The following is a 57,671-nucleotide window of genomic DNA, read 5'->3' as shown; positions in this document are numbered from 1 at the left end:
CTGTATTTTTAACGGGAAAATGTGGGGCAGTAGATGAAAAGACAGCGGTTTATGTGGAGCATTTGAATCAAATGCGTCTTGAAGTTAAGGATGGGCTACATACCGAAGAAAAGTGGTTTATGGCGTATGCTAAGCTTCAAAAAGCCCTAAAGACCATTCCCGCCTCTCTGATTCCCGATTATTTAAAAACCATGCGTGGCTACCATGACCTCACGCGTCCTTTATTTGGTTCTTACCGAATGTTGCGCAAAAGTGGGGCGCAATGTCATCTTGAAAAAGATTTAGCAGCGGGATTTTATCCTAAATACGGATTTGGATATGGACGTTCACAAGCTTTTCGGCAGGCTGCTACTCAAGGATCTATTTTTAAACTGATTACAGGCTATGAGGCGCTCAGGCAGCGTTATATGCTTCTCGATGGGCAAGCTTATACTTACCAAGATTTGAATCCTTTAACATTAGATGATCGTGTTTTTCGAAAAGGTAAGGAATTATTTGTCGGGTTTACAGAAGAAGGAAAGGCTCTTCCACAGCACTACAAAGGGGGAAGATTGCCAAAGAGTCTTTCCTCTCAAATTGGAAAAATTGATATCAAAAGAGCGATAGAAACGTCGAGTAATCCCTACTTTTGCTTGCTTGCGGGAGATATTTTTCAAGATCCGAATGATTTGGCGCGTGCAGCCCAAGATTTCTCATATGGCTGTGCAACAGGAATTGATTTACCGGGTGAAATTTCAGGAAATGTCCCTAAAGATCTAGCTAGCAATCGCACAGGCTTGTATGCGACCGCGATTGGGCAACATACATTGATTGTCACGCCATTGCAGACAGCTGTCATGCTATCTTCTCTAGCGAATGGAGGGAAAATTTTGAAACCCAAGATTGTCCGCATGGCAGCAGGGAAAAAGCTAGAAGTTGGAGGGATACTAAAACCTTGCGAAGAAAATGCGAAAAGTCATGTGGAATGGCTGCCGACGATTGTCAAAAAAGAAGTTTTCATGCCGACGGCCATTCGAAAGATTCTTTTGGAGGGATTACAGCAGGTCAATGCACATCTCTATAAAAATAGTATGCCAGCGCTGTCTAAACTGTATCAAGGGCATCCTGAAGTTATTCAGAGCTTCCTAGAGCTGAAAGAACAAATGATTGGAAAATCGAGTACAGCTGAATCGGTAGAAAACCTGGATCTTGACTTTCGATTTGGAACCAATATTTATAATCATGTATGGTTTGGAAGTATTTCTTTTGACCCGAAACATGCAAACGGTTATGAATCAAATCGGTTTGTTTATCGAGATCCCTTTGGAAATCCAGAGCTCGTTGTCGTTGTCTATTTGCGCTATGGGGCTTTAGGAAAAGAGGCGGCACCACTTGGTGCACAAATGGTTAAAAAATGGCGCGAGATAAAAAATCGTCACAGTGGTGAGTTTTTGTTAAACTCTCCATTAACTGTAAAAAATCCTAACAAGGAAAGCATATGAAAAAAATAGGCTTACTGGTTTTCGTTTTTTATGTGAATTTTTTGATAGCAGCAACACCCATCACACACACATATTTAGCCTATCAATTTTTGGAGAGATACCCATTTGAAGAGGAACTGGATAAAAAAAGCTTTCTTCTGGGAAATCTTTTTCCCGATATCCGCTACTTGGGTGGCATTAAGAGAGATCAAACCCATTTTACAGGAATGACATTAGTCAACGTTTTGGAGGAACCCTCTCCATTCGTGGCTGGGATGAAGTTTCATTCATTTGTTGATGCGGAACGCAACCGCTTCATACAGGAAGAGGGAATTTATACCCGATTAATAGAGCTCAATGCGCCAAAAGATCCTTCTTTTTTAAAATTCGTTGAAGATGAGCTTGTTTTCCCTTTGTGGAACTGGGAAGAATGCCTATTGTGCTTACAAGAGACTGTAAAAGATGAAGAAAAATGGGGTGTCAGTCAAGAATCCGTTTTAAGATGGCATCAAATTTTACAAACTTTTTTTTCTTTGCCACCTAGTTTTTTCTTAGAAAACCATCATGCAAATGATAATTTTGGCATACCGTTAACACATGCCAAAGCGTGGAGTTCTTTGATTAAACCAACTTCTGAGGATGTTGTCATTCAAGAATATGTGTGCAAAATGTTAAAATATTTTGGGAATGCCATTCAAAATTCGACACTGTAAACTCTTTAAACCCACTTTTGAACAATAGGGAATTTTCTTCCAATTGTGAAGGCTTTTTCTGTCACTCTTAAGCCGGGAGGACTTTGTCTGCGCTTGTATTCATTTTGATGAATTTTACGAATTATGCTTTGTACTAGCTCTACAGGAAAGTGATGTTTTTCGGCAATCCATTGAGGTGTTTGATGTTCTTCCACGTAGTCTTTTAAAATAGCATCGAGAATTTCATAACTGGGTAGGGTGTCAGAATCTTTTTGATTAGGACGTAACTCGGCAGAAGGGGGCTTATGAATGGTGTTCCATGGAATAATTTCTCTATGTCGATTAATCCATTTGGAAAGGGCGTAAACCTCTTGTTTGGAAACATCGTTAATGACGCCTAATCCACCACACATATCTCCATATAATGTAGAATATCCCACTGCCAGTTCACTTTTATTTCCTGTACTTAGCACAATATATCCATGTTTATTCGAAAGGCTCATCAAAATCATGCCTCGAATGCGTGCTTGGAGGTTCTCTTCTGTAGCATCTGCGGGTTTATTTTCAAAAAAGGGATTCAAAAGGTGGAGGTAGCTCTGAAAGGGGCCTTCAATGGGAATGTTCAATAATTCTATCTGTAAATTTTTGGCGAGTTTTTTCGCATCCTCTAGACTACCAGTTGATGAATAACGGGATGGCATGGCAACACCGAGTACATTTTGATGCCCTAATGCTTCCACGGCGATGCAAGCAACCAGGGCTGAATCAATTCCTCCTGATAGACCTAAACATGCGTGCTTAAAGCCCGACTTGTGAAAATAATCGCGAACTCCAAGGACAAGGGCGGAATAAAGCATTTCAACTGGAGATTCTATCCACTCAAATGGAGGCAAGGGTTCTGATAGATCAACAATATGCAAATCTTCCTGAAATCCTTTGGCAACACTGCATAGACGTCCCATGTTGTCTACAAAACAACTATGTCCGTCAAAAATTAAGCTATCATTACCGCCCACTTGATTGCACAATACAGCAGGGCATTGAAGCGTCATAGCGGCTTTACAAATGGTGGTGAAGCGATGTCTGAGTTGTCCAATGCAAAAAGGGGAGGCAGAGAGGTTGATCAATAAATCGGGGGATAAAGGAAGTAGATTTTGAATAGGGTCTTGCCGATAGTTGGTAAATTTTAGCAAATTGCTATGTTGCCACATGTCTTCACAAATGGTTATCGCAATATTTTTTCCGCATAAGGACCACAAACGTGTATGGTTGCCAGGTTCAAAGTAACGTCGTTCATCAAACACGTCGTAAGTGGGGAGGAGCTGCTTATCTTGGTATCCCAAAATTTTCTGATCTTGAATGATAGCAGCGCTGTTATAGAGTTTTTTTTCTAAAACGTCGGGATTAGAGCGTGGGAGACCTAAAAGTACGGCGATTCCTTGCGTTTGGGAGACAATGGTTTTTAAATGACATTCGACTTCTTCCATAAAATTGGGGAGAAGCAGAATATCTTCGGGCGGATATCCACACAAGGCTAATTCAGGAAAGACCATTAGATCGATCCGATTTTGCTTTCCTTTTTCGATAGCGGCCAAAATTTGTTGAGTATTTCCTTTTAAATCGCCAATGATCGGATTAATTTGGGCAAGGAGTACGCGCATAATAGGTTAATATATCCACTTTGTGTGTAAATGAGGAGAGAGCACACAGAAAAACTTTCTGATGTGCTCTCTTAAATATCCAAGATCAAAAATGCTTTAACTTCCAAAATCATCCAAAATAATACTTTTGCGAGGAACCCCATAATCATCTAGCAATTTCAGAACGCTGATGTTGTGCATAGGTGGTCCACAGACATAAAATAAACATTCTTCAGGACTTTCCATCTTACTCAGTTGCCCAAGTTCAAAAGCTTTGAAAAGGTAGTTTGTCTTAATGGGGTCGTCCTTAGGCCATCCAGCAGAAAGGTCTTCAGGAAGAGGCTCTGATAAGACAAGATTATAAGTAAAGTTAGGGTATTTTTGGGAAAGTTCTTCATATTCTTTTTGATAAATATTTTCTTTAATCGAGCGTGCTCCATACCACATGGACACTTGTCGTTGTGTGTGTTCGGTGTTAAACAGATGGAGAATGTGGCTGCGCCCAAATGATGATCCAGCACCCCCGATTAAGAAAATAAGCTCTCGATTGTCGTTGATCATAAAAGATTCCCCGTAAGGGCCTGATAAACGAACGTTATCTCCAGGTTTTAAACTAAAAGTATACGCGGAACAAATTCCCCAGGGAATTGAATCCGAAATTTTTCCCCCCACAAAAGGAGGAGTGGCGATTCGAATGTTAAACATCAGCTTTCGGCCTTCCGCTGGGTAGGAGGCCATGGAATATGCGCGGATAATTTCATTCGAGCCTGTTGGTAGATGACTAAAATCAATCGTTTTGTCAAATAATCCAAATTTTTCCCAATCCGCATAGAACATGGGATCCATAGTGCTTTTCCAATCCGCTGTATTTGTTTTAAAAGGCGGAACGTGGAATTGCAAATACCCTCCCGATTGATAAGGGACTTCTTCCCCTTCCGGAATTTCAACAATTAATTCCTTAATAAAAGTGGCCACATTTTTGTTGCTCACGACGGTTGCTTTCCACTCTTTGACGGCCAAAGAATGCTCGTCAACGAGAATATGAAGATCATGCTTAACCTTCGCTTGGCAGGAAAGTCTCCACCCTTCTTTTAACTCTTTTTTATTGAAAGTTCCTCGATCTGTTTCCAAAGGCTCATCTGCCCCTTCGACAATACGTACACGGCACTGCTTGCAAGTAGCTTTTCCTCCACAAGGAGAAGGGACGGGGATTCCATTAGAAGAGAGGGCTTGTAATAAAGTCGATCCACCTAGCACTTGTTTTGTCAATTTCGGATCGCTATTGACCTTGATCTCACATTCTTCGCTATTCACAAATTTTGCTTTTGTAAAAAGGATGAGGGAAGTTAAACCCACACCGATTAAAACAAAAGCGGCAATGGCATAAAGCGACAAAATGGGATCAATGCCAAAAAAATTGGCTAGTAAGGTTAAGGATAAATGACTCAAGTTAAACATAGCTCCATAAGAAGGTTAGGTCATTTTTATTTGCTTGCAATTTGAACCATAACGCGCAGTCTTTTTTCCCTCAAGAAAATAACTCAACTCTTAGCCGTATATAATCGCAGGGTGAATCACTGCAGCTGCAACTTCTCTCACAATTAACAAGGTTCGAAATGCAGGAAAAGTGACAAAAGCTAAAAAATCGTCAAATAAAGGTTGCGCATGTCTAAAAATGTTATTGCAATACCGATCGAAAGGGCCTGAAAGCGGTTCATTGTTTTTTATGCCTGGATCGCTGTAAACATTTTCCATAAGATTAAAAAAGTTTTTAGCGAAATGGCTTACGATAAAGGCTGAGGAAAAAGGGGCTCCCGCAGCGTGGACGATGGCCATTTTTAAAGCCTCTACCCTCAAGTAGATATTACTAAATGTGACGCGTTGACCCGTGCTTTTACGGCACGTTGATTTAATGTACTCATTTTGAAAGGTTGAAGTGGAATTGTAGATGCCTACAGCCATAAAAATCTCCGGTAGTGAAAATTAAATGTACTTAACTCCTCGATATCCAGTATCATAGATCACAAATTGTTTTTTAAAAAACAATTTCTATGCATAATATTAAAGACATTAATAGTCAAATACTAAGAGGCGATAAAGTGAATTTACTCCCGAAAGGCACTGGAAATTGTCCCTACCTTTTATTAGCGCCTATGGAAGGATTAGGTGACCGCCCTTTTCGCAAAGCGATGGCAAAAATGGGGGGATTCAATGAGGCCTGCACAGAATTTTTGCGTGTCCCATCGAATGCCCATGTGGCTAGTTTAGCCAAACAATATCAAAAGGATGACACCTTTCCCATTCCGCAAGCTGTCCAAATTATGGGATCCAACCCTGAGCTTATGGCAGCGATGGCGCAAGAACTGGCTCAACGAGGCGCGCATCGGATCGATTTAAATTGTGGATGTCCATCCAATACGGTGACGGGTCGAGGGGCTGGATCGAGCTTATTAAAAGATCCCTCACAACTTTATCAGATTGCGAAGGCCATGGTAGAGGCTGTCTCTGTTCCTGTTACAGCTAAACTCCGTTCAGGATATGAAGATATTTCCTTATTCAAAGAAAACCTTTTAGCAGCCCAAGAGAGTGGGATTAAGTTTATGACATTGCATCCACGCACAAAAGTGGATGGTTACACACCACCAGCGAGATGGGATTTAATTGCCGAAGCGAAAGCGTTACTTAAAATTCCTGTTGTGGGAAATGGCGATATCTTAAATGTGGATGATGCTGTGAGAATGCTTAAAGAAACGGGGTGCGATGCACTCATGATTGGACGAGGAAGTGTGATTAACCCATTGATTTTTCATCAAATTCGCGCTTTTTTTGCGGGACAACAGTATGTTCCAGAGAAAAATGCTCTTCAAAATTTTGTTCAAAATTTTTTATGCGCCATGGCAGAAGGGACTCCCATTTCAACGCAGCTCAATAAACTCAAACAGTTGATGAGCTTTCTTTTTAAAGGAAATGCACGACTCTTAGAGAGGCGAGGTGAGATGTTGTCAAAAAGATGTGCAAATCCAGCTGAATTCCTTGCATTTGTTTTTCCTATGTTGCTAGAAGGATAGAAAATAGCGAAGGGAGAAAATGATGGAAGATTGGGAAAAGGCTTATCAAGCGCTTCCTGGAGAACCTTACTTACAGGTCCTGGAAAAAATTCACGCCGCTTTAAAACCGAAGACATATCTAGAAATCGGTGTTCAATATGGTTTTAGCTTTTGTTTAGCGGGTCCACAAACCTTTGCTGTTGGTGTGGATCCCAATCCATGCATTCAAACCGATCTTCACGCTTGGTCGCGCATCTATCGTCAGACCAGTGAAGCTTTTTTTATTTCTTACCCTGGGGATCCTTTTGATTTGATCTTTATTGATGGGCTGCATCAATACGAAGCCATTGTGGATGACTTTTGCAATGCAGAGCAATACTGTACACCTCAGTCGATCATTTTGATTCACGATACCATTCCTTTAAGTGCAGAATCCTCTAAAAAAGATTTCGATCCCGGCTTTTGGACGGGGGATGTTTGGAAAATTGTGCCCACCTTACTTCAAGCCCGCCCTGATTTAACTATTTTTACAATCGCCTGCCCGCCAAGTGGACTCACTGTAATCAAAGGTTTTGGAAAAAGTGAAGGGATCTCATCTGAGGTCGTTGATCAGTTTCGAGAAAAGGAATATGCGTGGATAGAATCCCAGAAGAAAACCGCACTGGGTGTCGTAGAAAATCGAGAAGACATTTGGATGCCTCTTTTGCTCAACAAAAAATCTTGAAAGAAGATTAAAGAAGCTTCCTTCGATTTGGAAATAAATCTAATTTTAAGTTAGCATCTTGTCTTAACGCAATCTGGTTAGGAAAAGATATGAACATCGTGATCGTGGGGGCTGGGGATATGGGACGCCATATTGCAGCCATGCTTTCTAAAGAACAGCATAATGTTGTGCTCATCGATAATGATCCTAAAAAAATCGAGAAAGTTTCTTCCACATTGGATATTGCTGTGCGCGTGGGATCGGGAAGCGATTGGGTTCTTTTAGAAGATCTTTTAGAGTTATCTCCACACGTTTTATTAGCTCTGACAGGTGATGATGAAACAAATTTAGTGTCTTGTTCTATCGCCCGGCATCTTGGGTATCCCAGAACTGTAGCTCGTGTTGGGGATAGCCGGTTTTTAAATAATACCCGCTTAGATTATTCCCACATTTTTTCTGTCGATTACTTCATTGCTCCCGAACTCCTTGTTGCAAACGATATTGTAAAATACATGGTCAGCCCAGGATCTCGGGCGGTTGAACATTTTGCGCATGGTGCTGTGCAGTTAAGAACGCTTGTGATTCCGTCAAAATGGAAGAAAGGAGATCGGTCTTTAAAAGATTTGGGATTGCCTTCTGATGTTATGGTAGGGCTTATTCGTCGGCCAGATAAACAAGGGTTTCGGGTGATTTTTCCGCATGGAAAAGATCGTTTACTTCCTGGGGACGAGGTCACGTTTATTGGAGATGCTGAAACTGTATCAAACCTCCACCACTATTTTGGGGGGATTGATCGCGCTTTTAAATCCGCCACGATTATTGGGGGATCCTTAACGGCCATTAATTTGGCTAAACTTTTAATTCAAAAAGAAGTAGCGGTAAAAATTATCGATAAGAGCTATGACAAATGTGCGCAGTTGTCTGAAAAATTGCCGCAATGCACGATTGTTCATCATGATGCCACCGATCTAGAATTTTTACATGCTGAAAAAATTAAAAACGCAGATATTTTAATTGCTTGTACGCGAGATGATGAAACTAACTTAGTGACGGCTTGTCTTGCTAAAGAAGCGGGTTGTGAAGATGTTGTCGCCATTTTAACGAATTTAAGTTACCTCTCTTTAGTCGAGCGCTTGGGCGTTCATTATGCTGTTTCTCCTCGGATTAGCGCGGCCAATCACATTCTTTCGCAAATCTTTTCTGGGACAGTGACTTCACTTATCTCCCTCTATGAAAATCAAGCGGAAATTATGGAAATCAATGTATCCATGGATTCAAAAATTGTGGGGATTCCTTTGGCAGAGCTTGGTCCTTTTTTTCCAGAAGATTTTCTGATTGCTGTTATTCAAAATCGAGGAAGGGTGATGATTGCAAATGGAGGGCGTATTATTTCTCCTGGAGATACTGTGATTGTCATTACATCCCCTCAACACGTGGCTGAAATCCAAAAAATGTTTTAGTTATGCAATTTAAAGATTTATGCAAAATTCTCTCCATCTTTGTTTTTGGAATTGCTGGAACTTTACTCATTCCTCTCTGCGTCGCTTGTTACTATAAATTTTTTTTGGATCCAGCTTTACATCCTCAACCCTATGCCATCGATGCTTTTTTAGAATCTGTTGCGATTTGTTTAGTTCTCGGGATGTGGCTGAGGTATTGTGGAAGACGTTCTAATCGTAAAATGTACTTAAAAGAGGGGATCGCGGCGGTTGTATTTTTGTGGGTGCTTGCGCCCGCATTAGCCGCTCTCCCTTTCGTTTTAAGCGGGACCCTGACGAATCCTTTACAAGCTTATTTTGAAATGGCATCTGGTTTAACCACCACGGGTGCAACCGTTATGCAAGCAAAGTCTTATGATTTAAAAACAGGTGAAGAAATCCCTATTACACGCACATTTTGTGGAAGTCCAGATGTGGAGTATACTTTTCATGGAACGATAGAACCAATTAGAGATCCACACACACATGAAATTGTTTTGTCAGGGATTGAAGCGGTAGGTAAAGGACTTTTATTTTGGCGGAGCTTGACCCAGTGGATGGGAGGTGTGGGCATTGTCGTGTTATTTGTTGCCATTTTACCTGCTTTAGGAGCAGGAGGGCGAATTCTATTTCAAGCTGAAGTTCCAGGTCCTATGAAAGATTCCATTACTCCACGTATCAAAGACGCGGCTATCGTGCTTTGGAAAATTTATTGCTTCCTCACGCTTGTGCAAATTGGGCTGCTGATGTTCACTAACGCTCAGATGTCTTTGTTTGATGCGATTACAATTAGCTTTTCAACTCTTTCAACAGGGGGATTTAGCGTTCATTCGACCAGTATTGGATTTTATCACGACAGCTGGACCGAATGGATTGTCTTGCTATTCATGATTTTGGGCGGAGTCAACTTTACTTTGTATTTTTACATGTTTAAAGGGAAATTTTATCGGATTTATGAGCCCGAATTTTTATGCTATCTGGCCATTATTTTGAGTAGTACTTTGATTGCTATTTGGAAGCTTGTGGGAACTCCAAAAGTGCTTATTGGAGGAATTCCCGATGGCCTTTTTTCTTGGCAAGAGGCTGCTCGTTATGGGATGTTCCAGGTCGTTTCTGCACAGACATCAACGGGGTTTGCAACGGCCAATTATGATACTTGGCCCTATGCGATGCAAACACTTATGCTTATCCTCATGTTTGTAGGGGGAATGTCTGGATCCACGGCAGGGGGAATCAAAATTATGCGCCATTACATGCTTTTTCGGATTGCGCAATTCAAAGTCGAATCTTTGTTTAGCCCTGAGAGAGTGCGGACATTCCGGGTGGCCGATAAAGAGGTAGACGCTAGCTCGGCTATTATGGTACTCTGTTTCTTTTTAATTATCATAACACTATCTGTTCTTGGCACATACATCTATATTTTGGATGGAATCGATCCCCAAACATCTCTAGGAATTGTTGGATGTATGGTGAATAATGTTGGACTAGGTTTTCGCATGGCTGGACCTGTGGAAAGCTTTGCATTTCTATCCAATTTTGGGTTGATGTGGTCTTCGATTTTAATGATTGCTGGACGTTTAGAATTTTTTGCTGTGCTTGCCGTATTAACCCCGCATTTTTGGGAAGACCATTAAATGATCACCTATCGTTTTTTTATTAGACCCCAATTCTCGTCTGAACAGGCATGGAAAGAACTCGAAAATTTTGGGGCTCAGCCTCTTTACAGCGAAGAAACAGAAGGAAGCAAAGAGGTTGTAGCTAGTTTGGGGGACATCCCATTTTCTGATTTCCCTTTTACTTCTTTGCAAACTATTGGAGCTTTTGCGCCGATTCATTTTAGTCCGATAGATTGGGAGTCTCAATGGTCCGCACACGGTCTTGATTATCGAGATGGGTGCGTGCACTTAGACCTAAATCAATTGATCGATGCACAAAACTTACCCGTCATCAAACTTAAGCCCGGGCCTGGTTTTGGCGATCTATCCCATGCCTCGACACGTATTGTTCTCCGTCTCATGAAAGATCGGGTTCACGGACAAGCTATTTTAGACGTAGGATCGGGTAGCGGGGTGTTATCTTTAGCTGCTGCGATTATGGGAGCTAAGATTGTGTGGGGAATCGATATCGATCCAGAAGCAGTTGAGCATGCTAAAGAGAACCTATTGCTCAATGAGCTGGAAGGTGACATTACTTTTTCCATTGAACCTCCCACCCATGTCCTTCAACAACAGCAGAATATTCTTGTCTTAATGAATATGATCGCTTCCGAACAAGCTGTTGCTTGGAAAAGTCTTAAATCTGTCCATCATTTGCCAGGGGAGGCTCTTATTTCCGGCATTCTTCAAGAAGAACGCGAACTCTATCTCCAGCAGGCTCTAAGATGGGGATGGACGTTATTAGACGAAATTGAGGAAGAAGGTTGGCTTGGTCTACACTTTCTTCGGAAATAGTGTGAGTCTCTTTTTGATCATTTGGATTTTTTATTTAAATAAATGAAAAAGCCTTTTATCTTGGAAAATTCTTTTAATAAGATGCTAGGGTAAATGACAATGAAAAAATTTTTAAGATGTTTGTTTTTGTTTTGTCTGATTTTTAATCAGTTACAGTCAAGTTTAAGCGATTGCAGCCGCTCCAGAGGACACACGCAAAATGATTTGATTCCCAATTTTACATTAGGCGTGATTCCCCGTTCTATTACGGATGAGGCCGCTGTTTCCTTTTTTGGGGAAGTTGGACGACGTAATTATCGCGCGAATGGAACTTTTGGGGTGTTATGGGGAGAAGATGATCGCGTAAAGCTTTCAGGTGAATTTTTAACTCAAAAACTCGGTTATCGTTTTTCTACTGGTCGAGAAGAGCGTTGGATGCACCAGTATGCTGTGGGTGTTGAATACCAGCATGATTTTTGTAATGCATTTCTTCCCAGTGCAGACGTGGGATTTTATTGTTCATATGCTCCAGCTCGTAAATTGGGACACAAGGAATGTAGGGATTTTCTTTATTCGAGACGCATCGCAGGATCTAATAGCTATGGGGGGTCATTAGGGACAACACTCATTCCTTGGTGTTCAGGATATTTTCATCTCGATGCAGACTACGATTTTGTTAAATATAATCGAAAATATAAATCAAGAAAGGTTGTCTCAGGTTTCGGCGGTAGTTTTACTTATCACCAAGACTTAAAATACAACCTTTTCTTTGATCTATTGGGGGAATTTAAACGTCCCTATAATTATGGAAGAGTACGCCTCGGCTGGCATCATCCTGATTGGTCCGGATTAGTCGTAGGCTTATTTGGAGCGCATACAAGAGGTAAATCGCATCTCCCTAGCAATACAACAGCTGGTCTTGAATTAACATATGTCTTTGGTGATCGAGCAGATAGTCGCAATGAATGTACTCCCTGTTATTGTGAACCCATTTTAGCTGCTTGGGTAAGCTCTCCTGCCGTGTATATGCCTCAAGTTTTGGCTGTGGCAGAAGAAAAAAAAAGACGGTTAGGGCCTTGCCAAATTTTAGTGAGTAATCCAATTCCTAACGCGAACTTTACAGGGACAGAGCTTTATACGCTAAATATCAGCCCCTATTTTAGCGATCCAAGTGGAGCGGCTTTGGTGTTCAGTGCAGAAGGATTGCCTCCAGAAGCTACTTTCGATCCAACGACGGGAGTTATTTTTGGGGTTGGACTCAATGACAATAATTCTTACACGGTGACAATTCGAGCAACGGCTGCGGATGCATGCTCGGTTGCTATTCAGTCCTTTACGATTAGCTTTCCATGTACAACATTAGTCAGTACAACGATTCCTCCTGCCTCATTCACAGGAATTGGGAACTACTCTTTGGATGTTAGCTCCCATTTCACGAATCCAAGTGGATTGCCTTTAGTTTATAGTGCCGTTGGGTTACCTGCAGGTTCAACGATTGATGCCTCGACGGGTGTGATATCAGGTTCTATCTTGTCGGATACGCTCACTTATAACGTGGTCGTGACCGCGACATCAGCGGATGCATGTGCAAGTGTCAGTGAGCCTTTCACAATTACTTTTCCGTGCATTCCTCCATCAGTGCTTCCGATTCCGCCTATAAATATTGGGGCGCTTTCTGGAACACCGTACACATTGGATATGTCAGTCTATTTTGTCAGCCCAGGTGGCCAGCCATTCACTTATAGTGCAACAGGTTTACCGCCAGGATCAACAATCGATCCAACAACTGGGGTAATATCCGGGGGGTCAGTTGGTTCAGGACCCGTATTTATCATTTCCATTTCAGGTACGACAGTTTGTGGAACAGTCACAACAAATTTCCAACTAACCTTTAACTCGGCTTAGGGGATATTTTGAGCATACCAAAAGCTCATGATGAGCCTTTGGTAAAAAAATAAAACCCAAATGTGATTAAAACATTTGGGTTTTTTATTGAATGCGTGAAGTTTTTAAGAAAGAGAAGCTGGCTTAAGTTCGGGATGTGTTAAACGCTCCTTTGAAAAATCGATGGCTTCTTTTTGGGTTCCTTCACGTTTGTGTAAAGAAGAATCCGGATTTAAACGGGCTTCGTAGCTCATCAATTCGCTTAGAGGGGATGCTTTACGTGTATCCAATGCGATGCTTCGATTTAAACGCATACTAGATCCCCAACTCGCATCTTTGTTAAGCTCTACAGCGGATATTTTTGTTTCAATTTCTTGGATCAAAATAAATTGAAAAAGATCATCATCCTCTTTTTGAATAGCGGCTTTAAAATGTTCGCGGAGATCAAGGCTTTCTCCTCGAATAGCATCGGTACAAACTGGTGTGCAACTTCCTCCTGTTAAGACATAATCGATTTTTATAGGACCACTGCCCAAATTTTTAAAATACCTTTTAATTTCTTGAAACATCTGACCATAGGTTGCTCCTAAATCGATATGTGCTAATATTCCGATTCGATAAGCTTCATTAAAAGCAACAAATCCGATACAGGTTGCAAAATGCCAAGAGGCTAAAATCGGTTTGGGATCCATTGCACTAACGATGGCATATTCTCCTTGTTTGATTTCTTGAATCAGCTCAAATGCATCGAGAATAGGTGCAAGATAAGTTTGCGGTTGTTGAGTTATGAGATCCGAGGATTCTCTAAATAAAAAATTCCTTTTGCCATCTTTGGAGGGGACTATGACAAGATCATAAAAAAGATTTTTGATGCGCAGGATGGTATTGATTTTGATTTCTAAGTAGCTAGTTCCATGTCCTTTACCCATCTGAGACCAAATTTTTGTTATCAAATCGTCAAAATTTTCAGGAAGTGGAGATATTTGAGCTAATTCTCTAAATCTATCCAATGAAAGAAGAAAACAAATATCTTTGACTTCGAATGGTTTCTTCATGCCCGAGGAATCGGTTATGTCTATCGTTATCTCTTGAGATTCTCGAGGTCTTTCTTCGAATTTTGTTGCAAAAGATTGGCTGACGGAGTCTAAAAAAACGTGATAATCCATATATCCTCAAACTTATAATGCAAGCTGGTAATTTAGGCGAGATAGCTCGTAGAAATACTGCGCAGGAAGTTCTTCCATCGAGTCTGCATAAGTTTTTTGATATGTGCTCCAGCTTTTAAGGCTTGCCTGTGGATCAATTTTCTGTTGAGGATGTTTTCTTAGCTGAACGTCGGCCAGGTATAAGTTTGTCAGAGACCAAAAAGCTTGATGGATCTTTTTTTGCAGGGTAAAACGACTCGTTTCCTCGACCGTGGGTTGTCGTTGCAAATAGGTCTTTAACAGGAGTGCTTCTTGTACTTCATCGTAATCATGTTTTAAGGCGAAATAGGTCAAGTCGTAAAAAGGGTCTTCCAAGCTTGATTCAGCCCAATCGATCAATAGCACACCATTATCATCTGTCAAAAAGATGTTTCTTGGATTTAAATCACCATGGACATTCACCTGTGGGCATGCATAGGCTGACAATTGTTCTCGATATCTCTTGATTAGCTCAAGTGCACCGTTTATGTTTTCCTCTGTTCCCAATCCGTCTTTTAGGACTTTTTCATGGCAACGGTGAGCATTGGATAAAAGACTTTCACCCACATGAAGATGGCCAACAATTTCATGGGCCTTGCGAATTGCGCAAGCTATTTTTACAATGTTTTCAGGTAATTTAGCTTTTTCAAGTGTCAGTGTTTTGTGATTAACGAATTCCATTAGGATGGCTCTATTATCTGATGATACATACGCGACATGAGGAGCAATGCCTAATTTAGCCGCTTCAATGAGTGCAAAATGTTCTCTTTCATCTTGAGAACTTAGCTGTGTCGATTGGTGTAGGCGTAAAACGTATTGTTGCGTTGGGGTCTCTATCTTATACAATGCAGTTCCCGAAAGTCCGCCCTTTAATACCTGAATCATCCACTGTTCTTTAGGGATTGAGGGGAAACTTTGTTCGAGAATTGTATAAACATCAGGATCAATAATAGAGGCCGAAATAAGGGTGTCTACCGAAAATAAAAGGGACAAAAGTGCGATTAAAGTCTTTTTCATTAAAAGGATTCCTTGCAAAAAGTAAGCTTCCATTATACTCGTACTTCTAGAAATTAAAAATAGAAATGTGCGCTTTCAAATTTAAGTTTACTGCGCTTGTCGCAAATTTTGATAATGCTCGAAAGTTGAGGGAAACAGAATGCCATTTAACATAAGTGGAGAATGGGTGCCAAATCCAACAAAACCAAGCAATGTTTCGACGAAGGTTGTCAAAGTACGACTAATTAAACGGGGAAAAAGTATTTTGACCGTGATATTTAATTTAAATCTCTCTGTAAAAGAGAGGTCAGAATTGGCCTCAGACATCAAAAAAAAATTGGGATGTGGCGGAGCCGTTAAGGAAAATGATATTGAAATTCAAGGGGAAAAAGTTGAGCAGGTCAAAAAAATGCTGATGGAGAAGGGCATTAAATCAGCTTAATATCAGCAAGCAACACGCTGAATGTCAGCATGACTTTGCTCTCTCTTTCTTCTGTTTTTTTGTAGAAAACAAAAAAGAGTTTATGTCTTCCGCAATTTAGTAGCGTGAACTATTTAGGTATTGCTTGTATGTGGATTTTGAGATGCCATTCTTCAAAATGGGATATTGCTTTGATTGGCTGGAGAGATAAAACTAGATTCCACCGCAGCCGTTGCCCCGGCTTTATCGGAATGGATGGACGGTAGAGCTGATAAGTGTCATACCAAGGCTTCAAATCATTTATTCAGTAAGTAGTGGTAGACCTAACATTCGTATCGCCAGTCGTATCCACCAGCCCCCACTTGGACCAATGAAGAGTTCTAGCTTATTTATTTTCACTAGAACGTTTACAATTAACGTGTCCGCCATGACCACCATTTCCTCCGTTGCCACCACTTAACCAACCATTTCCACCCTTTCCCCCATGTCCACCATGCTGACCAGGTTTTCCATTTTGGCCATTACTACCGTTTTCTCCATCTTTTCCATTCTCTCCATCTTTTGCACGAGAAGAACCAGTTGTTTCATCTGAACTAGATGCACAAACAAATCCAAATTGTAAAAGAGTAAGCCCTAGTATTGTTATAATAAGTTTTTTCACTTTTAATCCTTAACGTTATTTTTTGTTCCCATCTTGTCTGTCACATCCATTTCCTGCATGGCCAGAGCCACCAAATTCGTTACCTTCGTTATTAGCTAATATGGTGTCTCATCAAAACAAATGAAAGGCTCGTCGTTGTTTTCCAATTGGTTTTTTATTACATAGAATACTGGATGATTATACACAGTGGTTTATGTGGTTTCCCCTTGAAAAAATATCAATTTTTTGCTAATCTTTTTCTTAAACCTCTAAGAAGGGAATTATAACAAAGGATTAAAAATGAACTCCTATTCTAAATTTTTGTGTCCGCAATTCTGCCATAACCAATCATCTGTTTCTCTCTTCATTTCTCCTTCTATTATTATTTCCATTATTATTTAAGTCTTGTTTTTATCGCTGCTCCTAATAGAAAAGCGATTGTCGAATTTTCGTATTCAATATCCGTTTCTTTAGAAGAAAAATGACATCTCTTTTATGCAGATACTGCGAAGAGAAATCCGTTCGCTTGAGTGCAATTAGATACAGATTATTTAAAAATAGGTTGTAAAATGAAAAATAAATCTCTCGTCGTCAGCACTGGCTTAGCTATGTTTTCGATGTTTTTTGGATCAGGAAATCTTGTATTTCCTCTTACTGTCGGGCGTGATGCTGGAGGGCAATTTGCCCTGGCTTCAATTGGATTTTTGCTGACCGGAGTGATTGTTCCCTTTTTAGGCGTTTTGGCGATGTTTCTTTATCGAGGTGAAGCGCGTTCTTTTTTCTCTTCTTTAGGAAAAGGCGCCGCGTTTTGGTTTCCCTTGTGTGCACTTTCTCTTATGGGTCCTTTTGGTGTATTGGCTCGTTGTATTACAGTCGCTCATGGTATTTTTTGCCTAGTTGTACCTGGTGTTTCGCTTCCTCTATTTAGTATCATATCTTGTGCTGTTATCTTTTTGCTTACTATGAATAAGGGAAGAATTGTGTCTTTGCTAGGTAGTTATCTGACTCCTGTTTTGCTTCTCTCTTTGGGTGCGATTGTTGCTCTTGGACTATGGCATGGAAATTTCCCTTCGGTTTATACGGTGACAGATTGGGGCGCTTTTAAACTGGGATTTTTAAAGGGCTATCAAACCATGGATTTGTTAGCGGCGTTCTTTTTTTCCACATTTATTATTGAACATTTACAAAAAAATTCTGCTCAAGAGCTTAGCCAATCTTCATTGATCAAGATCTTCTTTAAAGCTTCTGTGATTGGAGCAAGTTTATTGTCTGTTATTTATGTGGCTTTGGTTACTTTAGGAACGGTTTATGGAAGTTCTTTTGGACATGTTCCTCAAGAACAAATGTTGGGAATGATCGCAGAGCATGCTTTAGGACCTTATGCGTCTATCGTCTTATGTATGGCTGTTATCCTAGCTTGCTTGACAACGGCGATAGTCTTGGCTTCTCTTTTTGCAGACTTTTTGCGTGTAGAAGTTTCAAAAGAAAAAATCTCTGAGCCTGTTTCCTTGCTCGTGACGCTTGGCATTTCTTTCACGGTTTCAACGTTCGAATTTGCGGGCATCGCTGGATTTTTAGGGCCTTTACTCGAAGCGATTTATCCTGCTTTAATTACGCTGACTATTTTAAGTATTGTGCATAAATTATGGGGATATCAACTTCATCGTTGGCCGATTGCTGCTACACTTGCAACCAAAGTTCTTTGGTTCTAAATCTCTCTCTAAAGGGGAAGTCCTTTATGGTTTTTCCCTTTGTCATTTCAATCTATGCACACTTGTTTTGGTTTTTTTATTTAAAAATGGTAGTGTGTGTCTGTTTTCGAAGAATAATATGATTTATCGCCAGGGAAGGAGCTGCTAACGTATGATTTTAGTGACGGGGGGTGCCGGTTTTATTGGATCAAATTTCATTAAAAATTGGCTTCACTATGAAAAAGATCCTATTATCAATCTGGATAAATTAACATACGCCGGGAATCTTCATAATCTCTCTGGAATTTGTGAAAATCCTCTTTACCATTTTGTGCAAGGCGACATTCAAGATCGAGCACTTGTGCGAGAGATTTTGCATAAATACCATCCACATTCGATTATTCACTTTGCAGCTGAATCGCATGTTGACCGTTCTATTCACGCCCCAGAAGCTTTTATTCAAACAAATATTCTTGGCACTTATTGTTTACTCGAAGAAGCTTTAGCCTATTGGAATGAGCTTTCAGACGAGCGGAAAAAACATTTTCGCTTTCTGCAAATTTCAACAGATGAGGTATTTGGTTCATTAACGCCCTTTGCTCCTGCCTCTACAGAAGTGAGTCCTTATCGCCCTAATAACCCGTATTCAGCTTCAAAGGCTTCTGCTGATCACTTGGTCGAGGCTTTTGGGCATACTTACCATCTGCCTATCTTAATCACGCGCAGTGCGAATAATTTTGGCCCTTTTCAATTTCCTGAAAAATTCATTCCACATCTTATTCTTCAAGCGATACAGGGTAACACCATCCCGATTTATGGCGATGGTTTACAGGTGCGTAATTGGATTTATGTGCACGACCATTGTAACGCGATTCGACAAGTTTTGGAGAAGGGAACCGTGGGGGAGTCCTACAATATCGCCGGAATAAAAGAGACCACTAATCTCGAATTAGCGGAAATGATTTGTGGAATCTTAGACGAATTGAAGCCTGATTCTCCTGTTCTGCCGCATTCCTCTTTAATTGTGCATGTGAAAGATCGTCCGGGTCATGATCGCCGCTATTCGTTAAATGGCACAAAAATATGGAAAGAATTAGGTTGGATGCCAGAGGCTAGTTTTGAACAGCAATTGCGTGAAACTGTTCAGTGGTATTTGAGCCATTCTCATTGGGTGGAAAATATTTTATCTGGAGAATATCAAAACTGGATTAAACAGCATTATCAGGGGTGAGCATGAGAAAGGGGATTATATTAGCAGGAGGCAGTGGAACTAGGCTATATCCATTGACTGCCGCACTGTCTAAGCAATTGCTACCAGTTTACGATAAGCCAATGATTTATTATCCCATTTCTACTTTAATGTTAGCGGGGATTCGGGAAATCCTCATTATTTCAACACCTGAGGATACACCACGCTTTCAACAATTGCTGGGAGATGGTTCTCAATGGGGATTGGATTTTCATTATGCGGTGCAACCTCATCCAGGGGGATTAGCGCAAGCCTTCATTATTGGAAAATCCTTTCTTCAAAACCAACCTTGTGTACTCATTTTAGGGGATAATCTCTTCTTTGGAAACGAACTATCACAACTATTAAAAGTTGCTGAAGAGGAAAAAGATGGTGCAACGATCTTTGCCTATAAGGTGCATAATCCACAAAGATATGGTGTGGTTGAGTTTGATAAAGATAAGCGACCTAAGGGCATTGTAGAAAAGCCCATAGTTCCTAAATCTCGTTATGCTGTCACCGGTTTATATTTTTATGATCATCAGGTGTGTGATATTGCTGCAGATCTGAAGCCCTCTGCAAGAGGAGAGTTGGAGATTACAGATGTGAACAATTACTATCTGAAACAAGGAACTCTGCACTTAGAAATTTTTGGGCGGGGGATTGCCTGGCTTGATACAGGTACCTTTGAGTCCTTGCTTGAGGCTTCGGTTTTTATCCAGACAATTCAGCACAGACAAGGTGTCAAAATTGGTTGCTTGGAAGAAATTGCTTATCGGATGGGTTATATTCCCAGCATTCAATTGGAAAAAATCGCGCATGCCATGCGTGATAGTGAGTATGCCTCTTATTTACTTGAACTTTTGGATGATTAAATTCAATGCATGCCATTAAAACTGAGATTCCCGATGTGATACTGTTCGAGCACAGTGTGTTTCGTGATGCACGAGGCTTTTTTTTAGAAAGTTATCGTGCAAGTGATTTTGCGCAAGAAATAGGTGCGCATAAAGCATTTGTTCAAGACAACCATTCGCATTCTCTTCAAGGAGTGCTGCGAGGATTGCATTATCAATATAAAAAGCCTCAAGGAAAACTTGTCAGAGTCGTTACGGGTGAAATTTTTGATGTGGCGGTGGATTTGCGTCAATCTTCCCCAACCTATGGTAAATGGGTTGGCAGGCATCTTTCAGCTGAAAGGCCTTGTTCAATGTGGATTCCTCCGGAATTCGCGCATGGGTTTCTAGTGTTGTCCAGCCATGCCGATGTTCTGTATAAAACGACGGATTATTATGACCCCTCTTCGGAGTTCTGTTTGCGATGGAATGATCCACAATTGGCAATTAACTGGCCCCTTCAACAGCCGCCCATGTTGTCAAAAAAAGACACAGACGGAAAGTTATTTAAGGAGCTGCCGCATTTTCTCTAGTTATTCACTACCCAAAGATCGAATGCAGATAAAATGGCAATTGCAAAGACCGCTCGAACAAGTATTTTTAAAAGATGTTTTATGTCGATTCCAGAAGGTTTTCCTTGTCGATGGCAAGAGATAACGCTGAATTGTCAAGGTTGCCAATTCGACAAATAATACCAGGGTGGCTCTTCGGAGTAAAACCGATGGCATAAATATTCCTAAAATTTAACTTTTTAGCAATCTTTTTATGTTAGCAAAGCTCCCGGCAAATGAAGGGCATTTAAATTAAAGAAAAGCAATGAGAATTGTCAAGAGAAACCGATAAAAAATCAATGAAAAGGATGTAAGATAAATTTTAATGCGCGAGTTTTGAATATTTTCTTCTTCTACCTTGAGCTTAAACGCCATCCATGATAAGGTGCGTTTTTCGTCAAATACAATGATCCCATGATGTACATGAAGCGTCCGATTGCAATTTTAATCTCTTTAGCTCTGTTAATCCTTAGTTATCCCCTACAGGCAAACTCACTACCCAAGCAATTCCTCGATAAGATGGCAGAACTGAAGCAGCCATTAACGCGTCATGTCATTGTCGTAGACGTTACTTCGCAAAAATTATTTTTATACAACGACCATAAAATAGTAACAAGCTATCCCATTTCCACCTCAAGTAAAGGAACCGGACAAGAATCCAATAGCTATAAAACTCCTTTAGGTGCTCACCGAATCGCTGAAAAAATTGGACAGAACGCTCCTATTAATGCGATTTTTGTGGAAAGAAAGAATACTGGTAAAATTTGGTCCCCTCTTCCTAAAGGAAAACGAGAAAAAGTTGATCTAGTCCTAACGCGCATCTTATGGTTAGAAGGATTAGAAAAAGGCTTCAATCAAGGCATTGGAAAAGGTGGGAAAAGTGTGGACAGCTTTCAAAGGTATATTTACATCCATGGCACTAACGCTGAAGATTTAATCGGAACCCCAGCCTCAAAAGGATGTATTCGCATGAAAAATGAAGATCTTATCTCTTTGTTTGCGTTTGTTGATTCTGGATCTCTCGTGTATATTTCGTATTTTTAAAAGACTAAAGAAAAAAATCGTTCTATCCACTATACTAGTTACTGTTTATATTTTAATGGTTGTATGAAAGCATTGGATTTGTTAGCTCAAAATATTTCAAATATTGAATTAAGGTTAGGTTATAAATTTCAAGATCGAGACTTGCTGGCACTTGCCTTTGTCCACCGGTCTTTTATCAATGAAAATCGGGAAATTCACGAACATAATGAACGCTTAGAATTTTTGGGCGATTCTGTTTTAGGATTATTGATTGCGGATTACCTTTACCGTTATCTTCCCTCAACGCCTGAAGGAGAACTCTCCTATCTGAAATCCAGGCTAGTGGAGGCTAGTTCATGCGTGACATACATTCATAAGCTGGATCTTGAACAGTTTTTGTTGCTGGGTCGTGGCGAGCGTATGAATGACGGTAGAGGAAGAGAATCGATCCTAGCCGATCTATTAGAAGCTATTATTGGAGCCGTTTATCTCGATGGCGGATTAGAAAGCGCTAAAGCTTTTCTTTTCAAAAACTTTTCGACAGAAATCGAAGCCATATTAAAAACTCCCGTGCGCAATTGGAAAGCCCTACTGCAAGATTATTGCCAGAAAAAATATCAAACAACACCTTCTTATCATGTTATCGATGAAAAAGGACCTGATCATAGTAAAACATTTAAAATTTCCGTGTTTTTAAATGATGAGGAAGTTGGCAAAGGAGAAGGGGGATCTAAAAAAGAGGCCCAGCAGAAAGCTGCCGAAGATGCACTTTCTAAAATGGATATTCATGAATAGTGAGGCAAAATTGTGGCGATTAAGCAAAAAAATGTGTGGTATTGTAGTGAATGTGGACATAAACAGACAAAATGGTTAGGTCAATGTCCTCAATGTTCTCGCTGGAATACTTTTCATGAAGAAGTTGAGTTTTTAGGAAACGTTCGCTTCGAATCCGCTCCCTCTATCTCTGCAAACAAGCCGATGCGTATTAAAGATGTTTCTTCAGTAGAAACTCCTCGTATTTCCACCCATATCCAAGAATGCGATCGCTTAATTGGCGGAGGGATTGTTCCGGGTTCTCTGACGCTTGTCGGAGGGGATCCAGGTATTGGCAAGTCCACCTTGTTACTCCAGCTTTCGAATGCTTTAGCTATGCAAGGGCTTATTATCCTGTATGTGTGCGGAGAAGAGTCCGTCGAGCAAACATCGATGCGTGCAAAGCGCTTAGGCATTGAATCTGATAACCTCTATCTCTTGAACGAAACCAATTTCTCGGCCATTAAAGTCCAAATCGACAACATCAAACCCGACGTTCTCATTGTCGACTCGATTCAAATTGTTTACAAAAGTGAGATCAGCTCGGCTCCTGGTTCCGTTTCGCAAGTGCGAGAAACCACGACAGAATTTATGCACCTAGCAAAAGGGCGAAGAATTGCCACTTTCTTGATTGGTCACGTGACAAAGTCTGGAGAGATCGCAGGTCCACGTGTGCTTGAGCACTTAGTGGATACAGTGCTCTATTTCGAAGGGGACAAGCAGCAGAACTACCGCATGATTCGGGTTGTGAAAAACCGTTTTGGTCCAACGGATGAGATCGCGGTATTTCAAATGAATTCAAGTGGTTTAACGCAAGTCCCAAATCCTTCACATATATTCCTCGAGGAAAGAACCAAAAATAGAGTGGGTTCTGTGGTTATTCCTACCATTGAGGGGACTCGTCCCATTTTAATTGAAGCCCAGGCTCTTGTCACAGAAACGGTTTTTAGTACCCCTTCCCGTCGTTGCACAGGCTTGGACCAAAATCGTTTGGCTCTTTTGTTGGCTGTTTTAGAGAAAAGAATGCGCTATCAATTATATAAGTGTGACGTCTTTGTTTCGATCGCCGGAGGCATTCGTGTGACAGAACCTGGCTTAGATCTCGGTGTTTTGCTAGCGGTTGCATCATCCATGCGCAACCGAGTCATCGATCCAGAAACAGTTGTGGTTGGAGAAGTGGGCCTTGGAGGTGAAATTCGAAGCGTTCCCCGCGTCGATAGCCGCATTAAAGAGGCTTTGCATATGGGTTTCACACGGTGTGTCATTCCTAAACGCAATTTAAAAGGTGTTTCAGAAGAAATTCGCCAAAAAGTTTCTTTAATTGGTGTTGAATTTGTTGAGGAGGCCGTAGATGCCCTTATCTCCTAAATGTCTTCGAGTGGCAGCACGAGAATCTCCATTATCAAAAGCTCAGGTCTTAGAAGTCCAACAGGCTTTGCATCCTCATCATCCTATGATTGAGCTGATTCCTGTTTGGATAGCCACGACAGGGGATAAACAGCAAGAGATCTCCCTGCGAAATATGGAAAAAACAGATTTCTTCACCAAGGAATTGGATGCGTTATTGCTCTCGGGACAATGTGATGTGGCTGTGCATTCTGCCAAAGATTTGCCCGACCCATTGCCTCAGGGCTTATCTTTAATTGCTTTAACAGAGGGCGTCGATAATCGAGATGTGCTAGTGATTCGAGAAGGACTTAGTCTTGCGGCACTCCCTCAAGCAGCCATGATCGCCACTTCTTCCGAGCGTCGCGAGCAGCAAGCTCGCATGCTGCGCACAGATTTTCGTTTTATGGATTTACGCGGAACCATTGGTCAACGATTAAGTCTTTTAGAGGCTGGTGTGGCGGATGGTATCATCGTGGCAGAAGCAGCCTTGATTCGCTTAGGACTTTGCCATTTAAATCGCGTTTATTTGCCGGGAGAGACCGCGCCTATGCAAGGACGACTCGCTATTTTGGCTAAGACAGAGCATGTCGAGATGCGTGAAATTTTTGCTTGCCTTGATGCTGAGAGTGGATTATGTCTCGCATCCTCTATCTAGGATTAAAAATCCCCAAAGCTTTATATCGGCAAGCGATCCATTGTCCCATCATTAAAATCGCTCCTCGAGCATTTTTTGAGCCTGATATTATACAGGCTTTTTCTCGTTTTTCGGATTATACCCATCTTATTTTAACCAGCCAAACAGCCGTTCAGCTATTCTTAGAAGCAGCTATCTTCTTTCAGATAAATGCAGATGTCATCAATACTAAAAAGATCGTGGCTGTAGGGAAGAAAACAGCTGCCGAGCTGGCTAAGCACCGGTTTTCTGCCGATTTTGTTCCACTGGAAGAAACTGCGGAAGGGATTAGAGACTTATTTGCAAATTGGGACCGAACTTCCTTGTATGTGTTTTGGCCACATTCAGCACTTTCTAGACCCTTATTGACCGATTATTGGAAACAAAATGGAATTAAGCATACTGATTGTGTCCTCTACGATACCTTCACAAACCATGAAGTTACATTACCCGATCTTTCAACAATCGATGAAATTGTCTTTACAAGCCCTTCTACAGTAGATGCCTTTTTAGAAAGGTATTACCATATTCCTAGAGACAAAAAATTGACATCCATTGGACCTGTAACAGCTGCCAGACTGGTAAAAAGCTTGTGAGAAGATACGGCTTTATGCGAAATAAATGGGTCCTGAGCATGTGGTTTGCTCTGCCTTTAGTTTGTTCTCTTTTAAGTTTTGTTAAGAAAAGATTCCTGAACCTCGCTCTAAATATGGTCAATTTGGATACCATGGGCAAGATGGCGGTCATGGCGAGTGTTCTTAGCAATGGTGAAGATGGTGGGAATGGTGGAGATGCTGTGTGAGCGATCAATGCGAAATTTTAAATAAATTTATGTCTTTGTTTTTTTTTGTTGATTTAAATTTTTGATTGCTTTTTTCTTGTCGCGTGAATCTTAAACTTGCTAGGAGGTAAAATGAAGAAGAATATATATGTTTATTTTTTTATGATTTTGGTCTTTTGCTATGCAGTTAATTCATTTGCGGAAGATAAAATTTATGTTGAGCCAAACAGGATTATTGTTCTCAATTCCGGAATATTTGTTGAATATAACGATGTAACTGTTCAGGTGGACAGCATTCATTGCGATGATCAAGGAATCTTTCTAATCAATTCAGCAATTCAATCGCCCCAAGAATGGGTCTGTGGTAGATGTTACAGCCATAATTGGCCATGGGAAGACACATGCTATTATTGCAGAAAAAATCGTTTTGAAAACTAAATGGTAATCATGAAATTTGCTATTTTATTTATTTTTTGCAGTCAATTGAGCTTTCTTAGTGCTGTCAGTCTTAACGAGAAAATAGTGACAATTCCTCTGGAAGATCGCAAGGCTCTGGAGGAATTGTTTCGCGATGTCGTTAACAATGATCACTTTGGATATACCTTATATGGGGACAAGCCTGTTTCAATCGCAGCTCATTTTCGAGTTACTCCTTGGGAAAATACCTTAGAGCTTGGTCAGTGTGATGGCCTTTTTTGGAAAAGATGGGAAGTTTGGGAAAAATACAAAGACAAATTTCCTAGTTCGAACTACCTTCTTTTGCGTGAAACAAATTCCGCTTCCCCACTTTTTTTTAGCGACATGGTTGTATTGATAAATAAAGGCGCATTTTTACAAACAATAAAACGTTACTTGCTCATTTTTGAAAGTATTTTGAAGCAAAAAGTTATTCCAGAACAATTTTTAGCACAAATTGAAGAAGGTAAAAAAACTTTTCTTGACAGTATTTTGGATCACGATTTATTGCTAGGAATCCTTTTAGGATATGGACAACATAATGCGACGTTATTTTGTCACAAAGATAAAATTTTTAAACAAACATGCTTGGGACTATATGCGCGTAGTAAGCGTTTTCCTCTAATAATACAAGATCTATCTTTTGCAGCTGATCTTAAGCATCCTGAAACAAAATATTTGAAGAAAAAATATGATCATCTGAGAGGTGTGATCTCGGCAATATATGCTAAAGAAGGGTTCTTAGTAGGTTCATTATCCCGTTTTACTGAATAAGGAATTGTAAAAACTTTTAAAAAGTGAGCAAGCATTGGTTGATAAGTATCGTAAATTTGCTGTTCTTTGATCGTTGAGATGTTTACTTCGATACTATATTTACAAGATAGATTCGATAAATAAAGCATTGTAAAAGTCATCTCAAATCGCTATTCTGCCGTCCAATAATACAAATACTTGTGATTAGGAGAATAACGTGAATCTTTTTCATTCTATGGTTGATAAGTTACCTGGATCATCTTACATCAAAGTCTGTTTATCTTCTTCTTGCAAGTCAGCAACAAGATGGGGGCATCGAATTGTTTCGACTTTCGAACATATGCCTTTATTCGGGAAGTTTGCCCTGCAGGTGAAATTGATTGCGATTTTGGCATTAAGAAAATTGTTTCTGCCTAGGGATGTTTCCTGGAAACCAAGACGATTGCCGGTTGAGCATGCGTTTGAAAAAATGCGTCGCAATGCTTACAAAGCTGTTCAAGAGCATTACAATAAAGCATCTTGTGAAAGCTACATCTCTCCCTGTGAAATGCAATTATTGGCAGCGCCTGGCAAATCTTCACTCCACTTTTTCCCAGCAGTATGCAGTAGCAAAGGGAATAGACCGACTATGGAGGATACCCAGTTTTATTTGGAATTCCCAAAGGGAATTCTTTTAGCCGTCTTTGATGGACATCGTGGACGGGGTGTGGCGGATTTTGCACGAGATGAATTTCAGAAAAGATTTCCGATTGCATTAGCTGATGCCGAAGGGAATGTGCATGAAGCCTTTGAACAATTATTTTATGCGATTCATTCTGACATCGTAAAAGCACATGATATCAATTTAATCTGCAAGGGAAGCGCGGCTGTTGTGTGTTACATAGATAAAATGACACAAAAAATTTACGCAGCGACTCTAGGTGATAGTGAGGCTAATATTTATAGAAAAATTGATGGAGAGCTGAAATCCATTCCTCTTTCATGTGTTAGGGATTGGAGCCATGAAAAAGAAGCTTTGCGGGCTGCAATAGCCCAAAAAGACCTCTCAATTGTGTATAAATGGACGCATACGGATGAGCCGAAGAGTTTACGTTATTACAAAAGAACTTTTTCTGGCAAGTATGGGCTTAATTTAAGCCGATCGCTTGGAGATGCAGATTTTGCAGGGACCCCCGCGGAACCGATCATGATTGCAAAGCCAAAGATTACAGTTTGGGAGCTTATGCAGGACGATATCCTTGTACTAGCTAGCGATGGATTAAAGGATTATGTTTCAGAAGAACGGATTGTGGATGTTCTTCAAGAAGAATGCGATAACATTGCGGAATGTCTCATTAACGAAGCCATAAAAGAGAAAAGTGAAAATGTAACGGTGATAGCGGTTAAGGTGTGTGGTATAGGCATTGGATCGCAATAGGGCTGGAGCATGCAATGAATGCCAAATCTCAAGTTCATTAAATAAAACATCATCAGTACGCATGTGGGCGTTTTTTTTCTGATGCTTTCTTAATTTGTTGATTTTAGAAAAAATCATCGATGAAAGCGGCGGGTATTTCTATGGATAAGTATAGAATTTCTTTCATCTGCTTGCGAAAATACTCTTAATCGGTCAGAATACCAGAAGATTCTGTTTAACCATCAACTTTAAAGGAGTCTAATATGACGCTGCAATACAAATTGCCCGATTTGCCGTATGACCTTGGCGATCTAGAACCTGTGATTTCTAAAGAGATCATGTCTTTGCACTATAACAAGCATCATGCGACTTATGTGGCGAATTTGAATAAAGCCCTTGAGCAATACGCTGAGGCTGAAGCTAAAAATGATCTTCCTGCATTAATTACCTTGCAATCCGCAATTAATTTCAATGGTGGTGGACATATCAACCATTCGATTTTCTGGACAAATTTAGCCCCTCAAAAAAGTGGTGGCGGAGCTCCTCCGGAAGGTGCTATCGCGGAAGCTATCCAAAAACAGTTTGGTTCCCTCGAGAAGTTTATCGAAACAATGAACACCAAAACAGCCGCAATTCAAGGCTCTGGTTGGGGTTGGCTCGGTTATTGCAAGAACAAAAAACAATTAGAAATTGTGACTTGTTCAAACCAAGATCCTTTAGCTGCAAAAGGTTTAGTACCTTTATTAGGGATTGACGTTTGGGAGCATGCTTATTATCTTCAGTATAAAAATGTACGTGCAGATTATCTGAAGGCTATTTGGAATATTGTGAATTGGAAGAACGTAGAAGAGCGTTTTACAAAGGCTAAAGCTGAGTAAGCTTTTGATTCTCAACATGATTAATTTTTTAAATTTCATGTTGAGAATTTTAAAAAATTTGGAAAACATCTTGAGTTAATCCCGAGTGTCTCGTAAACTTACAACTGTCATCAATCATAAAAACGTAACTTACTGGAGCTCTTAATCTAACGATGTAAACTGGAGCGCTTGAGTTTCTAGTTAAAGTGCGACTGAGAGTTAAAATATGGGTTTGTTTTCCCGCGATAAGCCAAAAATTAAAATCCAAACGACCAAAAAAGACGGATTTAGTGGATGGTTAAAATGCACGCATTGTAATGAGCTCATTCATACCAATCAAATTGAGCAAAATAACAATTGTTGTCCAAAATGCGATTATCATTACCGCTTATCTGTCGAAGAAAGGCTAAAATCTCTTGCCGATCCAGACTCATTTCAAGTGATGTTTACTGAATATCAACCCGTTGATTCTTTAGGGTTTGTGGATACAGAACCTTATCCGCAACGTTTAACTGCAGCAAGAGAAAAATCCGGCCGCGATGAAGCTGTATTGGTTGGACGCTGTTTAATGGGTGGTCGTCCGGTTGCGCTTGGTATCATGGATTTCCAATTTATGGGCGGGTCCATGGGGTCTGTTGTCGGTGAAAGACTCACTTTGTTAATGGAATATGCATTATCTCATCATCTCCCTTTGGTCATTGTCTCAACTTCTGGTGGCGCACGTATGCAAGAATCTGTGCTATCTCTCATGCAAATGGCAAAAACGTCTGGAGCATTGGCCAAACTGCATGAAGCCAAAATTCCTTATATTTCCGTTTTGACAAATCCCACAACGGGGGGGGTAACAGCCTCATTCGCTTCTTTAGGTGATATTATCATTGCGGAACCTAATGCTTTAATTTGTTTTGCAGGTCCACGTGTGATTGAGCAGACAATTGGTCAACAACTTCCTCCTGGTGCTCAGAAATCGGAATTCTTACTGAAACATGGTATGATTGACTGCATTGTAAGACGTCCAGAATTAAAAGGTAAAATTGTGGAGTTTTTAGATTTCCTCGCTGCTGATTTGAAGGAAGTCACTCCAGACTCTTCGCAAGAAGGGGGAAAGAAAAAAGGTGGGACTAAGCGCTAGTCCCCAAAGAAAGAGGAATATATGAGTTCTCATTGTAACGTATGGATAAAAACGGAAGAGGGTGCCTCTTTGCCTGCTTATGGATCAATCGATGCTGCGGGGGCCGATGTCAGAGCCTATCTCAAAGAAGATGTGATCCTGTCTCCAGGCAGTAGTGCACGTATACCCACAGGAATTTATTTTGAAATCCCCCAAGGGTTCGAAATTCAAGTTCGCCCTAGAAGCGGTTTAGCTGCCAATCATCAGATTACGGTTTTAAATACTCCGGGAACCATTGATGCCGATTACCGCGGCGAGCTGCAAATTATCTTGATCAATCATGGAAAAGAACCATTTATCGTCACCAATGGTATGCGGATTGCTCAAATAGTTCTTTCTCCCGTTGTTCAAGCCATTTTTGCATTCAAAGAACAACTAGCCGAAACAGTCCGTGGTACTGGCGGCTTTGGACATACAGGGCTCAATTGAGCCCTACCTAAACGATTTCAGATATTTTCTAACAAACGAACTCTCTATGATTAAAATATCCAAATATTTGGATGCCGATCTCGTCACCTTTTTAGACGTCGATACGCGCGATGAAGCTCTTCACACTTTAGTTGAAATGGTTCATAATGCTCATTTAATTAAAGACAAAGAAGCTTTTTATAACGCAATTATTGAAAGAGAAAAAATTGTATCAACGGGTATTGGAATGGGAGTTGCTATTCCACATGCCAAGCTTGTTTCCTACGATCACTTTTTCGTTGCGATTGCCGTACTGCGCAGGGGCATTGATTGGAATGCGTTGGATCATGCGCCTGTAAGAATCATTTTTATGATTGGCGGTCCCGATGATAAGCAAACGGAGTACCTTCAAATCCTATCCTCATTGACTCTAATGTTAAAAGATGAGCAAAGAAGAAAAAAAATGTTAACTTTGAATTCCGGAGACGCTATTCTTGCTCTTTTCGATGAAACATAAAAAAGTTAAGACAGGAGGCTAATCTATGGATTTAAAAATCAAAGATGTTGCAGATCTTCTCAATGTATCAGAAACCACCATTCGTCGATGGCTGGTGGATCGAAAAATTCCTGCTTATCGGATTAACCATCAATATCGCTTCAGCCGAATTGAAATTGAAGATTGGGTGTTAAAGCATAAACTGGGAAAAACACAGGAAGATGGATATTCTCCGTTTGACAAGCAAGACGTTCGAGTGAAAACTGAAGAGAATGGATCTAAAGATGGGGAAAGCGCAAAAGGGGGCAGCAAGCAGTACGGATTATACCGCGCGATTCACAAAGGAAATGTGTTGCACAATGTCCCTGGAGCAACGAAAGAAGAAGTCATAAAAAATGCGACAGCGATCATTGCGAAAGATCTCAATCTAGATGCGGGCGTATTGACAGACCTCCTTTTAGACAGAGAGAATCTTCAGCCAACGGCCTTAAACAATGGAATTGGTATTCCGCATACACGTGACTTTGTCATGAATACCCATCACGACATTGTGGTTGTGGTATTCCCTCAACAGCCGATTGAGTATGGGGCTTTGGATGGACAACCAGTCCATACGCTTTTTTTCTTATTTGCATGTGAAGATAAACGCCACTTGCATCTCCTAGCAAAAATAGCCCATCTAAGTCATCAAGCAAGCACTCTAGAGCTTTTACAAAGCAAACCGGATAAAGAAGCCTTTCTAGAATATGTTAAAAACTGGGAAAGCAGCATTCAAAAAGTGCAAACTACCTAATCTTTATATGATCACGGCAAGGATCCTTGTCGTGATCTTTCTTAAATTCATAGGAAATAAAAGTGTAAGTATTTATTGTATTTAAAAAAAACAATACAATGGATGTTTTATGCAAATCAATGATCTACCCGCAGAAGCTCTAACTCTCGTTCTTTCTTTTTTAGAAGTGAAAGATTTGGCCCAAGTCAACTTAGTGAGTCAGCAACTGAGAAAGGCTGTAGCAGATGATAAGCTTTGGAAAGGGTTATACAAACGGGATTTCCCTAATTCATACAAGGGAAGAATTGCAACGGAAATCATGGGGCAATCTCGCTATACACAAGATCCGCCCAATTGGCAGAACAATTATAAGGCACAGGCGTGCTTTCTACATTTTATGTATCATTTTAAGAAATCTGCAGAGCAAGAAAGCAAAATCTAAGCCTCAAATGGAAGGTTCCGATGAGGCTTAGACCATCACTTTTAAAGTGAACTTGGTAAGGAAATCGAGTTTTCCTGATTTTGTTGCTTATCCTTCTCTGTCAAAATCAGATGGTCTCCTTCAGCTGAAACAAAATAATGCAACTTTTCGTCTGGGTGCATTAAGATTTTTTCGGCTAGCGGATCCTCCAAATACTGTTCGATGGTGCGACGCAACGGACGCGCACCCATCTCTGGTTGGAATCCTTGATCGACCAAGAAGTCTTTTGCTTTTGCATCGAGCTCAATGGTAATGTCTCGACGTGCAAGTCTCTTCTGCACTTTGACAATTTCCAGTTCAATCACTTGTAAGAGAGCTTCGCGCTTGAGTGGATGGAAAATGACCATGTCATTCAAACGGTTTAAGAATTCTGGCTTAAAGTGTTTCTTGGTCGCTTTTTCAATTTTCTCTTTAATATGTGCATAATCCATGGAGCCTTCCATTGCGCCAAAGCCTACTTCTGTGCTCTTCTTAATTAGGTCGGCACCCAAGTTAGAAGTCATGATAATGATGGTATTACGGAAGTCAACTTTGCGTCCAAAGGAGTCTGAAAGGCGCCCTTCTTCCAAAATTTGCAGGAGCAAGTCCATCACATCTGGGTGCGCCTTTTCAATCTCATCGAAAAGCACGACAGAATAAGGGCGTTGTCTAACTTGTTCTGTGAGCTGGCCACCTTCTTCATGTCCCACATATCCGGGAGGAGAACCTGTCATGCGGCTGACTGCAAATTTTTCCATATATTCAGACATGTCCACCTGAATGAGCGCATCTTCTCCGCCAAAAAGATGAATAGCCAACAATCGCGCTAATAAGGTTTTTCCAACACCTGTAGGCCCAAGGAACATAAAGGCACCAATGGGGCGATTTGGATCTTTAATGTCGGCACGGCTACGTCTAATGGCTCTGCTGACTGTTCTAATGGCTTCATCTTGACCAATAATGCTATTGCGTAAGATTTCTTCCATTTTGAGCACTTTTTGTGTTTCGCCTTCTGTGAGTCGATTAATAGGGATTCCAGTCTGACGGGCCACGACATTCGCAATGTCCTCGTCTTCGACCACCACTTCATGCTCTTCTTTATTGATTTCCCACTGTGCTCTAAGCTGTTGAAGTTGCTCTCTTAATGTTTTCTCTTTATCGCGCAATTTTGCAGCTTTTTCATATTCTTGCTTGCCAATGGCCTCTTCTTTTCCAAGGCGAATATCTTCAATTTCTGTCTCGAACTTGCTGATATCCTGAGGTTGATTCATCATCGAAATGCGCATTTTAGCACCTGCTTCATCAATCAAGTCAATCGCTTTATCGGGGAGGAAACGTCCGTGGATATAGCGGTCTGACAAAATAGCTGCGGCATGTAGGGCTTGTTCGGTGTAGATACACTTGTGGTGCTCTTCATATTTGCTTTTGAGTCCCGTCAAAATCTGAATGGTTTCATCCACACTTGGAGGTTGAATGATAATCTTTTGAAAGCGGCGCTCTAGAGCAGCATCTTTTTCAATGTGCTTGCGGTATTCATCAACAGTGGTTGCACCAATACACTGCAATTCACCACGTGAAAGCGCGGGTTTTAAGATATTAGATGCATCGATAGCACCTTCTGCAGCACCTGCTCCCACAATCGTGTGCAATTCGTCAATAAAGAGAAGGACGTTGCCGTTTTTCTTGATTTCTTCCATGACAGCTTTAATGCGCTCTTCAAATTGTCCTCGGTATTTCGTTCCCGCAATCATGAGGGCAAGGTCGAGGGTAATTAGCTTTTTCTTACGCAAATTGTCTGGAACTTCCCCTTTGACTATCGCTTGCGCTAATCCTTCCACAATCGCGGTTTTACCCACACCGGCTTCACCCACTAACACGGGGTTGTTTTTGCGTCGGCGACATAAAATCAAGATTAAACGTTCAACCTCTTCACGACGGCCTATCACAGGGTCCATTTTCCCTTCGCGCGACATTTCTGTTAAATCATGTCCATATGCACGGAGTGCTGGCATTTTATCTGTCGAATTTCCTGTACTTCCTGTCGGCTTCTCGAACGGTTTTGGATTCGCCGAAGCCGATGGGCGAGACTGTGAAGGTTCTTGCGTGCCACCACTTGTTCCAATCGGAGGTAGCTGAAGATTGAAGGTTTCAAGCTCTTTTAGAACTTCTTTACGCACTTCTTTCAAGTTAACGTTAAGGTTTTCTAGGACTTGAGCTGCAACCCCATCTGTTTGTCTAAGCAAGCCTAAGAGAAGGTGCTCGGTGCCGACATAATTGTGATTTAAATTGGCGGCTTCCTCGTTAGCATACTCGAATACTTTTTTAACTTTTCCTGTTAAGGCGGGATCGCCATAGACTTGAATTTCAGGGCCATATCCCACTAGTTTTTCTACTTCTGCGCGAACGGTTTCAAAATCGATGTTTAGATTGCGCAAGACGTTGACGGCAACTCCTTGGCCTAGCTTAAGAAGCCCTAGCAAGACATGCTCTGTACCTAAATAGTTATGATTTAACCGCTGAGCTTCTTTTTTTGCTAACTTGATCACTTGCTTAGCGCGGTTGGTGAATTTATCAAACATGATGTCTACTCACTTGTTTGGTATTAAATGCAGTAATAAACACAGAGATGAGAGCTATAAGTGCAACACACTTCGTGATTTCCTCGGAAATTGCTTTTCCAAGGAGGGCTTTTCTAAATTTCAATTTAGGATGGGCCTATTTTTTTTGCAAATTGTTAAATGATGGAAGAGGGGTAGCTCGCTCTTTTTAAACGCTCAGAAATTGTAAGCCATAACCCTTTTTGTGGAAAGTCACTATCCACCCATATGCACTGAATTTTAGCATCATCCAACGATCGTAACGTATCGTAAAGGTTTTCGGCAACTTGTTCCGGATTGTCTGATTTACCCAAGGAAAAAATTTTGCAATTCGGGTATTGCCGATCAGAAAATCCTAAAACGTAGCCAATCGATTCAGGAGATGCTTTATTATCCAATAGTAACTTAGCCTGAGGGGCATAGTGTCTGTACAATTGTCCAGGACATAGAGGTTTGGCTTGATTCGTCTCTTGTCGAATCACAGGTTGATAACCCAGAATAGGTTGAAATTGTTCGGGAGCTAAAGATCCTAAACGCACAATTTCCCATTGGTTATCAATGAAATATAAAATGGTAGACTCCAATCCACGTGTGCACCCACCCCCATCTAACACAGGAAAAGCAGTTCCAAAATCCTCTTCTACACGGCTAGCTTGTGTCGCAGAAGGTCTGCCAGACAAATTTGCAGAAGGCATGACAACAGGGCCTACCTGCTTGATCACAGCTTGTGATAGTGGATGCTGGGGAATACGAAAAGCGGCAGTTGTAAGGCCAGCTCTAACCGTATTTGGGATAGTTGCCGGTTGAATAGGGAGCACCAATGTTAACGGACCTGGCCAAAAATGCTGGGCAAGTTTCACAAAATAAGGAGGTATCGACTGTGCATAAGGATATATTTGTTCGTAATGCGATACGTGAATAATTAAAGGATTATTCGCAGGGCGATTTTTTAAGGCAAAGATGTTTTCAATAGCGTTTGGATGGCGCAAAGACGCTGCAAGACCATATACGGTTTCTGTGGGGAGCGCAACAACCTCTCCTTGAGAAAGCAATTCGCAAGCTTTTTCTAGTAAAACACGCATAAGGACCCTTTAGTGAAAAAGAACTGCAATTTCTTGTAGGGCTTCCGCAAAAGCCTCGATTTCTTCTTTTGTGTTGTAGAGTCCAAAGGAAGCTCTGGCTGTTCCTGGGACATGAAAGCGTCTCATTGCAGGCTGGGCGCAATGATGGCCAGTCCGAATCGCGATTCCTTTTAAATCAAGCATAGTGCCGACGTCCAAAGGATGGATCCCTTCCATGCAAAAGCTAATAATCGCTCCTTTTTCTGCGGCAGTCCCAATGATTTTAAATCCGGGAATTTCAGACCACAGTTTCGTCGCATAGTCTAGAAGTTCGTGTTCCCAGGTTTTGATCTCTTCTCGTCCGATTCCTATTATGTAGTCAATCGCTGCGCCTAATCCGATTGCTTCGGTTATCATCGGTGTGCCAGCTTCAAATTTGAGGGGAAGCGTATTATATGTTGTCTTAGTAAACGTCACGGTATCTATCATGTCTCCGCCACCTTGATAAGGAGGCATTTTTTCTAGGAGGACTTCTTTCCCATACAAAATTCCAATGCCCGTAGGGCCGTAAGCTTTGTGACCAGAAAAAACGTAAAAATCGACATCTAGGGCTTGCACATCAATTGCCATATGGGGAGCGGCCTGCGCACCATCCACCAAGACTTTAGCTCCCACATCGTGGGCAAGGTCAACGATTTGTTTAATGGGGTGCAAAGTTCCTAAAGCGTTTGAAATGTGGCCAATCGCAACTAGCTTCGTTTTTTCATTGAGCAGTTCTCGATAGACATCCATCATCAGTTCGCCGCGGTCATTAACTGGAATGACTTTAAGAGTGGCTCCTCGATCTTCACAAAGCATTTGCCAGGGAACAATATTGGAATGGTGTTCAATTTCAGAAATAATGATTTCATCGCCTGCATGAATAAATGCCTTGCCGAAGGAATGAGCCACTAAATTAATTGACTCTGTTGTTCCGCGTGTAAAAATAATCTCTTCAGGCCTTTTTGCATTTAGAAAATGCATGGCTTTGAGACGTGCCGCTTGATAGAGATAGGTTGAGTGGGCCGCAAGCTCATAGATAGCGCGATGCACGGTGCCGTAGCTATCTTCATAAAAATGGGTCATGCAATCAATCACAGCTTGAGGCTTTTGCGCAGTTGCCGCTGTATCAAAATAGATGAGTGCCTTCCCATGCATGGTTTTGGAAAGCATGGGAAAATCGGATCGATAATCGGAAACTGTTTTATGCTTTTTTGAGTGGCTCATATTCACCTCCGCTTATAAATAATTTTGCATGCGCTGGGCTAAATGTTGACGAACTGAGGGGATAGAGATTTTATTATACACTTCTTGGGCAAAACCATCGACCAATAAGCGCTTTGCATCCACAGGGGGACAACCACGTGTTTTTAAATAGAAGAGCTGCTCTTTGTCCAATTGCCCCACTGTGGCTCCATGCGACGCTTTGACATCATCCGCAAAGATTTCTAGGTTTGGTTTGCTTTCGGCTCTGGCTGTATCGCTCAAAATAATGTTGTTATTCAATTGAAAAGCATTTGTCTTTTGAGCAGCTTGTCGAACCAAAATTTTACCTTCAAAGCTCGAATGACTAGAGCCATTTAAGATCCCTTTGAAAAGCTGCAAAGATTGACAATTCGGGCTTTGATGATCCACCAGAACGTGCGTATGCGCTTCTCGCTTCTCATCCAATGTCCAGGCGCCATTTAGTTCTGCATGGGCGTTTTCGCCATTTAATACCACACGGTAGTCGTGTCGAGCAGTTGTGCTGCCTTCTGTCGCATGAACGGCGAGGAATGTGCTGTTTTTTTTGAGATAAGCTCGTGTCGAAGTCATTTGCCAGCATTCAGGGGGAAGTGGATAAGAGGTTTGTGTATAACGTACATGAGCCTGTTCTTCGATGGAAAAATCGGCGACCTGATTCACCCAATATGTGCTGCCAGATAACGAACCTAGTGCGGAAAGAACGTTTAGCTCGGATTGTGCACCCACAAAAAAGTGGAGGCGAGGCATGGACATGAAAGGAACTTCTGTATCCATGATTTCTAAAATCTGTATTGGTTTTTCAACTTGTAAACGAGGGGGAATATACACAAAAATTCCATCTGTATGTATAGCCGCGTTTAAGGTTGCAAAAGGATCCGTCTCTTCCATCAACGTTTTGCCCCACTGGTTGGTCAAAAATGCACCAAATGAGCGAACTGCCTGTTCAAGGGGGGTGACGACCACTTTGGTTGGTAAGCCCGAGATATCAGATAAGCTGGGGACGTAATAGCCATTTACAAAAACGAGCACAGAATGGATACATTCAGGGGCAATAAAATCAGCAATTTTGGCTTTGTCAAGCGCTGGTGTTAGTGCAGTTGCATAAGTATGTGCAAAAAGTTTTCGCAGGGGGACGTAGCGAAAAACATCGTTTCTTGGAGTCGGGAGTCCCAGCTCTAAAAAATGATCCCACGCTTTTTGACGGATTTTTTTTAAGAGGGGGTCACCTGCCACATTGCGAAATGCTTCTTCGAGAGAAGAGTGAAAAGATTCTTGGTTTGATTGAGAAAGAGTCATCATTCCGACGCTCCTTGTGGCGATTCTATGAGCCAATCATATCCTTTACTTTCTAATTCAAGTGCAAGCTCGGGTCCTCCAGATTGCACAATTTTGCCCTCTAACATCACATGGACATAAGTTGGTTTAATGTAATCCAAAAGTCTTTGATAGTGCGTGATTAAGATGATTTCAGTCTCAGGAGTCATCAGCTGGTTGACACCGCGTGCCACAATTCGCATTGCATCGATGTCTAGGCCCGAATCTGTTTCATCCAAAATGGCGAGTTTGGGAGTTAAAATGGCCATTTGTAAGATTTCGTTTCTCTTTTTCTCTCCACCAGAAAAGCCTTCATTTAAGCTTCGTTCTTTGAATTCTGGCTTGATTTCCATGAGCTTCATTTTTTCATCGAGAAGCTGATCAAATTCTTCTAAAGAAAGAGTCGGTTCATTTTTAGCTTTTCGATTAGCATTGTAAGCGGTATGCAAAAATTGGATGTTGCTCACGCCTGAAATTTCCACCGGATATTGAAAGCTCATGAATAAACCCAGATGCGCTCTCTCTTCAGGTTCTAGTTCCAAGACATCTTGATCATTAAAAAGGATTTGTCCTTCGGTCACTTCATAAGCAGGGTGGCCAGCCAAGACTTTTGCTAGGGTGGATTTCCCGGCCCCGTTAGGTCCCATGATGGCATGGATTTCTCCAGGATGAACGGTGAGGTTGAGTCCTTTTAGAATCGGTTTTCCTTCAACAGAAGCATGTAAATTGATGATTTTAATCATGATAAGTCCTAAATCTTTATCCCACGGAATTTTCAAGTTTGAGAGTTAATAATTTTTGAGCTTCAACGGCAAACTCGAGGGGAAGCTCTCGGATCACATCCTTGCAAAAACCGTTTACAATCATGCTGATTGCATCTTCTTGCGAAATGCCTCGTTGTCTAAAGTAAAATAGCTGCTCTTCGTTTAATTTAGAAGTGGAAGCTTCGTGCTCTACAGATCCTGTAGAATTGCCTACTTCAATGTAAGGGAAGGTATTAGCCGTGCATTGATCACCGACAAGCATGGAATCGCATTGGGTGTAGTTCCGGGCTCCCTCAGCGCGGGGGGCTACCTTTACAAGACCTCGATAACTATTATGTGATGAATCTGCGGAGATCCCTTTGGAAATAATGGTTGAGCTTGTGTTTTTGCCCAAGTGAATCATCTTAGTTCCTGTATCTGCTTGCATTTTCCCATTTGTGAGAGCGACAGAGTAAAACTCTCCAATCGAATTGTCCCCCTGCAAAATACAACTAGGGTATTTCCATGTAATGGCGGCGCCCACTTCGACCTGCGTCCAGGAAATTTTAGAATGCACACCAGCGCAGCGACCTCGCTTTGTCACAAAGTTGTAGACTCCGCCTTCTCCGGTTTTTGGATTCCCAGCGTACCAGTTCTGCACGGTTGCATACTTAATTTGCGCGCGATCTAATGCAACGAGCTCTACCACCGCAGCATGCAACTGATTGTTGTCATAAGCGGGAGCAGTGCAACCTTCTAAATAACTCACAAAAGAGTCATCTTCAGCAATAATCAAAGTGCGTTCAAATTGGCCTGATTCTTTATCATTAATACGGAAGTAAGTCGAGAGTTCCATGGGAGAAATGACTCCTTTTGGAACATACACAAAAGAACCGTCTGTAAAAACGGCTGAATTCAACGCAGCGAAAAAGTTATCTCCAATCGGAACAACGGAGCCCATGTATTTTTCAACGAGTTCAGGGTATTTTTGAATCGCTTCAGAGATGGAACATAAAACTACGCCAGCTTCATCCAATTTTTTCTTAAAAGTTGTTCCAATTGAAACGGAATCAAATACCATGTCCACAGCCACGTTTGCTAAGCGCATTTGTTCATCCAAGGGGATGCCTAGTCTTTGGAATGTTTTAAGGACTTCTGGATCAACATCTTCTAAACTTTCATGTTGAGGCTTCATCTTAGGAGCGGAATAATAGCGAATGTTTTGATAGTCGATGGGAGGATAGTTCGCATTCAGCCAATGGGGTTCTTCCATTTCCAGCCATTTTTGATAGGCTTTTAAGCGGAAATCCAGCATGAAGGCCGGTTCGTTCTTCTTTTCAGACAAAGCGCGGATGACATCCTCATTCAGGCCTTTAGCAAAACTGTCGGTTTCAACATTCGTTACAAATCCATATTTGTAATCAGAATCTTGAAAATTGGGCTGCGCATTCATTTTAGCTCCTATATCGTCGACTCTTCGCTGCACATTTTTTGAGTGAAGAAGTCTAGATTATAAACATTTTATTGTCAATTACATGAACAAAACTGGCTTATCTGATTTTTGTATTAAAAACTTTTCTCTAAGTCATCCAAAAAGAAGTTCTCAAGGCTACCAATTGTTGCGATGCCTCATCTTTTTGTGAAGAAGTTGTTCGTCGATCTCAATCGGAAATTCTATCTCTTAGAGCAAAAAATACCACATGTTCCCCATATTCTGCTTGTCATTTTCCACATATTTTGCGGTCGGGCTAAGTCTTCATATGGGTATTTATAGCTAAATCACCTCTGTTAATAAAATAAAATTATCTTTGGCTTTACAGAGAGAATTATACATAAAAAAACTTTGTTACGCAAGTTAGCTAGTGGAATCAGATAATTAACAATAAGATTTCTAGGCGATCTTCTATTTCCCAAAATTAAATTTTGTGATAAACTAACCCGTTTTTAAGGATTTAAATTTATGGAATACACACTTTCAGAACCATTAAATGCTCTTGACGCATTAGCGAAATTATCACCCAATAGCTCCAAAACGACACTTCGCGAATGGCTAAAGCATGGGCGCATTTTTGTGGATGATCAGATCGTTAAAATTGCTTCGACACCTTTAGAAGCTGGTCAAACCATTTCTCTCGGCGTTAGAAAAGCGCGCAAAGAAAAGGTGCCTATTCTCTATGAAGATGCGCATTTAGTTGTGATCGAGAAACCTGCAGGATTATTGAGTGTTGCAACAAATTTTGATAAAGCCAAGACCGCGCATGCTTTTTTAAAAGAACGCTATCGACCACGTAAAGTTTATGTTGTCCATCGTTTGGATCAAGATACGTCTGGTGTAATGCTTTTTGCTTTAACTGAAGAGGCCTTTTTTGGGTTGAAAGCGTTGTTTGCCGACCACGACATCGACCGCGAGTATACGGCGGTTGTGCATGGGAAAATGACTCAGCAAGAGGGGACTTGGCAATCCTATCTCTATGAGGATAAGGCATATGTTGTTCATTCGACACAAGATCCAGATAAAGGGGAATTAGCGATTACTCATTTTAAGACAGTCGAAGCGCGGACCCATTTTTCTCTGCTCAACTTAAAGCTAGAAACAGGCAAAAAAAATCAGATTCGTGTACATTGCGAAGATCACGGTTTTCCGATTGTGGGAGACAAAAAATATGGGGGAGAAGGGGAAAGTCACATTACTAAGCGGTTATGTTTACATGCCCATCATTTAGGATTTGTACATCCCATCTATAAAAAAGAGATGTCTTTTGATTCTCCGATTCCCGAAAAATTTTACCAGTGTTTAAAAACCCATGCGTAAAAATCAAGGATGGCTTATTTTTCTGCTCATTATTGGCTTGCCCACTTTTTTCTTTAGTGGCACGGCTCTTTATAAGTTATATAACTACTCGCATCTAGATGCTAAGACACAAGCTGAAAAAATTGAGTGGTCGGTGATTAAGGAAGAGCCTTGGTCCATTCTAAATTTAGTGGGATGGGGAGAGGAGCGCTATATTTTAAAGGTTGCCTTCGAATTTGAGTCTGAAGGGGTTTTTTATAAAAAAGAAGCCTATGATGATTCTTTTCGCTTTCGTAATGAATGGGCTGCGCAGCAAGAAATTGCGCAGGAACAAAATAAAAAGCACTTTGTTTGGTTTCAATCCTCTAATCCTCGCCACGCCAATCTGCAAAAAGCATTCCCCGTGAAAGAATGTCTCTCGGCTATTGTTCTTCTAGGAATTTTTATTTATTTCGTGTGCCTTGGATTTTCTGCTGTTCGCCGCTAAATTTTTCCATTCTTGTTTCTAAAGCATTCTTCTTTACAAAAAACATTTTCTTTAAAAGAATGTCCATCAATTGACTTTTCAACAGGGTCGTGATTTGCTTCAGCTGATTTAAGGAAATGGAAATATGCAAAAGATTGTGTTAAAAAATGTCACCTCACAAGGGATCCCTTTAGAAGTCACTTTTCTTCCTGAACAAGGAATGAATATGGCGAGTTATAAAAAAGGTGAAATTGAAGTCATCGATCAATCCACTCGAAATTTATTTGAAGAGCGTTTTGCAGGGCTTGGAGCATTAATCGGACCCCACTTTCACCGCAGATTACCAGCAACCATTCCGCTCATTGCAGATGAGTCCCTATTTCCTCATATTGCGCGTGTTAAACAATCGGGAGTGCAAGAGCCCTTTTCACACGGCATTGGACGCTATGCTCCATGGAAGGCTGAATTTACAGAAACGACGGTGGATGCCAAACTGAATGGAAATGATGAGTGGAAGGGAGTCACGCTGTCCAGTTTGGAAGGACAGAATTTTCAAATGCATTTTCAAGCTGAGCTTACACAAAAAGAACTAAAAATACATTTTTCGGTCGTGAGTGATACAGATTCGCTCGTCGGTCTGCACTATTACTATGCTTTACCTCAAGGCAAAGGTGTCGTTCATTCTCGCATCCAATCGGAAGTGATTGAGAATGGGGAAAAAAAGCCTCCTCGGTGGCAAATGGACGAACAAAATGAGGTTTTAATTCCGATCGCCGATGACGACATTGACACAACTTTTTATCCTTTTCCGAACCCTCGAGCTGGAAAAATTCTGTTAGACGCGGGGAGTTACTATTTGGAAAAGAGGTATCAATGCATTTCACAAGAAAACTCTTGGCAGCTCTATCATCCAAAGAATGCCACATTCGTTTGTATTGAACCGTTAAGCTCGCAAGATCCGCGTCATCCGAACTTGACTGTCAGTTCTATTCAAGTGGAAATCGAAATTTTAGATCCTAAGTGATACGGCCTAAAGGCCGCATCACTTTACATAAATTAAGATAATTTTATTTTTCGGGGGAAAGGAAGACCTATTGATTTTAATGCGAGTCTTACAAGAAAGCCTAATTTCTTTTTGTATGATTTGACGCCCTGCAGGTTTAGAATATGATTCACAACTTCTGCTCGATCTGTATACTTATTCATATGATTATTCAGGAGCATAATAAATACGGGATTAGCGAGGGGAGGCTTTGCTTTTGCTTGCAATAAAAATCCTTTATCAATCAATTCATCAAGTCCTTCTTTCAAACCACGTTCATATCCTATGGTCATCCATCGACAACAGGCCCATGAGCCTTTAAATTGTTGCATTTCGCAAAATTGGAATAATATTGGATTTTCAAGCATAAATTGGTCGAGTTCTTGCTCCGTAAAACTATTAAAAAAATCTGGAGATAGATAATTCAACGCATCTCTTGTTACGGAATACAATTCAGTCTTTACTTGATCTAGAATCGTTTGTTCGAAATTTTTTTGTTCTTCACAGCTAAAGTATTTATTTTTGGTTTTCCGATATAAAAAGCTTAGCATGCGATAATAGACATAGCGCTGATCGCTAGACATTTCCGATAGTGAGTCTTCATCCGCATTGAGAAGGTCATCCATCATTAAACCGCTGATCTGTCTCATCATTCCTAGTGCATATGCATCTCCGGTTGAAGAGTGGGTATGATCCCCAAAAGATAGCTTTCCTTCATATTCCTGCAAAAGATTTTCAAAAAAAGACTCTGTGTTAATGTTGATATCATTATCTAACATGGCGTAGCTTCCAAGCAGAACGCTTTGATTTTGCATTCTGAAAGACAATCCGCCTTGGTCTTTTATGATGTCATCAATTGCTTTTCTTAAAGTTTTTTCACTTTTTTTGTAGCGAATGATGGTAAATGGAGGATCTTGCCACTCTGGAGTATCATCCTCTTCTGGTATTAGTACTATAGATTCAGGTTTTAATGCCCAATTTCCCGTGATAAAGGTATCATGAGCAAACACATTTACTGCTTGATCAATAATTGTACTGAGAGGGGTCACTACAGCCATTGTGCGGGAATCCCATGAGCCGCCTTTATGAGGACGGACAAGTTCTCCAAGAGCAAAGTGAATCGTATTCGAAATAGCAGGAAGTGCTTTTTCGCTTTTAGATGGATTTGCAAATGTTGCGGCAGGCTCAGTAAAAGGGTGTAAAATCCCATCATCAGAAAGGTATTTTGTGGCGTGCACCGCCCAAATTCTATTTTTTAGCTCTACAGAAAGAGGCTTTAAATTCTGATTGAATTCTTTTAACCGGATGCGATCAGTTTTTATTCCACGTCTTCCAAAAGTGACCGCTTTAACAAAAACATGCGCAACTTTTATATGAATTTTGTTATTGCGACGATCAATTTTTTTATTAATCGATTTGATATTAGCATGGCAGGTACGATAAGATTCTATGTCCGTGAAAATAGGTTTTGTTAAGGCATTTATCTTGGCTACCATCATTTTTAAATTGGAAATATCGTGAGTCTTGCACTTTTTTCGAAAAGTCAGTTTGTTCTTTGTTGGATTGAAGACGGGCTTGTAGCCTAGGGCAAGGTAATCCTGGCTTTGATGAAATTTTTTTGATAAAGTAAGCATTTAATATTCTCACAGGCTGTTGTTTTAGATTAAAAATATAAGTATTCGTGATATTATTCAGATCATACCAGGTAATAGTAAATCGTAGTATCAAGTGATGCAACAGGAAATGTTGCATCACTTAGATAAGAAAGGACAAGAGATCGTTTTTTAGTTAGTTGTTTTTTTTAAAAAGGCCTTTAACTTTTTTAATGACGCTCTTTCTTTCTTTAACTAGTTTTATCGCTTCTTTTCTAAGATCTTCCTCGGAAATTTTCTTTGCAAATTCAAGCGCCTTTTCGGGTTGTTTTCTTTCGTGTAAGATTTTCGCAACTTGATACAAGACCGTATTTTTGAGTTGATGAGCCCAAGGTGAAAAATCCTCTGGAGGGGGTTTTATCTCGCTCGCGAGATTGAGGATATCTTCAATTTCGTCAAGTAAGTCGATTGAAGCCAAGTATGTAGCAACTGAAAGAATGGTGGGGTCTTTAGCTTCGGTTTTCATCGTTTTAATTAGTTGAAAAACAGTTAAAAATTCACCATTATTTTCAAATAACCTGTGCCAATTCCGAGAAAGGGTATCAGGAATGGAAGTTGAAGTAATGTTTTTGCGATCATTATAAATATCTACAATTGCTTCTACAAAAATACACTTATTTTTTTTGGAATAAATTCCATTTAAAACAAGGGCGAGATCATTAAAATTTTTTAAATTCTTTAGCCTGTTTGTGATAACGGATTTGTAATCTGATTTAATTTCATCGTTATAAGTACGTTGAGTTTTTTTGCTTTTGTTCAGTCTTTTCACAATTTTTATAGCTAATTCTATAGCAAGTGAATTTGAAATAGAACAATCATTCCCCAAAGAATGCAAAACTTTTTCTAATTCTGAATCACATAAAGAATACAAATGTAAACAAATTGTAGTTACATATGATAATGTATCAAATTGATTTGAAAAGTTTTCAGATTTTAACAAAGCATATAGACTTTGAAAATTGCTCTTTGTCAAATCAGCATTAATCAACATTTTTGCCGCATCCCTGATAAATTTTTTATTTCTTGCGGAACCTATTAATTGATCATTCACGTCGGAAAGATATTTTTTATACATTTCAGCGATTTCAGTTTTTTTTCCAAAAGCTTCTTGTAGTAACGAAACGAATTTATTTATTTCTTTTTTTTCTACTTCAAATTGTTTAAGGATAGGATCAAAAAGACTTGATAGTCCTTTTAATCGACTGAATGCAATTTGGAACTCATTTGAATCCGATTCAGGTGGTAGCTTTTGTATTTCATCTGCTACTTGTCTTATAAATTTATTGTTATTATAGTAGCTTTTTAAAAGTATTTTCTCGCCAGATCTTCCACTAAGAATTTCTAGAGACAAGTCTTCATTGTATTCAAAAAAAATACCAGTGCTAACAGCGATAATATTAGCCAATGTTTTTATATTTTTTTCAGATTTTAATTCTTTACTCAAAACGTCAATAAAAAATGCGATTTCTTTATTGTTTATTTGATTGATGATTGGGAGCGTATCCATAGAGATAGCATGCCATTCTCTGTTGACTAAGCTTGTATGTGGAAGACTTTCTCTTGAAAAAAGAAGAATGTGTTGAATAACTTCAACGGGTAAATCATTAATAGATGTTTTGAAGGTTTTTGTTTCATCCAAAATAGATGTTTCGCGTGTTGCTCCTTCCGAACGAATCGAAAGAGCATCTTGAGATGATGTGATATTATTCATAAATTTTTTTTAAAATTATGTTAAGTAATAATGTTTAATAAAAAAGGAATCGTTTTTGTGTGGGAATTTTAAGATATAATAGAGTAGCAATAGAAATGTGAAATATTTGAAAAAAATAATACTACAAAAGTATATAAAACGCAATCTTAAATTATTAACTTTGTGTTCGTTAGGTTAAGATTGAAGATTTCAATTTTATCTAACGGCTATTAATAAACATTTTAAATTGTGGTTTTAAAATGGATTTTAGTTGTGATTTTTTTGAAAATTGACTTTGTTAGAGCTTGTTGACAAATCCCAAAATTTAGCTATATTAGGATAATCAATAAATTTTGGAAGAAATGAAGATCTCTCTGCAGGTATTGTTGACAGCCAATCAGTTAAAACGACTGAAAGGGGGCTTTGTTGGCTATGATGCGGGAAAGAAAATTAAAGGAAAAAAACGCCATATATTGGTTGATACTCAAGGGCTTTTAATTAAAACATTTGTTACAGTGATAAGAAAAGGACTCTTCGGCATCCTCGATAGTTGGAAAAATCCCAAAAGAAAACTTAAAATTATTTGGGTAGGATGGTTATGATGGACCTTTCACTCAAGCTTATACAAGAAACTATAGAATTGATCCTCAAGTAGTTAAAAGGACGGGTAAGCAATTCAATATGGGTCGTTGAACGAACATTTACATGGCTTGGTAGATATAGAAGGCTGAGTAAGGATTACGAATATGAGTAAGGATTACGAATATCGGACTATTACTACAGAAGCTTTCATTTACTTGGCGATGTCAAATTAATGTTAAAACGCTTATCGAATTAGGTTTGTCAACAAGCTCTTAGATGGAAGACATATATTTTTAGGATAAACCAAACTTGCCTAGATCCATTAAGGTAGAAATTTCAAAATAACATAAGTTTTTATATTCATTCTAGGGTAGTCCTAAATATGTGATGTTGATTGTAATCACAAATAAAATATTTGATGTCCAGACATAATTTGCAAGTTTCTTTGAGAATGATAGCGTTTTTCTTACAAGTCGTGCACATCTTTGTCTGAGCGTATTATTAAATCTTTCAATGTAGCTTGTTTTTCCTGACTCCTTTCCGACTGGGCGGTGTTGTATCCAAGGAACAACTTCATAGTACACTGAGAATTTATCTGTATAAAAGATGGCTTTTTTTTAAGTCTTCGGGTAATTTTCTCAGCAAGCATTCAGCATCTTTTCGTGTGCATTTACCCACATGCATCGCTAAAACTTGTCGTGTAGGTAAGTGAAAAGCTAGCCAAAGCCATTGCTGATTATTCTTGCTCCCGACATAGCTCCACTGTTCATCCAATTCAATAACGGCAACTTCGAACTCTTCTGTGTTAGTTACTGTGGCATTTAAGTTCTCTGGTAAATCCTCAACAATTTCATTAATGAGAATTGCAAAAGCCACGGCATACTGACGGTAAAAATTCGACAAATGCCCTCTAATGAAACCCGTTCTAAAAGTGACTGACGAATTAAACCCCGTCTCTCTTCGCTAATAATTTTGTTTTGGGGGTCTATGACAAACTGACGCCCACATTTAAGACACTGATGATTTTGTTTTCCATTGTGGATATGGCCATTCTTTTTGATCGTCGTCGAGGTACAGGTTGGGCAAGTCAAAGTCTTGTAAATCTCCAAGTAAGACCCAAATAGGAAAGACTTTTATCACTGAAAAGTCAATAAAATTTAAGTTCAGCATTACATGTTTAGGACCACCCATTCTAGGGTATACAAAAAAATGGATAGTCTCGAAGGAAATTGCGAATATCGCGTTAAGTTATAAGTTAATTAATGTAAGTTGCAAATAACTAATTTGTTAGGGAGTTTGTTGCAGCTGCAATAAGAAATCCGAAGACTTTAATTTCAAATCCTTCTGGAGTAATGGCATGAATCTTCCTAGGCAAAAACCTCGAAATTACTCCAAAATGCTCCTCAAATTCACAAAATCATGCAGACTAATAGGACGAAGAGAGTTCGATTTTGGTTGTGCTATCAATCGTATTTTTTCTACTTCTTCAAGCATATTTTGATGTTCATAATCCAAATATGCGGAGTCTCCATAAATTTCACTACCCTTGGGCAAATTACGAGTCATCACTTTGAAAGGAACAGCGTCATGTTCACTACCCGGGCAAAGTATCACTCTCAAAGGACAGCCATCCCGAGAAGCAATTACAGTAACTTTTAGTCCGTAAAACCATTCTCGTTTACTAAAGTTATATCCTCTGAATTCTTCTCCTTCATAAATTCTGCAGTTTCGAATTCTTATGTTTCTGCAAACAGACACAGGAAAAGCATCTACAATGTATTCAAGAGGCAATTTTCCTTGGTTTCTCAACTTGCATTAATTATTATTAATCTTCCTGACAGGAATTATCCCCATCAAGAAGATTTTTATCAATTATATCTTTTTCTTGTAGGAAAGATATTACCAAGTTAATTGATTTTTTAAGTTTGTCATTATAGGTTGCATTTTTAGGCTTTTCTCCCATTCTATAAACCACCGATTTAATTTCTTGTCTTCCTTCTACTCTATGATAATTAGTACGAAGCGATTGGGAGAATGTTAAGCTATTGTAATAACTTAATTCTTCGGCTGCTTCCTTTAGAATAATGGTTATTTTTTCTAGAAGGCTAATGGTTTGAGTAAACTCGACGATTTCGAGAATTTCGGCATATTTCTTTTCTTCTAGCAGTTTTTCTATTGAATTTATAAAGTTTTTGTTTATTTCCGGGTCAAAAATACTATCGAAAAGCCAAGGTAAATTTAAGGCTTTTATTTCCCTTTTTAAAATGTTTATAGACTCATCATCAAAAGAATGGATGAAACCTACGAATTTAAGTTTTTCTATAAAAATTGAGTTTTGAAGTTGAGGGAAGCTTTCTGATTTAGAGAATCTGATATTTTTTTAAGTTTTTCCAAAAGCGTAATTCTTTCTTTCCATATTTCAGCATCTTTTATTATATCAGGCTGATCGCTGTCTTCTATAGAAAGAATCGAATTTTGTTTTGATTTACAGTAATGAATTACAACTTGAATAACATTTTGGAGCAATAAACGTTCTTTTATTTTGGCTGCTTCTAAAGAAACTTCATTCCATCTCGAATCTACTTGCCTAGCATGTAAATAGTCTATTTCGTCATCCATAAAGCTGAGTATGATCTCCAATACTTCCGGGGGCATTTCATTAAGTTCAATTTCAGGAACTTCTCTATTGATAGGGGATAAGGACTGAATTTTAGAGATGACTGCATTTATTTTTTTCAATTCACTCTGATTTTGATCTTCAATTTTGAGAGTTTGAACGATTCCGATTAAATCTGATTGATCCTTTTCTCCTAAAAATTTTTGGTGCTTTTCTGCAAACTTACCAATTTCACGAGCAACCCTAACTGGGGATGTCTGGGCGATATGAAGTTTAGGAAAAAAAGAAATAAACCGCTTAAGCCAGCGGGTAATTTTTTTATCTTGCTCCGAGGAGCCTTTCAATTTTGTATTCAGATAAACACTCTTATTAGTACTAATTTTTTTTAGTTCTTGAACCTGAGAAGAAAAGTTTTCTTGTGTTTTATGAATTTTAAAAGGCATCGAGAAACCTCTTGGTTGAATAAATGTTAAAAAAATATTAGCATTAACAGATTTTGCTTTATTTGTTAAATATTTTTTATTATGTGATTGTTGTTGTTTTGTTTTCTATCCGAGTGTTTTTTTGTGTTAATTAAAAAAATATATTCATTTGTTGAAATATAAACTCCAGCAATAACACCTCTAATTGAATGATTGCTTAATGCGTTTATTCTTTTAGTAAATTTAGTTTCGTAAGAATTTTCTGTATTACTTACCTTTTTCACTTTTGGAAGTTTTTTACTGCCAATTTTGGCGGCAGCTTTAATTCCTTGGTGAATAAGAGGATGTTTAAGAATACGAGAATGTTTTGTCGACTGTAGCTTACTTAAATCTGAGAAATTGGGAGGATTACTTTTATTACCTTCTAAAGGAGATATATTACCTCCAATAAAAATGTAAAATTATTAATTATTTGCTTTTGTGGGTTTAATTATAACGCATGCGGAAATTTTTTGTTTTAATTAACGGAATAAAGCTTTTAATTTGTTTTGAAATAATTAAGAGGAGAAAACAAAAGAATGAATTAAAATAATTTATGGTGTTTATGAGGTGAATTTTAAAGGTGGTTGTGCTATAATAAAACTTGGAATTAGAATACTTTTGATGGCGTGATTTTACTCTAAATATTTGAAGTTGAATGCAATTGACCATGGATTTTTAGAGGAATAGCGCCCTAGTCATCTGACTAGTCATTGTAAACGACACAAACAAAGGAGAATTACAATGTCAATACCAGGTTCAGATGCTAATTTAAATCCACTGAAAAGTCCGATAACTGACCCCTACTACGATTCGACAATTCAACCTTCTACAAATACATCCGTTACAGTTTCTTCTTCGACTCAGACTCTCATCGATAGTTTATCGTCATCTTCAGCGGATGCCGCTACCCAATCCAGCAACTTAGTTCTAGTTGGTCCTTCTGGAAGTCCTTTACTGCCTACACCTTCAACTCACGTTAATTATGGAGACTTTCTTCAGCTCATTCAAAGTGTTACAGATACATTAAAGCAAACGAACTATCAAAATCAGGCTCAAGATTATTTGATGGATAAGGATATGTATTTGGAAAATGCTCTAGCCGCACAGTATTTAATCCAGCTCTACGCCACTCTTGTGGCTTTCTCCAGTCAGATTCAATCGCTTGTTGGTCAAGAAAACGATGCAGTGGCAAGTCTTAATGCGGCACGAGCTCAGTTAAATAACACAATTCAATCTGGAAGAACCGAAGACGTTGCTCAAATCAATGCGATGAATGCGGCAACGACTGCTTATTTAAATGGAGGGTCGCTTCAAGATTATAATACAGCTGTTGCAACTTATAATAATTATATCACTACGCGAAACGTGGAATTGAGTGCAGCTCAAACCACTTATAATTCTGCCGTAGATACATATAATGCGCAGGTTTCCCAAAATAACGCACAACTAGCTCAATTGAATGTGGAAGCAGCTAAGCTGGGAATTACACTCACGCTTTCTAATCAAAGTACTGTTGGTTATGCGTATCCAACACTTCCAGGAGTCGTCACAAATCCTCCAAGCTATGTTGATACGCCAACAGATGGCCTTCCTATGCTTCCTTCAATTACGAATACTGATAACCAATCGAGTATTTTAACGACCTATTATCAACCTGTCGTGGCCGCTTTGCTTCCTCTGATTCAGAATAGTGTGGCTCAAATGAATTTGAATAATGCCTATCTGGATTTGCAATATTATTATTTGGCGGGAAGAGCACCTAATTTACCCAATGCCTATATTCAACAAGCTGTGCAAAGTGCCACAGGAAATAGCAGCACAGCAGTTTCGGCGGGATCCTCTCTGGCAACTTTAGGTAGCCTAGCGCAATCGAACTCCTCTATTGGAAGAGTGTTGTCGGATGGGCTGTATAAATTAACAACTTTGCAGGATAGTCAACCCTTAAGTCCTAGACTTTACGACGAACTCGTATTGAACACGGTACAACTACTTGGACAGGTGAGTGCTTATGCAAGTCTTCCAGCAACTAGTTCTCTCGCACAGCAAGCTGGATTAATTCCGCCAGAAAGCCCAGCGGTGGGATTATCTGTGGGATATGGGGTATTGAAGGGGGTTGTCGGTTCCATTTCTGGTGAATCCTATAAAACGGCTCTTGGGGGATTGATTTCCGCGAATGCAAGTGAAGCTGGTCTCTCCGAACAGGGAATTGCCCAAGCTCAGCGTGTTTTAACAGCAACGACTAACCTTGCTATTTTGCAAATCGCGCTTGTTCAAGCTGCCGTAGCGTTGCAATCACCAGGCCTTGTCTCACAATTCTTGTCAAATCTGGAAAACTTACCAAACAATTCGGTGCTTTTAGCCTCAAGCTCAAATGGATCTCAAACGAATGATGTGCTGCAGAATGCGGTTTCTCGCTCCCTATTGAGCTCGGCTTTAGCGGCTGAAGCTGCTAAGCAAGGATTGGAGGTGAATGCGCAAGCAATTAACAACGCATTGGCTAATGCTCAAAATCAACTCAATGCCAATGTGAATAATCCCAATACCTTACAAAATGCTTTATCACAGGAATTTCAGCAGGCGGGACTTTCTAGCGCACAAGCCAATGCTTTAGCTGCCCTAACAGTTGCTGAACTCGGCGGTTCGGCAAATCTACCATTTTTAAATGGTGTTTTTAGCGGCGTGATTGATTCGGCAAACTTGCCTATCAGCACTTTGGCCGCGAATGTTGGAGTGGGGAATGTCAGCTCAGGAATTATCGAGCAGGCTATTCAAAGCTCTTTAGCCAAAGCCAGTAGCCCAGATAGCTTTCAGTTGGCTTTAAATACGGCTTTAACCCAGGCGGGTTTAACAAGTGATACCGCCGCAAGTGTTTCTCGCAATCTGACAGTTGCTCTAGCTCAATCTGCTTTTACTCAAGCTTTGGGATCCAATTTAGTCAACCTAAACTTATTGCAAGCTTCGGTAGCGCAAAGTTTGCAGAACCAAAATGCATCAACGACAACAGATAATGCCGCAACTCAAGCGAATGCAGCTGTTACTGCGACTGTTGGTCACGGTCCGCGAGCGGGAAGTGTGGCGGACCTCAAAAATATTTTGGCACAAGAATTGATTAATCAAGGAATTGCAGAAGAGCAGGCTAAAGCTATCGCTCAATCTGCGATTGTGGATTACGCAAATCCTGAAGCAAATCCTTTGGAATCAGGCAGTTTAACAAGGACACTTCAACCTCAAGAACTCGCTCAACAAGTCTTCTCTCGCGTTTTTGGCTTAGCTTCCGATTTGGGACCTTCCTCAGCTCAAAAACTGGCCTCAAATTACACACTTGCTCTACTTGGATTATCGACTCAAGGTGAATTAACAGATCGAGAACAGGCACAGCCTGCGGCATCTGTATTAAGTTTATTTAAACAGCAGTTGCAAGAACTTTCCAGTGCCGGACAGTTGGAAATTTTTAAACAGTGGGTTTCTCAAATGAGAGATTTAACCAATCCAAACCTGGAATTGGCACAATTCTTGAGTCAGATAAAAGAGCCAGCGACTGTTTTGTTGTCCACTGCAATTCCTTCTACTGGCATGCAGCAACTGAAACGACCTATCGACTCCCTACAAGTTTAACTACTTGGTCTCCTGGCATTTATGTGGATGCCAGGAGAGGGTTTTGGATTGAAAATTAAATAAAAATTTGATAGAATAATAATAGGGAAATGGGAATATAAAGATTACATGATGCTTATTATCGAAGTGTTATCTTTAGGGGACGCGGAAAAATTGTTCTGTCTTTCAAGGCAGAGGGAAGAAGGAGAAATGCTATGAGTTCTATCAGTTTGGTCCCAGTAACGATTGATGGAGTAACCTATCAAGCTAATGTGGAGTATACTGCTTCACAAGTAGGCCAGGCTTATCAGCAGTATTTGCAAACATTCGTTGACGTTTTTAATATGTCCGCTTCATCGGCCACAACGAACATTACTCAAACGACTGCGGATCAAATGAGTGCTGCAATTCAACAGCTACTTAATTTGGCTAAGAATGGACTGCAGGTACAGGTGGATCCAAGTCTGCCACCCAAAACATATTACATGACAGTGGAAATGGCGAATAACGTGGATTTGCTTGTGCAATCTCTAAAAGCGACTGGTGCTGCTGACCCAACTTCAGCGCTTACGGTAGAGCAAGCTCAGCAATGGAAATCTCTTTCCGCTGCATCGCCTGTGATCTCAACGATTTTGACAGCCGCGATTTCTGCTTCTGGAGAAGCCAACCGAAGTTTGCAATCCCTTGTTGAATTGATCTACGTTAAAACAGGTAACCAAGTTTTAGGGGATAGTATGGCTTCCCTTGAAAATGCTTTGCAAATAACGAAAGATTCGCTCAACATTTTGAATGACTTGCAAACGATGCATAACCGCATTACCACTTATTCAAAATCTGCGTTCTCTTCAACATTTAACCTGCACCGTCCTGCGGTCGGTAGTGACCCCAGCTTATTCCGAAATCAATATCCAAGTGCTGCGAGTGCTTACTTTGGAAAACCAATTGACCCTGTTTTAAACCCAGATTTAGCAAGTACAAATGCTGCAGGATCGACTGTTCCTGGGGTGGATTTCCAAGCAGCTCTGACTCAGTTGATCACTTTAAGAAACCGCTTACAAGATGAGATTAACCAATTGATTCCTGTGACAAGTGCAACCAGTGCGACAGTGGGTGATACCCTTTTGGGAAAATTACAAGCTGTGCTGAAAGACCTTAATACTTATTTTGCTGTCAGCGGAGTTCCTGTCACAGCTTCCACAAATACCGCAGCTGCTTTTAAGGCATTTAAAACTTGGATGTTGGATAACTTGGATCAGCATAGCAACGCGAATGCGGGTAAAGCGGGTTTAATTCAACAAAACTTGACTTTTGCGATTACTGCGGGTGAGTCCACTAACGATAGCCAAAAAGAGCAAGTTAGACGCTATCTATACGTATTTGAAGAGTATTATAAATCTGCTTCAGCAATTTTACAGGCCCTAACCCAAATCATTACAAAAATGGCTCAAAATATTGCTAAGTAATAATTGTTTATTAAAAATTTTATTAGTTTGTATAATATAATTAAGGTGTTTTTGAGATAACGTAATTTGGAACTTCTTTTTAACTCTTACAGAATTTGTTAGGTTCTCAAAAACGTGAAAGGAGGGTAAGCATATGACAACTTCAGGTCAAGACCTAGGTTTTACTTCACCTAATGATCCGGGTTTTAACGGGTTGACATTTCTTGAAAACCTACAAAATATTCTGTTTAAATCAGTTCCACCAACGAATACGTCTCAACCTGCCTATCAAGGGATGAATGCGGAGTCAACAGCCGCCGGAAAAACCTTAGATAGCTTTTTTGCACAGTATTCGAGCGGGAATCACTTGCCCACAACTTGGGCCGATTTCATTAATGCCTTCCGCACATATAATGGCGGAACGAATCCAGGCACAACTTCGGGAGATGCTTTCACTGGATTTTATAACGAATATGCGAGCTATATTGGATATTCAACCGGGGATTGGAGTAGCTTATCTTCGGTCACTCAAGCAAATATTCAAACACAATTCCAGAATGCATTCACCAACTTTATCAATAAATATACCTATCAAACAGATGGAACTGTTGGAAGTGCACTGAACTTCATGACTCAGTGGCATAACTATTTAACAGGAACTGCTGCACTTAATACAGCTTCCTCGGGTACAGCGGATTTAGCGACTTACGAACAAATTTATAAGGCGTTTTTCCCAAATGGGGATTTTGCCTCAAGATTGCAAAGCTTCTATCAAGACGTATTGAAATTTACAGGGACAGATGCGAATGGAACAAATGGGTATTTTATTCCTAGCCAGCAACTTTATAACTGGTTTCAACAGATTCAACAAGAATATAGTCGTAGTACAAGTGGAGCTTCAGGTCCATTAACTCCATCGGTGGAAACTTCTTCCTCTAAAAAAGTGCTCATTTTGGACCGGATTTTTGCCCTACTCATTGAAATGATCGACACATTACAAAAAGTGGCCTCATCTCAAGCGGACCGCCTGAGCTTTTTAACTCAGTGGCAAAAAGCCTATACAGATTCGATGAACCAGGTACCTACCTTTATTCAAGGGGGTGGGGTTTCTGCTGTTAACCAAAGTACAACTTCTGGTCGTAATGCTCGGGATGACTTAAACAACCTGAACTCAAACTTGACTGAAACCATGCGTTCTAACCGATCTGTCATTAGTGATGATTCCAAGTCTTTGCAAACAAACGTTAACCAAAGTAACGATGCCGTGACGCAACAGAGTGACTTAACAACCTCTTTAATTCAGGAATTTAGCACAATTTTAGCTGCCATTTACCGTTAAGGAGTAAGGTTATAAAAAATACTTTAGACAAAATTAAGAGGCATAAGTTTTTAATTCAGCAAGACAAGGTGGACTCAATAAATAACATAAGTATTTTGCAAGAATTATCGATGAATAAGGAGAGCCCCTTATGAAAGGTGAACAAAGTCAAATCAAAAAGGCAACTGCGAAAGTGGGAGCTGAATTAAAGCAAGAAAAAGTGAAAGAAGTGAAAGCGGCAACAGAAAATGTTGTAAAGAAAGGGCTTGCTCCGAAAGACCTCATGGGCATGAGTGATGCAATGGTTGAAGGGGTATATGGGCAAGCTTATCGTCTTTACAATACAGGAAAATATAAAGAGGCATCCCATTTATTTCGTCTACTCATCATGCTAAATGCAACCGAATCAAAATATTCGATGGGATTGGCGGCCTGTTATCACATGTTGAAAGCCTATGAGAGTGCCGTGCAAGTCTATGCAATTTGTGCATTATTGGATCCCGAAAATCCCATTCCTCACTACCACTCTTCCGACTGTTATATCCAAATGGGGGATAAAGTGTCAGCGATGATCGCATTGAAAATGGCGCAAGAGAGAGCTGGCAATAAACCTCAGTATGCAACACTGA

51 protein-coding genes and 3 pseudogenes (2 of these 54 running past the window's edge) are annotated in these 57,671 nt (G+C 40.1%); 36 read left to right on the top strand and 18 right to left on the bottom strand.

Annotated features, from left to right (window positions below; translation table 11 throughout):
• Positions 1-1,481, top strand: partial view of a penicillin-binding transpeptidase domain-containing protein gene (locus tag AOM43_RS10415; RefSeq protein ID WP_059360187.1) — the end only. The gene continues 1,972 nt to the left of window position 1, outside the view; only the last 1,481 of its 3,453 coding nucleotides appear in the window; its start codon lies off the left edge, out of view; the stop codon is at positions 1,479-1,481.
• Entirely contained in the window at positions 1,478-2,173 is a 696-nt protein-coding gene (locus AOM43_RS10410) for a hypothetical protein (RefSeq protein WP_006342357.1), read from the top strand. Before AOM43_RS10415 ends, AOM43_RS10410 begins: the two co-directional genes overlap by 4 nt.
• A gap of 5 nt (positions 2,174-2,178) precedes the next feature.
• Here the strand turns inward: AOM43_RS10410 and AOM43_RS10405 are convergent, their stop codons facing one another.
• The 3 genes from AOM43_RS10405 to AOM43_RS10395 form a co-directional block, all read right to left on the bottom strand.
• The gene (locus AOM43_RS10405; protein WP_059360185.1) at positions 2,179-3,813 is read right to left on the bottom strand and encodes an NAD+ synthase; all 1,635 of its coding nucleotides are present in this window, start codon (positions 3,811-3,813) and stop codon (positions 2,179-2,181) included.
• 96 nt (positions 3,814-3,909) lie between these two features.
• A complete protein-coding gene (gene nqrF, locus AOM43_RS10400) occupies positions 3,910-5,250 on the bottom strand; it encodes an NADH:ubiquinone reductase (Na(+)-transporting) subunit F (protein WP_059360183.1) in 1,341 nt (446 codons plus the stop codon).
• A 90-nt stretch (positions 5,251-5,340) separates the two neighbouring features.
• Positions 5,341-5,754, bottom strand: coding sequence for a hypothetical protein (locus tag AOM43_RS10395; RefSeq protein WP_006342360.1), 414 nt, complete (start codon positions 5,752-5,754; stop codon positions 5,341-5,343).
• Positions 5,755-5,891: 137 nt separating this feature from the next.
• On the opposite strand from AOM43_RS10395, the gene AOM43_RS10390 reads away from it, so the two are divergent.
• From AOM43_RS10390 to AOM43_RS10365, 6 genes are all read left to right on the top strand, one after another.
• Positions 5,892-6,860, top strand: a complete 969-nt coding sequence (locus tag AOM43_RS10390) for a tRNA dihydrouridine synthase (RefSeq protein WP_226987491.1) — start codon at positions 5,892-5,894, stop codon at positions 6,858-6,860.
• A gap of 19 nt (positions 6,861-6,879) precedes the next feature.
• Positions 6,880-7,563: a class I SAM-dependent methyltransferase gene (locus AOM43_RS10385; RefSeq protein ID WP_059360181.1), complete on the top strand. Its 684-nt coding sequence runs from the start codon at positions 6,880-6,882 to the stop codon at positions 7,561-7,563.
• A gap of 89 nt (positions 7,564-7,652) precedes the next feature.
• A complete protein-coding gene (gene trkA / locus AOM43_RS10380) occupies positions 7,653-9,002 on the top strand; it encodes a Trk system potassium transporter TrkA (protein WP_013924365.1) in 1,350 nt (449 codons plus the stop codon).
• Between the two features lie 2 nt (positions 9,003-9,004).
• Positions 9,005-10,654, top strand: a complete 1,650-nt coding sequence (locus AOM43_RS10375) for a TrkH family potassium uptake protein (RefSeq protein WP_006342364.1) — start codon at positions 9,005-9,007, stop codon at positions 10,652-10,654.
• Positions 10,655-11,470 (top strand): 50S ribosomal protein L11 methyltransferase, encoded by an 816-nt coding sequence (locus AOM43_RS10370; RefSeq protein WP_059360179.1) that lies wholly within the window; start codon positions 10,655-10,657, stop codon positions 11,468-11,470. It begins immediately after the preceding gene.
• Between the two features lie 99 nt (positions 11,471-11,569).
• On the top strand, positions 11,570-13,354 hold the full coding sequence (locus AOM43_RS10365) for a putative Ig domain-containing protein (protein ID WP_059360177.1): 1,785 nt from the start codon (positions 11,570-11,572) through the stop codon (positions 13,352-13,354).
• A 104-nt stretch (positions 13,355-13,458) separates the two neighbouring features.
• Here the strand turns inward: AOM43_RS10365 and AOM43_RS10360 are convergent, their stop codons facing one another.
• Positions 13,459-14,499: a hypothetical protein gene (locus AOM43_RS10360; protein WP_059360175.1), complete on the bottom strand. Its 1,041-nt coding sequence runs from the start codon at positions 14,497-14,499 to the stop codon at positions 13,459-13,461.
• 12 nt (positions 14,500-14,511) lie between these two features.
• The gene (locus AOM43_RS10355; RefSeq protein ID WP_226987490.1) at positions 14,512-15,534 is read right to left on the bottom strand and encodes a phosphotransferase; all 1,023 of its coding nucleotides are present in this window, start codon (positions 15,532-15,534) and stop codon (positions 14,512-14,514) included.
• A 139-nt stretch (positions 15,535-15,673) separates the two neighbouring features.
• Between AOM43_RS10355 and AOM43_RS10350 the strand changes: the two genes are divergently transcribed.
• Positions 15,674-15,955 (top strand): translation initiation factor, encoded by a 282-nt coding sequence (locus tag AOM43_RS10350; protein ID WP_013924369.1) that lies wholly within the window; start codon positions 15,674-15,676, stop codon positions 15,953-15,955.
• Positions 15,956-16,319: 364 nt separating this feature from the next.
• Here the strand turns inward: AOM43_RS10350 and AOM43_RS10345 are convergent, their stop codons facing one another.
• Positions 16,320-16,595, bottom strand: coding sequence for a hypothetical protein (locus AOM43_RS10345; protein WP_059360172.1), 276 nt, complete (start codon positions 16,593-16,595; stop codon positions 16,320-16,322).
• A 548-nt stretch (positions 16,596-17,143) separates the two neighbouring features.
• Between AOM43_RS10345 and AOM43_RS10340 the strand changes: the two genes are divergently transcribed.
• The 19 genes from AOM43_RS10340 to AOM43_RS10250 all read left to right on the top strand — a co-directional run bounded on the left by AOM43_RS10340 (position 17,144) and on the right by AOM43_RS10250 (position 32,367).
• Positions 17,144-18,286: a branched-chain amino acid transport system II carrier protein gene (locus AOM43_RS10340; RefSeq protein WP_013924370.1), complete on the top strand. Its 1,143-nt coding sequence runs from the start codon at positions 17,144-17,146 to the stop codon at positions 18,284-18,286.
• Positions 18,287-18,437: 151 nt separating this feature from the next.
• Positions 18,438-19,496 carry a dTDP-glucose 4,6-dehydratase gene (rfbB, locus tag AOM43_RS10335; protein WP_059360170.1) on the top strand — a complete coding sequence of 353 codons (1,059 nt, stop codon included), beginning with the start codon at positions 18,438-18,440 and terminating at the stop codon, positions 19,494-19,496.
• A 2-nt stretch (positions 19,497-19,498) separates the two neighbouring features.
• Positions 19,499-20,368: a glucose-1-phosphate thymidylyltransferase RfbA gene (gene rfbA / locus AOM43_RS10330; protein ID WP_059360168.1), complete on the top strand. Its 870-nt coding sequence runs from the start codon at positions 19,499-19,501 to the stop codon at positions 20,366-20,368.
• Positions 20,369-20,373: 5 nt separating this feature from the next.
• Positions 20,374-20,919 (top strand): dTDP-4-dehydrorhamnose 3,5-epimerase, encoded by a 546-nt coding sequence (gene rfbC / locus AOM43_RS10325; protein WP_013924373.1) that lies wholly within the window; start codon positions 20,374-20,376, stop codon positions 20,917-20,919.
• Between the two features lie 441 nt (positions 20,920-21,360).
• Positions 21,361-21,981, top strand: coding sequence for a L,D-transpeptidase (locus tag AOM43_RS10320; protein WP_006342378.1), 621 nt, complete (start codon positions 21,361-21,363; stop codon positions 21,979-21,981).
• Positions 21,982-22,044: 63 nt separating this feature from the next.
• Positions 22,045-22,755 (top strand): ribonuclease III, encoded by a 711-nt coding sequence (rnc, locus tag AOM43_RS10315; RefSeq protein ID WP_006342379.1) that lies wholly within the window; start codon positions 22,045-22,047, stop codon positions 22,753-22,755.
• 9 nt (positions 22,756-22,764) lie between these two features.
• Complete coding sequence (gene radA / locus AOM43_RS10310; protein ID WP_408633530.1) at positions 22,765-24,141, top strand: DNA repair protein RadA; 1,377 nt, start codon at positions 22,765-22,767, stop codon at positions 24,139-24,141.
• Entirely contained in the window at positions 24,125-24,817 is a 693-nt protein-coding gene (hemC, locus tag AOM43_RS10305; protein ID WP_059360164.1) for a hydroxymethylbilane synthase, read from the top strand. Before radA ends, hemC begins: the two co-directional genes overlap by 17 nt.
• On the top strand, positions 24,796-25,431 hold the full coding sequence (locus tag AOM43_RS10300) for a uroporphyrinogen-III synthase (protein WP_013924377.1): 636 nt from the start codon (positions 24,796-24,798) through the stop codon (positions 25,429-25,431). Before hemC ends, AOM43_RS10300 begins: the two co-directional genes overlap by 22 nt.
• A gap of 14 nt (positions 25,432-25,445) precedes the next feature.
• Positions 25,446-25,637 carry a hypothetical protein gene (locus AOM43_RS10295; RefSeq protein WP_059360162.1) on the top strand — a complete coding sequence of 64 codons (192 nt, stop codon included), beginning with the start codon at positions 25,446-25,448 and terminating at the stop codon, positions 25,635-25,637.
• Positions 25,638-25,748: 111 nt separating this feature from the next.
• Positions 25,749-26,054: a hypothetical protein gene (locus AOM43_RS10290; protein ID WP_059360160.1), complete on the top strand. Its 306-nt coding sequence runs from the start codon at positions 25,749-25,751 to the stop codon at positions 26,052-26,054.
• A gap of 9 nt (positions 26,055-26,063) precedes the next feature.
• Positions 26,064-26,846 (top strand): hypothetical protein, encoded by a 783-nt coding sequence (locus AOM43_RS10285; RefSeq protein WP_013924381.1) that lies wholly within the window; start codon positions 26,064-26,066, stop codon positions 26,844-26,846.
• A 196-nt stretch (positions 26,847-27,042) separates the two neighbouring features.
• Entirely contained in the window at positions 27,043-28,242 is a 1,200-nt protein-coding gene (locus tag AOM43_RS10280) for a PP2C family serine/threonine-protein phosphatase (RefSeq protein ID WP_013924382.1), read from the top strand.
• A 242-nt stretch (positions 28,243-28,484) separates the two neighbouring features.
• The gene (locus AOM43_RS10275) at positions 28,485-29,099 is read left to right on the top strand and encodes a superoxide dismutase (protein WP_006342386.1); all 615 of its coding nucleotides are present in this window, start codon (positions 28,485-28,487) and stop codon (positions 29,097-29,099) included.
• Between the two features lie 205 nt (positions 29,100-29,304).
• On the top strand, positions 29,305-30,210 hold the full coding sequence (gene accD / locus AOM43_RS10270) for an acetyl-CoA carboxylase, carboxyltransferase subunit beta (protein ID WP_013924383.1): 906 nt from the start codon (positions 29,305-29,307) through the stop codon (positions 30,208-30,210).
• Positions 30,211-30,231: 21 nt separating this feature from the next.
• Positions 30,232-30,678, top strand: a complete 447-nt coding sequence (dut, locus tag AOM43_RS10265) for a dUTP diphosphatase (RefSeq protein ID WP_006342388.1) — start codon at positions 30,232-30,234, stop codon at positions 30,676-30,678.
• A gap of 46 nt (positions 30,679-30,724) precedes the next feature.
• Complete coding sequence (locus tag AOM43_RS10260; protein ID WP_059360158.1) at positions 30,725-31,174, top strand: PTS sugar transporter subunit IIA; 450 nt, start codon at positions 30,725-30,727, stop codon at positions 31,172-31,174.
• A gap of 25 nt (positions 31,175-31,199) precedes the next feature.
• On the top strand, positions 31,200-31,946 hold the full coding sequence (locus AOM43_RS10255) for a PTS sugar transporter subunit IIA (protein WP_039378447.1): 747 nt from the start codon (positions 31,200-31,202) through the stop codon (positions 31,944-31,946).
• 109 nt (positions 31,947-32,055) lie between these two features.
• Positions 32,056-32,367, top strand: a complete 312-nt coding sequence (locus AOM43_RS10250; protein WP_006342391.1) for an F-box protein — start codon at positions 32,056-32,058, stop codon at positions 32,365-32,367.
• Between the two features lie 41 nt (positions 32,368-32,408).
• Here AOM43_RS10250 and AOM43_RS10245 read toward each other — a convergent pair whose 3' ends face one another.
• From AOM43_RS10245 to sufB, 6 genes are all read right to left on the bottom strand, one after another.
• Positions 32,409-34,964: an ATP-dependent Clp protease ATP-binding subunit gene (locus AOM43_RS10245; RefSeq protein WP_006342392.1), complete on the bottom strand. Its 2,556-nt coding sequence runs from the start codon at positions 34,962-34,964 to the stop codon at positions 32,409-32,411.
• 155 nt (positions 34,965-35,119) lie between these two features.
• Positions 35,120-36,064, bottom strand: coding sequence for an L-threonylcarbamoyladenylate synthase (locus tag AOM43_RS10240; RefSeq protein ID WP_059360155.1), 945 nt, complete (start codon positions 36,062-36,064; stop codon positions 35,120-35,122).
• Between the two features lie 9 nt (positions 36,065-36,073).
• The gene (locus tag AOM43_RS10235; protein WP_059360152.1) at positions 36,074-37,309 is read right to left on the bottom strand and encodes a cysteine desulfurase; all 1,236 of its coding nucleotides are present in this window, start codon (positions 37,307-37,309) and stop codon (positions 36,074-36,076) included.
• 12 nt (positions 37,310-37,321) lie between these two features.
• Complete coding sequence (gene sufD / locus AOM43_RS10230) at positions 37,322-38,626, bottom strand: Fe-S cluster assembly protein SufD (protein ID WP_059360149.1); 1,305 nt, start codon at positions 38,624-38,626, stop codon at positions 37,322-37,324.
• Positions 38,623-39,384 (bottom strand): Fe-S cluster assembly ATPase SufC, encoded by a 762-nt coding sequence (gene sufC / locus AOM43_RS10225; protein WP_006342396.1) that lies wholly within the window; start codon positions 39,382-39,384, stop codon positions 38,623-38,625. Before sufC ends, sufD begins: the two co-directional genes overlap by 4 nt.
• A gap of 16 nt (positions 39,385-39,400) precedes the next feature.
• Positions 39,401-40,837 (bottom strand): Fe-S cluster assembly protein SufB, encoded by a 1,437-nt coding sequence (gene sufB, locus AOM43_RS10220; protein WP_013924387.1) that lies wholly within the window; start codon positions 40,835-40,837, stop codon positions 39,401-39,403.
• Between the two features lie 507 nt (positions 40,838-41,344).
• On the opposite strand from sufB, the gene AOM43_RS10215 reads away from it, so the two are divergent.
• From AOM43_RS10215 to AOM43_RS10205, 3 genes are all read left to right on the top strand, one after another.
• Positions 41,345-42,196, top strand: coding sequence for an RluA family pseudouridine synthase (locus AOM43_RS10215; protein WP_059360145.1), 852 nt, complete (start codon positions 41,345-41,347; stop codon positions 42,194-42,196).
• A complete protein-coding gene (locus tag AOM43_RS10210; RefSeq protein ID WP_006342399.1) occupies positions 42,189-42,662 on the top strand; it encodes a hypothetical protein in 474 nt (157 codons plus the stop codon). The genes AOM43_RS10215 and AOM43_RS10210 overlap by 8 nt, the downstream gene beginning before the upstream one ends.
• A 124-nt stretch (positions 42,663-42,786) precedes the next feature.
• Entirely contained in the window at positions 42,787-43,665 is an 879-nt protein-coding gene (locus AOM43_RS10205; protein ID WP_013924389.1) for an aldose epimerase family protein, read from the top strand.
• Between the two features lie 32 nt (positions 43,666-43,697).
• Here AOM43_RS10205 and AOM43_RS10200 read toward each other — a convergent pair whose 3' ends face one another.
• Together AOM43_RS10200 and AOM43_RS10195 are read right to left on the bottom strand one after the other, a co-directional pair.
• Positions 43,698-45,317, bottom strand: a complete 1,620-nt coding sequence (locus AOM43_RS10200) for a hypothetical protein (RefSeq protein ID WP_059360143.1) — start codon at positions 45,315-45,317, stop codon at positions 43,698-43,700.
• A gap of 154 nt (positions 45,318-45,471) precedes the next feature.
• The gene (locus tag AOM43_RS10195) at positions 45,472-47,046 is read right to left on the bottom strand and encodes an F-box protein (protein WP_059360141.1); all 1,575 of its coding nucleotides are present in this window, start codon (positions 47,044-47,046) and stop codon (positions 45,472-45,474) included.
• Between the two features lie 352 nt (positions 47,047-47,398).
• Here AOM43_RS10195 and AOM43_RS13345 point away from each other — a divergent pair.
• Positions 47,399-47,520 (top strand): annotated as a pseudogene (locus AOM43_RS13345) (transposase); the annotation flags it as partial.
• 447 nt (positions 47,521-47,967) lie between these two features.
• On the opposite strand, the pseudogene AOM43_RS13125 reads toward AOM43_RS13345, so the two are convergent.
• The 4 genes and pseudogenes from AOM43_RS13125 to AOM43_RS10175 all read right to left on the bottom strand — a co-directional run bounded on the left by AOM43_RS13125 (position 47,968) and on the right by AOM43_RS10175 (position 50,667).
• Positions 47,968-48,698: pseudogene (locus tag AOM43_RS13125) on the bottom strand (IS1 family transposase).
• Positions 48,699-48,886: 188 nt separating this feature from the next.
• Positions 48,887-49,419: pseudogene (locus tag AOM43_RS10180) on the bottom strand (transposase); the annotation flags it as partial.
• A gap of 13 nt (positions 49,420-49,432) precedes the next feature.
• Complete coding sequence (locus AOM43_RS13435; protein ID WP_161792769.1) at positions 49,433-49,570, bottom strand: hypothetical protein; 138 nt, start codon at positions 49,568-49,570, stop codon at positions 49,433-49,435.
• Positions 49,571-49,926: 356 nt separating this feature from the next.
• Complete coding sequence (locus tag AOM43_RS10175) at positions 49,927-50,667, bottom strand: F-box protein (RefSeq protein ID WP_059360135.1); 741 nt, start codon at positions 50,665-50,667, stop codon at positions 49,927-49,929.
• A 762-nt stretch (positions 50,668-51,429) separates the two neighbouring features.
• Between AOM43_RS10175 and AOM43_RS10170 the strand changes: the two genes are divergently transcribed.
• The 4 genes from AOM43_RS10170 to AOM43_RS10155 form a co-directional block, all read left to right on the top strand.
• Entirely contained in the window at positions 51,430-54,303 is a 2,874-nt protein-coding gene (locus tag AOM43_RS10170; RefSeq protein WP_059360133.1) for a hypothetical protein, read from the top strand.
• A gap of 194 nt (positions 54,304-54,497) precedes the next feature.
• Positions 54,498-55,745 (top strand): hypothetical protein, encoded by a 1,248-nt coding sequence (locus tag AOM43_RS10165; protein WP_059360131.1) that lies wholly within the window; start codon positions 54,498-54,500, stop codon positions 55,743-55,745.
• A gap of 133 nt (positions 55,746-55,878) precedes the next feature.
• On the top strand, positions 55,879-57,063 hold the full coding sequence (locus tag AOM43_RS10160) for a hypothetical protein (protein WP_059360129.1): 1,185 nt from the start codon (positions 55,879-55,881) through the stop codon (positions 57,061-57,063).
• A gap of 130 nt (positions 57,064-57,193) precedes the next feature.
• A protein-coding gene (locus tag AOM43_RS10155; protein WP_006341683.1) for a SycD/LcrH family type III secretion system chaperone crosses the window boundary here: on the top strand, positions 57,194-57,671 show its 5' portion. It continues 92 nt past the right edge of the window; the window shows 478 of its 570 coding nt (coding positions 1-478); it begins with the start codon at positions 57,194-57,196; its stop codon lies beyond the right edge, outside the window.

The organism is Parachlamydia acanthamoebae (genome assembly GCF_000875975.1).
In the GTDB taxonomy this organism is placed as follows: Bacteria; Chlamydiota; Chlamydiia; order Chlamydiales; family Parachlamydiaceae; genus Parachlamydia; species Parachlamydia acanthamoebae.
Note: the sequence above shows the minus strand (reverse complement) of the source record. Positions and strands in the feature narration are given on the sequence as shown.

Coding starts and splice junctions, on each gene's coding strand:
- AOM43_RS10410 (WP_006342357.1), top strand. CDS start 1,478: ATGAAAAAAATAGGCTTACTGGTTTTCGTTTTTTATGTGAATTTTTTG.
- AOM43_RS10405 (WP_059360185.1), bottom strand. CDS start 3,813: ATGCGCGTACTCCTTGCCCAAATTAATCCGATCATTGGCGATTTAAAA.
- nqrF (WP_059360183.1), bottom strand. CDS start 5,250: ATGTTTAACTTGAGTCATTTATCCTTAACCTTACTAGCCAATTTTTTT.
- AOM43_RS10395 (WP_006342360.1), bottom strand. CDS start 5,754: ATGGCTGTAGGCATCTACAATTCCACTTCAACCTTTCAAAATGAGTAC.
- AOM43_RS10385 (WP_059360181.1), top strand. CDS start 6,880: ATGATGGAAGATTGGGAAAAGGCTTATCAAGCGCTTCCTGGAGAACCT.
- trkA (WP_013924365.1), top strand. CDS start 7,653: ATGAACATCGTGATCGTGGGGGCTGGGGATATGGGACGCCATATTGCA.
- AOM43_RS10375 (WP_006342364.1), top strand. CDS start 9,005: ATGCAATTTAAAGATTTATGCAAAATTCTCTCCATCTTTGTTTTTGGA.
- AOM43_RS10370 (WP_059360179.1), top strand. CDS start 10,655: ATGATCACCTATCGTTTTTTTATTAGACCCCAATTCTCGTCTGAACAG.
- AOM43_RS10365 (WP_059360177.1), top strand. CDS start 11,570: ATGAAAAAATTTTTAAGATGTTTGTTTTTGTTTTGTCTGATTTTTAAT.
- AOM43_RS10360 (WP_059360175.1), bottom strand. CDS start 14,499: ATGGATTATCACGTTTTTTTAGACTCCGTCAGCCAATCTTTTGCAACA.
- AOM43_RS10355 (WP_226987490.1), bottom strand. CDS start 15,534: ATGAAAAAGACTTTAATCGCACTTTTGTCCCTTTTATTTTCGGTAGAC.
- AOM43_RS10350 (WP_013924369.1), top strand. CDS start 15,674: ATGCCATTTAACATAAGTGGAGAATGGGTGCCAAATCCAACAAAACCA.
- AOM43_RS10340 (WP_013924370.1), top strand. CDS start 17,144: ATGAAAAATAAATCTCTCGTCGTCAGCACTGGCTTAGCTATGTTTTCG.
- rfbB (WP_059360170.1), top strand. CDS start 18,438: ATGATTTTAGTGACGGGGGGTGCCGGTTTTATTGGATCAAATTTCATT.
- rfbA (WP_059360168.1), top strand. CDS start 19,499: ATGAGAAAGGGGATTATATTAGCAGGAGGCAGTGGAACTAGGCTATAT.
- rfbC (WP_013924373.1), top strand. CDS start 20,374: ATGCATGCCATTAAAACTGAGATTCCCGATGTGATACTGTTCGAGCAC.
- AOM43_RS10320 (WP_006342378.1), top strand. CDS start 21,361: ATGAAGCGTCCGATTGCAATTTTAATCTCTTTAGCTCTGTTAATCCTT.
- rnc (WP_006342379.1), top strand. CDS start 22,045: ATGAAAGCATTGGATTTGTTAGCTCAAAATATTTCAAATATTGAATTA.
- hemC (WP_059360164.1), top strand. CDS start 24,125: ATGCCCTTATCTCCTAAATGTCTTCGAGTGGCAGCACGAGAATCTCCA.
- AOM43_RS10300 (WP_013924377.1), top strand. CDS start 24,796: ATGTCTCGCATCCTCTATCTAGGATTAAAAATCCCCAAAGCTTTATAT.
- AOM43_RS10295 (WP_059360162.1), top strand. CDS start 25,446: ATGCGAAATAAATGGGTCCTGAGCATGTGGTTTGCTCTGCCTTTAGTT.
- AOM43_RS10290 (WP_059360160.1), top strand. CDS start 25,749: ATGAAGAAGAATATATATGTTTATTTTTTTATGATTTTGGTCTTTTGC.
- AOM43_RS10285 (WP_013924381.1), top strand. CDS start 26,064: ATGAAATTTGCTATTTTATTTATTTTTTGCAGTCAATTGAGCTTTCTT.
- AOM43_RS10275 (WP_006342386.1), top strand. CDS start 28,485: ATGACGCTGCAATACAAATTGCCCGATTTGCCGTATGACCTTGGCGAT.
- accD (WP_013924383.1), top strand. CDS start 29,305: ATGGGTTTGTTTTCCCGCGATAAGCCAAAAATTAAAATCCAAACGACC.
- dut (WP_006342388.1), top strand. CDS start 30,232: ATGAGTTCTCATTGTAACGTATGGATAAAAACGGAAGAGGGTGCCTCT.
- AOM43_RS10260 (WP_059360158.1), top strand. CDS start 30,725: ATGATTAAAATATCCAAATATTTGGATGCCGATCTCGTCACCTTTTTA.
- AOM43_RS10255 (WP_039378447.1), top strand. CDS start 31,200: ATGGATTTAAAAATCAAAGATGTTGCAGATCTTCTCAATGTATCAGAA.
- AOM43_RS10250 (WP_006342391.1), top strand. CDS start 32,056: ATGCAAATCAATGATCTACCCGCAGAAGCTCTAACTCTCGTTCTTTCT.
- AOM43_RS10245 (WP_006342392.1), bottom strand. CDS start 34,964: ATGTTTGATAAATTCACCAACCGCGCTAAGCAAGTGATCAAGTTAGCA.
- AOM43_RS10240 (WP_059360155.1), bottom strand. CDS start 36,064: ATGCGTGTTTTACTAGAAAAAGCTTGCGAATTGCTTTCTCAAGGAGAG.
- AOM43_RS10235 (WP_059360152.1), bottom strand. CDS start 37,309: ATGAGCCACTCAAAAAAGCATAAAACAGTTTCCGATTATCGATCCGAT.
- sufD (WP_059360149.1), bottom strand. CDS start 38,626: ATGATGACTCTTTCTCAATCAAACCAAGAATCTTTTCACTCTTCTCTC.
- sufC (WP_006342396.1), bottom strand. CDS start 39,384: ATGATTAAAATCATCAATTTACATGCTTCTGTTGAAGGAAAACCGATT.
- sufB (WP_013924387.1), bottom strand. CDS start 40,837: ATGAATGCGCAGCCCAATTTTCAAGATTCTGATTACAAATATGGATTT.
- AOM43_RS10215 (WP_059360145.1), top strand. CDS start 41,345: ATGGAATACACACTTTCAGAACCATTAAATGCTCTTGACGCATTAGCG.
- AOM43_RS10210 (WP_006342399.1), top strand. CDS start 42,189: ATGCGTAAAAATCAAGGATGGCTTATTTTTCTGCTCATTATTGGCTTG.
- AOM43_RS10205 (WP_013924389.1), top strand. CDS start 42,787: ATGCAAAAGATTGTGTTAAAAAATGTCACCTCACAAGGGATCCCTTTA.
- AOM43_RS10200 (WP_059360143.1), bottom strand. CDS start 45,317: ATGCTTACTTTATCAAAAAAATTTCATCAAAGCCAGGATTACCTTGCC.
- AOM43_RS10195 (WP_059360141.1), bottom strand. CDS start 47,046: ATGAATAATATCACATCATCTCAAGATGCTCTTTCGATTCGTTCGGAA.
- AOM43_RS13435 (WP_161792769.1), bottom strand. CDS start 49,570: ATGGGAGAAAAGCCTAAAAATGCAACCTATAATGACAAACTTAAAAAA.
- AOM43_RS10175 (WP_059360135.1), bottom strand. CDS start 50,667: ATGCCTTTTAAAATTCATAAAACACAAGAAAACTTTTCTTCTCAGGTT.
- AOM43_RS10170 (WP_059360133.1), top strand. CDS start 51,430: ATGTCAATACCAGGTTCAGATGCTAATTTAAATCCACTGAAAAGTCCG.
- AOM43_RS10165 (WP_059360131.1), top strand. CDS start 54,498: ATGAGTTCTATCAGTTTGGTCCCAGTAACGATTGATGGAGTAACCTAT.
- AOM43_RS10160 (WP_059360129.1), top strand. CDS start 55,879: ATGACAACTTCAGGTCAAGACCTAGGTTTTACTTCACCTAATGATCCG.